41 protein-coding genes and 1 tRNA gene are annotated in these 57,671 nt (G+C 37.4%); 31 read left to right on the plus strand and 11 right to left on the minus strand.

The features are described 5' to 3' along the window. Positions 1–666: 666 nt before the first annotated feature. The 11 genes from J7E57_RS18130 (at position 667) to J7E57_RS18180 (ending at position 15,706) form a co-directional block, all read left to right on the plus strand. Entirely contained in the window at positions 667–2,757 is a 2,091-nt protein-coding gene (locus tag J7E57_RS18130) for a HEPN domain-containing protein (protein WP_215128671.1), read from the plus strand. 92 nt (positions 2,758–2,849) lie between these two features. Next, positions 2,850–3,620 carry a uroporphyrinogen-III C-methyltransferase gene (cobA, locus tag J7E57_RS18135; protein ID WP_215128669.1) on the plus strand — a complete coding sequence of 257 codons (771 nt, stop codon included), beginning with the start codon at positions 2,850–2,852 and terminating at the stop codon, positions 3,618–3,620. Further along, positions 3,604–5,115 carry a TSUP family transporter gene (locus J7E57_RS18140; RefSeq protein WP_215128667.1) on the plus strand — a complete coding sequence of 504 codons (1,512 nt, stop codon included), beginning with the start codon at positions 3,604–3,606 and terminating at the stop codon, positions 5,113–5,115. Before cobA (J7E57_RS18135) ends, J7E57_RS18140 begins: the two co-directional genes overlap by 17 nt. Before the next feature lie 2 nt (positions 5,116–5,117). Beyond that, a complete protein-coding gene (locus J7E57_RS18145; RefSeq protein ID WP_215128665.1) occupies positions 5,118–5,819 on the plus strand; it encodes a phosphoadenylyl-sulfate reductase in 702 nt (233 codons plus the stop codon). A 136-nt stretch (positions 5,820–5,955) separates the two neighbouring features. Next, a complete protein-coding gene (gene cysD / locus J7E57_RS18150) occupies positions 5,956–6,861 on the plus strand; it encodes a sulfate adenylyltransferase subunit CysD (protein ID WP_108200603.1) in 906 nt (301 codons plus the stop codon). A gap of 98 nt (positions 6,862–6,959) precedes the next feature. Then, positions 6,960–8,210 carry a sulfate adenylyltransferase subunit 1 gene (locus J7E57_RS18155; RefSeq protein WP_029275049.1) on the plus strand — a complete coding sequence of 417 codons (1,251 nt, stop codon included), beginning with the start codon at positions 6,960–6,962 and terminating at the stop codon, positions 8,208–8,210. 395 nt (positions 8,211–8,605) lie between these two features. Then, positions 8,606–9,070: a hypothetical protein gene (locus J7E57_RS18160; RefSeq protein ID WP_215128663.1), complete on the plus strand. Its 465-nt coding sequence runs from the start codon at positions 8,606–8,608 to the stop codon at positions 9,068–9,070. A gap of 448 nt (positions 9,071–9,518) precedes the next feature. Further along, on the plus strand, positions 9,519–10,313 hold the full coding sequence (cobA, locus tag J7E57_RS18165; RefSeq protein ID WP_116251325.1) for a uroporphyrinogen-III C-methyltransferase: 795 nt from the start codon (positions 9,519–9,521) through the stop codon (positions 10,311–10,313). Positions 10,314–10,674: 361 nt separating this feature from the next. Then, positions 10,675–12,087 carry a glycogen synthase gene (locus J7E57_RS18170; protein WP_215128661.1) on the plus strand — a complete coding sequence of 471 codons (1,413 nt, stop codon included), beginning with the start codon at positions 10,675–10,677 and terminating at the stop codon, positions 12,085–12,087. A gap of 8 nt (positions 12,088–12,095) precedes the next feature. Further along, on the plus strand, positions 12,096–13,364 hold the full coding sequence (locus J7E57_RS18175; protein ID WP_215128659.1) for a glucose-1-phosphate adenylyltransferase: 1,269 nt from the start codon (positions 12,096–12,098) through the stop codon (positions 13,362–13,364). Positions 13,365–13,921: 557 nt separating this feature from the next. Next, positions 13,922–15,706, plus strand: coding sequence for a glycoside hydrolase family 15 protein (locus J7E57_RS18180; RefSeq protein ID WP_215128657.1), 1,785 nt, complete (start codon positions 13,922–13,924; stop codon positions 15,704–15,706). Between the two features lie 351 nt (positions 15,707–16,057). Here the strand turns inward: J7E57_RS18180 and J7E57_RS18185 are convergent, their stop codons facing one another. From J7E57_RS18185 to J7E57_RS18195, 3 genes are all read right to left on the minus strand, one after another. Continuing rightward, on the minus strand, positions 16,058–18,247 hold the full coding sequence (locus tag J7E57_RS18185) for a bifunctional alpha,alpha-trehalose-phosphate synthase (UDP-forming)/trehalose-phosphatase (RefSeq protein WP_215128655.1): 2,190 nt from the start codon (positions 18,245–18,247) through the stop codon (positions 16,058–16,060). 84 nt (positions 18,248–18,331) lie between these two features. Continuing rightward, positions 18,332–19,759, minus strand: coding sequence for a sensor histidine kinase (locus J7E57_RS18190; protein WP_251029970.1), 1,428 nt, complete (start codon positions 19,757–19,759; stop codon positions 18,332–18,334). A 55-nt stretch (positions 19,760–19,814) separates the two neighbouring features. After that, positions 19,815–21,185, minus strand: a complete 1,371-nt coding sequence (locus tag J7E57_RS18195) for a sigma-54-dependent transcriptional regulator (protein ID WP_215128653.1) — start codon at positions 21,183–21,185, stop codon at positions 19,815–19,817. Between the two features lie 183 nt (positions 21,186–21,368). Between J7E57_RS18195 and J7E57_RS18200 the strand changes: the two genes are divergently transcribed. The 9 genes from J7E57_RS18200 (at position 21,369) to J7E57_RS18240 (ending at position 39,206) form a co-directional block, all read left to right on the plus strand. Beyond that, complete coding sequence (locus tag J7E57_RS18200) at positions 21,369–22,613, plus strand: efflux RND transporter periplasmic adaptor subunit (protein WP_215128651.1); 1,245 nt, start codon at positions 21,369–21,371, stop codon at positions 22,611–22,613. A gap of 118 nt (positions 22,614–22,731) precedes the next feature. Next, positions 22,732–23,430, plus strand: coding sequence for an ABC transporter ATP-binding protein (locus J7E57_RS18205; RefSeq protein WP_029275061.1), 699 nt, complete (start codon positions 22,732–22,734; stop codon positions 23,428–23,430). A 226-nt stretch (positions 23,431–23,656) separates the two neighbouring features. Then, a complete protein-coding gene (locus J7E57_RS18210) occupies positions 23,657–26,026 on the plus strand; it encodes an ABC transporter permease (protein WP_215128648.1) in 2,370 nt (789 codons plus the stop codon). A 77-nt stretch (positions 26,027–26,103) separates the two neighbouring features. Then, the gene (locus tag J7E57_RS18215) at positions 26,104–28,464 is read left to right on the plus strand and encodes an ABC transporter permease (RefSeq protein WP_215128646.1); all 2,361 of its coding nucleotides are present in this window, start codon (positions 26,104–26,106) and stop codon (positions 28,462–28,464) included. A 77-nt stretch (positions 28,465–28,541) separates the two neighbouring features. Further along, on the plus strand, positions 28,542–30,914 hold the full coding sequence (locus tag J7E57_RS18220; RefSeq protein WP_215128644.1) for an ABC transporter permease: 2,373 nt from the start codon (positions 28,542–28,544) through the stop codon (positions 30,912–30,914). Between the two features lie 69 nt (positions 30,915–30,983). Then, positions 30,984–33,365: an ABC transporter permease gene (locus J7E57_RS18225; RefSeq protein WP_215128642.1), complete on the plus strand. Its 2,382-nt coding sequence runs from the start codon at positions 30,984–30,986 to the stop codon at positions 33,363–33,365. A gap of 77 nt (positions 33,366–33,442) precedes the next feature. Next, on the plus strand, positions 33,443–35,818 hold the full coding sequence (locus J7E57_RS18230; protein WP_215128640.1) for an ABC transporter permease: 2,376 nt from the start codon (positions 33,443–33,445) through the stop codon (positions 35,816–35,818). Positions 35,819–36,041: 223 nt separating this feature from the next. Next, a complete protein-coding gene (locus J7E57_RS18235) occupies positions 36,042–38,441 on the plus strand; it encodes an ABC transporter permease (RefSeq protein WP_215128638.1) in 2,400 nt (799 codons plus the stop codon). An 84-nt stretch (positions 38,442–38,525) separates the two neighbouring features. After that, entirely contained in the window at positions 38,526–39,206 is a 681-nt protein-coding gene (locus tag J7E57_RS18240) for an ABC transporter ATP-binding protein (RefSeq protein WP_215128636.1), read from the plus strand. 118 nt (positions 39,207–39,324) lie between these two features. Here J7E57_RS18240 and J7E57_RS18245 read toward each other — a convergent pair whose 3' ends face one another. From J7E57_RS18245 to J7E57_RS18265, 5 genes are all read right to left on the minus strand, one after another. Further along, positions 39,325–39,765 (minus strand): L-rhamnose mutarotase, encoded by a 441-nt coding sequence (locus J7E57_RS18245; protein WP_251029971.1) that lies wholly within the window; start codon positions 39,763–39,765, stop codon positions 39,325–39,327. A 187-nt stretch (positions 39,766–39,952) separates the two neighbouring features. Then, positions 39,953–41,251 carry an alpha-L-fucosidase gene (locus tag J7E57_RS18250; protein ID WP_215128634.1) on the minus strand — a complete coding sequence of 433 codons (1,299 nt, stop codon included), beginning with the start codon at positions 41,249–41,251 and terminating at the stop codon, positions 39,953–39,955. Between the two features lie 13 nt (positions 41,252–41,264). Continuing rightward, complete coding sequence (locus J7E57_RS18255; RefSeq protein ID WP_215128632.1) at positions 41,265–42,917, minus strand: sodium:solute symporter; 1,653 nt, start codon at positions 42,915–42,917, stop codon at positions 41,265–41,267. A gap of 18 nt (positions 42,918–42,935) precedes the next feature. Continuing rightward, on the minus strand, positions 42,936–44,156 hold the full coding sequence (locus tag J7E57_RS18260; protein WP_215128631.1) for an enolase C-terminal domain-like protein: 1,221 nt from the start codon (positions 44,154–44,156) through the stop codon (positions 42,936–42,938). Positions 44,157–44,170: 14 nt separating this feature from the next. Continuing rightward, on the minus strand, positions 44,171–44,935 hold the full coding sequence (locus tag J7E57_RS18265; RefSeq protein ID WP_215128629.1) for an SDR family NAD(P)-dependent oxidoreductase: 765 nt from the start codon (positions 44,933–44,935) through the stop codon (positions 44,171–44,173). A 207-nt stretch (positions 44,936–45,142) separates the two neighbouring features. Here J7E57_RS18265 and J7E57_RS18270 point away from each other — a divergent pair, with 207 nt between their 5' ends. The 9 genes from J7E57_RS18270 to J7E57_RS18310 all read left to right on the plus strand — a co-directional run bounded on the left by J7E57_RS18270 (position 45,143) and on the right by J7E57_RS18310 (position 52,606). Continuing rightward, positions 45,143–46,021: an AraC family transcriptional regulator gene (locus J7E57_RS18270; RefSeq protein WP_215128627.1), complete on the plus strand. Its 879-nt coding sequence runs from the start codon at positions 45,143–45,145 to the stop codon at positions 46,019–46,021. An 87-nt stretch (positions 46,022–46,108) separates the two neighbouring features. After that, on the plus strand, positions 46,109–46,912 hold the full coding sequence (locus J7E57_RS18275) for a helical backbone metal receptor (protein WP_215128625.1): 804 nt from the start codon (positions 46,109–46,111) through the stop codon (positions 46,910–46,912). 77 nt (positions 46,913–46,989) lie between these two features. Continuing rightward, entirely contained in the window at positions 46,990–47,292 is a 303-nt protein-coding gene (locus J7E57_RS18280) for a hypothetical protein (protein ID WP_215128623.1), read from the plus strand. 287 nt (positions 47,293–47,579) lie between these two features. Further along, a tRNA-Leu gene (locus tag J7E57_RS18285) sits at positions 47,580–47,661 on the plus strand. A 166-nt stretch (positions 47,662–47,827) separates the two neighbouring features. Continuing rightward, entirely contained in the window at positions 47,828–49,180 is a 1,353-nt protein-coding gene (tig, locus tag J7E57_RS18290; protein WP_215128621.1) for a trigger factor, read from the plus strand. Positions 49,181–49,279: 99 nt separating this feature from the next. Beyond that, positions 49,280–49,411, plus strand: coding sequence for a four helix bundle protein (locus J7E57_RS27485; RefSeq protein ID WP_215128619.1), 132 nt, complete (start codon positions 49,280–49,282; stop codon positions 49,409–49,411). 306 nt (positions 49,412–49,717) lie between these two features. Continuing rightward, positions 49,718–50,425: an ATP-dependent Clp endopeptidase proteolytic subunit ClpP gene (gene clpP, locus J7E57_RS18300; protein WP_215128617.1), complete on the plus strand. Its 708-nt coding sequence runs from the start codon at positions 49,718–49,720 to the stop codon at positions 50,423–50,425. Next, positions 50,379–51,647, plus strand: coding sequence for an ATP-dependent Clp protease ATP-binding subunit ClpX (gene clpX, locus J7E57_RS18305; protein ID WP_410522689.1), 1,269 nt, complete (start codon positions 50,379–50,381; stop codon positions 51,645–51,647). Before clpP ends, clpX begins: the two co-directional genes overlap by 47 nt. Before the next feature lie 95 nt (positions 51,648–51,742). Further along, the gene (locus tag J7E57_RS18310; RefSeq protein WP_215128613.1) at positions 51,743–52,606 is read left to right on the plus strand and encodes an AMP nucleosidase; all 864 of its coding nucleotides are present in this window, start codon (positions 51,743–51,745) and stop codon (positions 52,604–52,606) included. Positions 52,607–52,810: 204 nt separating this feature from the next. Here J7E57_RS18310 and J7E57_RS18315 read toward each other — a convergent pair whose 3' ends face one another. Both J7E57_RS18315 and J7E57_RS18320 read right to left on the minus strand, forming a co-directional pair. After that, positions 52,811–53,470 (minus strand): ATP-binding cassette domain-containing protein, encoded by a 660-nt coding sequence (locus tag J7E57_RS18315; RefSeq protein WP_215128611.1) that lies wholly within the window; start codon positions 53,468–53,470, stop codon positions 52,811–52,813. A 485-nt stretch (positions 53,471–53,955) separates the two neighbouring features. After that, complete coding sequence (locus J7E57_RS18320; protein ID WP_010601359.1) at positions 53,956–54,816, minus strand: RNA polymerase sigma factor RpoD/SigA; 861 nt, start codon at positions 54,814–54,816, stop codon at positions 53,956–53,958. Between the two features lie 549 nt (positions 54,817–55,365). On the opposite strand from J7E57_RS18320, the gene J7E57_RS18325 reads away from it, so the two are divergent. Together J7E57_RS18325 and J7E57_RS18330 are read left to right on the plus strand one after the other, a co-directional pair. Beyond that, positions 55,366–55,857 carry a DUF2975 domain-containing protein gene (locus J7E57_RS18325; RefSeq protein ID WP_215128608.1) on the plus strand — a complete coding sequence of 164 codons (492 nt, stop codon included), beginning with the start codon at positions 55,366–55,368 and terminating at the stop codon, positions 55,855–55,857. 4 nt (positions 55,858–55,861) lie between these two features. Next, positions 55,862–56,068 carry a helix-turn-helix domain-containing protein gene (locus tag J7E57_RS18330; protein ID WP_215128606.1) on the plus strand — a complete coding sequence of 69 codons (207 nt, stop codon included), beginning with the start codon at positions 55,862–55,864 and terminating at the stop codon, positions 56,066–56,068. A 374-nt stretch (positions 56,069–56,442) separates the two neighbouring features. Here the strand turns inward: J7E57_RS18330 and sucC are convergent, their stop codons facing one another. Continuing rightward, entirely contained in the window at positions 56,443–57,642 is a 1,200-nt protein-coding gene (gene sucC / locus J7E57_RS18335) for an ADP-forming succinate--CoA ligase subunit beta (protein WP_215128603.1), read from the minus strand. Between the last annotated feature and the right edge of the window lie 29 nt (positions 57,643–57,671).

The raw sequence follows: 57,671 nt of genomic DNA on the forward strand, positions 1-57,671 counted from the left end.
GCTTTTAAAGACAGTACCTTTCCGTTTTATTCCGATAAAGGATCGGAATGTTCACTTCAATCGGGTTTATTTAACAGAGAGAGTAGCACAATCGGGGGACAGACCTCGCAGGTTTTCGAAACCTACGAGGTCTCGCTTCCGCGTTAGGGATTGTAAGGGTTCAGTACCGATTCTTCATCGGTACCGGAGCGAAGCGCAGCCCTGCAAAGCCTGACCCTTGCGCAGCTTAGGTAACGCCCAAATCAGTTAGCAGTCTTCAGTTAGCAGTTAGCCGTTTTCATTCTTCAGTTGGCAATTTTCAGTTTTCGGTTGCCAGTTATCAATTAGCGGTTTTTAGTCCCGTTTGATTAAGTGATTTAACATTGTAGATTTAGCTTGGCTGAGCACTTCGTGGTTTTCGACTGCGTTACACTCCGCTCGAAATGACGACCTTACATGGTTTTAACAGGATATCGTAAATTTTTTCATAATAAATTACGACTATTCCTATATACTTTATATATTTGGCGTATGAATTTCAATTTTATACCTAGCAAATTAATCGCTATGCAAATAATGTGTTGTTGTAAAACGCAAAAATAGGAGCCTACAGATAATTTTAAGTATAAAATATGGAATGCTTCTCGGTAATAGGGAAGCATTTTTTGAATAAAGCTAACAACACATATGCAAAGTTTCAGAACAGAACTCGAAAATCCGATTGTCGAGCAGGACATTATCGATTTAGAGAATAAGATTAAAGCTTTTAGAGATGGAACCATCCACGACGAAAAGTTTAGAAGCCTCCGTTTAGCACGCGGTGTTTACGGTCAAAGACAACCTGGCGTACAAATGGTGCGTATTAAATTGCCTTTTGGTAAGGTAACTTTTAAGCAGTTGTTACGTATTGCAGATATTGCTGATGAGTATGGAAGTGGAAATTTACACTTAACCACCCGTCAGGATATTCAGATTCACTATGTGAGTTTAGACCGTACTCCAGAGCTTTGGGCTAAATTAGAGCAGGATGATATTACGCTTCGCGAGGCTTGCGGAAATACGGTTCGTAACGTAACGGCATCTCCAAATTCTGGAATCGATGCTGAAGAACCTTTTGATGTTTCGCCTTATGCGCAAGCGGTATTTGCGTACTTTTTGCGTAACCCGATCTGTCAGGAAATGGGTAGAAAGATTAAAATTTCATTTTCTTCGAGCGATAGAGATACTGCCTTTAGCTACATTCACGATTTAGGTTTTATTCCTAAAATTAACGAAAATGGCGAACGCGGATTTAAAGTTTTGTTTGCAGGTGGTTTAGGTGCACAGCCATTTTTGGCCAATGCAGTACACGAGTTTTTGCCTGAAGATCAATTGATTCCGTTTACAGAATCTGTTCTTCGTGTGTTCGACCGTTATGGCGAACGTACCAACCGTAACAAAGCACGTTTAAAATACCTGGTTCAAAAATTAGGTTTAGAAGAGGTTTTACGTTTGGTTGCCGAAGAGCGTATTGCCAATAAAGTAAAAACCTTTAAAATAGATATTAATACTGTACCTCAGCCAACTTTGCCTTTAGAGCAAGAATATCCTGCGGTAGAAATATTAAACGAAGCCCATTACAAACACTGGTTAGCCACTAACGTAATTGAGCAGAAACAAGCCGGATTTTATGGCGTTTATGTAAAAGTTCAGGTAGGAGATATCAAAACAGATAAAGCAAGAGCTTTTGTTGATGCCATCAGGTTATATGTTGCTGATGAAATCAGGATTACCCAAAACCAGGGATTGTTGTTAAAGTTTGTACGTAAAGAAGCATTACCTTCACTATATGCGGCTTTAAATAAAATTGGCTTTACTACGGCAGGTTTTGATAGTTTAGCTGATATTACCACTTGTCCTGGTACCGATACCTGTAATTTGGGTATTTCGAACTCAATGACCTTGGCCGAAGTTTTGGAAGAGGTAATTTATACCGATTTCCCTGAGTTTATCTACGAGAAAAACATCAAGATCAAAATCAGCGGATGTATGAACTCTTGCGGTCAACATGGTTTGGCTGAGATTGGTTTCCACGGAAGTTCGGTAAAAGCTGAGGGAAAAGTTGTTCCGGCAGTTCAAGTGATGTTGGGTGGTGGAACTGTAGGAAATGGTGTTGGTAGAGTAGCGGAGCGTGTAATTAAAGTGCCTTCTAAAAGGGCTACAAGTGTTTTACACTTCATTTTAAATGATTTTAAAGCCAATAACCTGGAGGATGAGAACTTTCACCAATATTATGATAGAAAAGGTAAAGATCATTTTTATCAGTTGTTAAAGCCATTGGCCGATTTGACCAATCTTAAAACAGAAGAATTTGTAGATTGGGGACATGTAGAAGAATTTGTAACTGCAATTGGTGTAGGCGAGTGTGCCGGCGTAGTGATCGATTTAGTTGCTACTTTATTGTTAGAAGCTGATGAAAAATTTGATTGGGCAAAGCAAAACTTAGCTAAAGGTGCTTATGCCGATGCCATTTATCATACTTACAGCACTTTTGTAAGCGCTGCAAAATCTTTATTGTTAGATAAAGGTGTAAACAGCAGCACACAGGTAGGTGTGATCCGTGAATTTGATAACCATTACGTAGAAACTGGAGAGTTTAATTTATCGACCAATTTCTCTGACCTGGTTTTACAGATCAACAAAAACGAACCTACCGCTGAGTTTGCACAGAAATATTTTGAAGAAGCAAAACAATTTTTAAATCAGATTAAGGAAAAAAGGGCAGCACTGGTAAAATGAGAGAATTAGTGAGTGATAGAATGATTGAATTTTATAGCAATCGCTGGTAATCATTCACTCATTCAAAATTCATTCATTCAAAATCTAAATTTATGTTAAATCAAAATAAAGAATCAAAAATAACCCTTTTAGGTGCAGGTCCTGGAGATCCTGATTTGTTGACACTAAAAGGTGTAAAAGCGTTGCAAACTGCTGATGTGGTTTTGTACGATGCCTTAACCAATGAGGCTTTATTGGAGCATGCTCCGGCAGAAGCCATTAAAGTTTATGTAGGAAAACGTTCAGGTGAGCATTCTTATCCTCAGGATACCATCAATAAATTAATGATCGATTATGCCTTAAACTACGGTCACGTAGTGCGTTTAAAAGGTGGCGATCCATTTGTTTTTGGCAGAGGTTACGAGGAGTTGGATTATGCAGCATCATATAGCATTCCGGTAAGTGTAATCCCGGGTATTTCGAGTTCGATCGGTGTACCAGGTTTGCAACAGATTCCGGTTACACACCGCGGCATGAGCGAAAGCTTTTGGGTAATTACCGGAACAACCACTTCTGGAGAAGTTTCGGCAGATATTTACCAGGCTGCACATTCGAATGCGACTGTTGTGGTACTTATGGGACTTAAAAAATTACCTAAAATTGTGGAGATTTTTAAAGCCGCTGGTAAACACAATTTACCAACCGCAGTGGTTCAGAACGGATCGGCAGAAGATGAAAGATTGGTTGTTGGTGTGGTTGAAACCATAGAAGGTTTAGTGCAACAAGAAAATATTAAGGCACCTGCTTTATTAATTTTTGGAGAAGTTGTATCATTACATCCATCATTTAAGAAATTAATTAAACAATATGCAAGTATTGCCTAACCAACCTGATAATGCAGCATCTTTTTCTGAAGAAGAAAAAGGTAACCAGCTCTTTCCAGTTTTTGTAAAGCTGAACAAGCTGCGTACATTATTAATTGGTGCAGGAAATATTGGGCTCGAGAAATTAACTGCGATCGTAAATAATAGCCATAGTGCTACCATTACGATTGTTGCAGAGCTAGTATCACCAGAAGTTTATGCGCTTATCGCAAATTATCCACTGATAAAAGTTAAGCAGAAAAGTTTCGATGTGGATGATCTGAATGACATTGACATCGTTTTCGCGGCAACCAATAACAATATTTTAAATGAAGAGATCAGAAAGGTGACGCATGAGCGTGGCCTCTTGATCAACGTGGCAGATAAGCCTGAACTTTGCGATTTCTATCTGGGATCAATTGTTCAAAAAGGCGATTTAAAGATTGCCATTTCTACAAACGGCAAATCGCCAACTATTGCCAAACGTTTAAAACAGATTTTAAACGAAGGTTTGCCTGCTGAGCTTGATGAAACGCTACAGAACATGAGTGCTTTGCGTCAAACTTTAAATGGCGATTTTTCGGCAAAGGTTAAAAAACTGAATAAGGTTACCCAAAGTTTAATTAACCCTAAAAAAAGTTTTGCCGAACAAAATATTAAATGGTTAATCTGGGCGGCCTCAGTTTTACTAATTGGTGCTATCGGGTTTTCTTTGTGGAATACCGAGCCAGAATTCCAGAACTTTTTAATCCATATAGATCCATTGTTCTATTGGTTTTTAGGCGCCGGATTTGTATTTGCATTAATTGATGGTGCTATCGGGATGTCGTATGGTGTTACCACAGCTTCTTTTTCGTTGGCCATGGGTTTACCACCAGCATCGGCAAGTATGGCCATTCACATTTCTGAAGTAATGAGCAATGGAATTGCAGGCTGGATGCATTACCGTATGGGTAACGTAAACTGGAAATTATTCAAAATTTTAATCCTTCCGGCCATAATCGGAGCAGTTTTAGGTGCCTACATCCTTTCTTCATTAGAACATTATAGTGCTTATGTTAAGCCTATTGTAGCGGTTTACACCTTGTTTTTAGGTGGAATTATTCTAATGAAAGCTTTCAATGTGAAGAGAAAAAAAGCCGATCAAAAAATTAAAAAAATTGGCTTGTTGGGCTTTGTTGGTGGTTTTATCGATGCAGCCTTTGGCGGCGGCTGGGGTTCAATCGTATTATCAAGCTTGATTGCGGGTGGCAGGCATCCATTGTTCTCTTTGGGTACCGTAAAAATCAGCCGCTTTTTTATCGCCACCTTAAGTTCGCTTACCTTTTTTACCATGTTAGGTGGCAAACACTGGGAAGCTGTTGTGGGTTTGATTATCGGTAGTGCAATCGCATCACCAATAGCCGCAAAAGTATCGAACAAAATTTCTGCAAAAACCATTATGGTTGCCGTAGGAATTATTGTAATGATTGTGAGTTTGCGCAGTGTAATTATGTTTATTTTAAAATTAATTTAGTAATGGAGAACCTAGAGGAGATAAAAGCAGCACTGGCAGGTTTAAGTACAATTGATAAACTGAAATTCTTAGCAGATAAATATGCCGACCGTATTATATTTTCGACAAGTTTTGGTTGGGAAGATCAGGCGATTACGCATTTAATTTTTTCAAATAATATTCCAATCAAGGTTTTTACTTTAGAAACCGGACGTTTGTTCCCAGAAACCTATTACGTTTGGAACCGAACCCTGGAAATTTATAACAAACCCATTCATGCCTATTATCCGCAGAACGAATTGCTGCAGGATATGGTAAATACAAAAGGCCCGAGCAGCTTCTACGAGTCGGTAGAGAATAGGAAAGAGTGCTGTTACATTCGTAAAATCGAACCTTTAAAAAGAGCATTAAAAGGTAATGAGATATGGGTAACAGGAATCAGGGCCGATCAAAGTGCTAACCGTGAAGATATGCATGATTTAGAATGGGACGAAGGTAACCAATTGATTAAATTCCATCCCATATTCGATTGGACTTTAGCGGATGTGAAAACCTACATTAAAGAAAACAACATTGTTTACAATACCTTGCACGATAAGGGTTTCCCGAGTATAGGATGCGCCCCATGTACCAGAGCAGTACAGCCGGGCGAAGATTTTAGGGCCGGAAGATGGTGGTGGGAAGACCAGAGTAAAAAAGAATGCGGTTTACACGCGGCATCTTGATGCGCACAAGTCGTCATCCGATAGCTATCGGATGACGACAGTGAAAATATAACAATAACAACAACAAATATATAAGTTGAATAATTGAGCGATTTATCATTCAATCATTCAACATTCAATCATTCAACATTTGATAATGAGTACATATAATTTTGATTATTTAGATGAACTAGAGGCCGAGGCGATTCACATTTTACGTGAAGTAGCGGGTCAGTTTGAAAAACCAGCCTTATTATTTTCGGGTGGAAAAGATTCAATTACTTTAGTTCGTTTGGCAGAAAAAGCTTTCCGTCCGGGGAAATTTCCTTTTCCTTTAGTACATATTGATACAGGCCATAATTTTGAAGAAACCATCACTTACCGCGATCAGATGGTGGAGCGGATTGGCGAAAAATTAATCATTGGTTCTGTTCAAGAATCTATTGATCAAGGTAAAGCTGTAGAGCAAACTGGTAAAAATGCCAGTAGAAATGCTTTGCAAACCGTAACCCTGCTCGATACCATTGCAAAACACCAGTTTGATGCTTGCATCGGTGGTGCGCGTAGAGATGAAGAAAAAGCAAGGGCTAAAGAACGTATTTTCTCTGTTCGTGATGAATTTGGCCAATGGGATCCAAAACGCCAACGTCCTGAACTTTGGAATATTTACAATGGTAAAATCCACAAAGGAGAAAATATCCGTGTATTCCCAATCAGTAACTGGACGGAATTAGATGTTTGGAATTATATCCGAAGAGAGAAAATAGATCTGCCAAGTATTTATTTCTCGCACGAACGTGATTGTATTACCAGAAACGGACAGCTGATGGCTGCTTCGCCATTTTTAAATATGGATGATGAAGATGTGGTAGAACGCAAACAGGTTCGTTTCCGTACCGTGGGCGATATGTCTTGTACTGCTGCAGTAGAATCGGATGCCACTTTGATTGATGATATTATTTCTGAAATCAGCGCTTCTAAAATTTCAGAGCGTGGTGCCCGTATGGATGATAAAGTTTCTGAAGCCGCAATGGAAGACAGAAAAAAGGGGGGATATTTTTAAAGGAGTATCAAGATTAAAAGTATCGAGTAGCAAGATTAATAACCGTCTTGATACTTGATACTAATTACTTAATACTTATGTCTTAATACTACAATAAAATGAACATATTAAAATTTTTCACAGCAGGCAGTGTAGATGATGGTAAAAGTACCTTAATCGGCCGTTTGTTATACGATACAGATTCTATTTTGGCCGATCAATTAGAAGCTTTACAGAGCTCTAACCGCAAAAATGATGACGGAACAATAGATTTAGCCATTTTAACCGATGGTTTAAGAGCAGAGCGCGAGCAAGGTATTACCATTGATGTAGCTTATAAATACTTTCAGACCGAAAAACGCAAATTTATTATTGCCGATACACCCGGCCACATTCAATATACAAGAAATATGGTTACAGGCGCTTCTACAGCCAACCTCGCCATTATCTTAATCGATGCCCGTAACGGCGTGGTAGAACAGACCATCCGTCACTCGTATATCGTTTCCTTATTGGGTATTAAACATGTAGTAGTTTGTATCAACAAAATGGATATGGTCGACTATAGCGAAACCGTTTATAGTGCCATCATAGAGAAATACAAAGTTTTGGCGCAGCAATTAAAACTTGCTGATGTAACCTATATTCCGGTTAGTGCCTTAAAAGGCGATAATATTGTGCAAAATTCAGGTAACATGGATTGGTACGAAGGAGAGAGCTTGTTACATTTCTTAGAGAAGGTTGATACCGACAATTTAGATAAATCGCAATTGGCCCGTATGCCGGTACAGTGGGTGATACGTCCACAAACTGAAGAATTACACGACTATCGTGGTTATGCTGGTAGGGTACTAAGTGGTACTTTTAATTTAAATGATAAAGTTACTGTATTACCTAGTGGTGCGAGTTCTACTGTCGAGAAGATCGAATTTTTTGATCAAACACCCGATGCAGCTCACGCTGGCCAATCAGTTATTATTCACTTGAAAGATGATGTAGATATTAGCCGTGGCGATACCATTGTAAATGCTTCGGCATTGCCGCAAGAATCGAAGCTGATTGAAGCAGACCTTTGCTGGATGGATGGCCGTGCGTTGGATACTTCTATTATGTACAATATTCAGCACAACAGTAAAATTACCCGCTGTAAAATCAGTGAAATTTTGCATAAGGTTGATATTAATACACTGGAAAAACATGCTGCTGACGAATTTAAATTAAATGATATTGGCCGTGTGATTATTAAAACTGCTGATGCTTTGGCATTCGATTTATACGATGATAACCGGGCAAATGGTTCAGCCATTTTGGTCGATACACGTACGAATTTAACCGTTGGTGCTTTAATGTTCAGGGCAGCAGTAGAATAAAATGTAAAATGGAGGATGGAAATTGATCAATGACCAATAGCGAAAGCTTCAAGGAATATAAATAAAATCTTAATCTTCTTAATTCCTTAATGGTGGAAAAATGGATGATGAAAATTGTGAAACGATGAGATCTTTATTTCAGCTTATTGATCCTGAAATCCTACAATCCTGAAAATCTTACAGTAGAGAACCACAACCAAATATAATAATGAAGACTTTAGGTTTTTAATCTAAAGTGAAAGCAATTTCAGCGGGGCGCCAGATAGGACAGCCCCGTTTTTCTTTTTAGGGTACTTATAGGTTTATTCGGCTATTAATGTTAATTTCATTATGGAAATAATCAAAACTTTTCATCTGGTTAATATATTATAATCAGAAATCCTAATCACAACAACATGAAAAGAAATCTTTTATACCTCGCTTTTGCCTCCATTCCATTTGTTTTTGCCTGTAACCAATCCGAAAAAAAGGCAGAAACTGCAAAAAAGGATTCTCTGATTAACCAAACTTGTTATGCAGCTTTCTTTGAAAAAGACAGTGCAGCCATGATTGTTAAAACAATGGCCTCGGGGAAGGTAACAGGGTCGTTATTGGTCAAATATGCCGATAAACCACAAAACAATGGTAAGATTGATGGTAAATTTAGCGGCGATACCTTATATGTAGATTACCGCTTTAATACTGGTAAAGATACCACCACAGCATTTACCAATCCATTGGCTTTTTTGAAGAAAGATGGTAAGATGATTATGGGAGTGGCGCAAATTGAAACCACTTTGGGCAGATCTTATTTTGTTAAAGGCAAGCCAATTAATTATACGGCCGGGAAGTTTATTTTTGCAGCAGTGAACTGTAAATAAACACCCAATTTGTCATCCTTTACTGGTCTTAGCGCACTCACTCTAGTCTTAGCGTCTCGCTAAGACTTTCTAATTTCTTTATTAAACTTAGGTCTTAGCGACACGCTAAGACCAGAAGCTGTTTGTCATCCTGAGTGCAACGAAGGATCTTTAAAGGAAAAACCTTGTCTAGTCTTAGCGTCTCGCTAAGACTTCAAATTGTCCATTGGGCTTTAAACATAGCCGTTGTGATGCAAAATCGTGAAGACTTTTTGTTCATTAGATCGAAGAGTTATCAACTTTCTAGCCACCATGTTATTTAAGTTGACAACTCTATCTAGTCTGAGCGAGACGCTAAGATCAGTATTAAGCATAAATAAAAAATATTTTAAAATAAATTACTACAATTCCCATAGACTTTATATATTTGTATCATTAACAAACGTATAACGAGCTTAAATTATCTGTTATGATTTTGAATAAAGTAGAAAAAGCGAACATTGAACCACGAATTACTTTGATAGGTGCAGGTCCTGGCGATCCGGATTTATTTAGTTTAAAAGGTGTTAAAGCATTAAAAACAGCTGATGTTGTTTTGTATGATGCAAATGTGAACGAGGCTTTATTATGTCATGCGCCAGATGGTATTCCAAAAGTTTACGTGGGTAAACGTAGCGACGATGAGTCGTTTTCGCAAGATGCCGTAAACAAGCTAATTGTAGATTATGCTTTAAACTACGGGCACGTGGTGCGTTTAAAAAGCGGTGATCCGTTTTTCTTTGCAAAAGGGTACGAAGAAATAGATGCTGCAGAATCGTACAGTATCCCTACTGAAATTATTCCGGGTATTTCGAGTGCAACTGGTGCACCAAGTTTGCAAAAAATCCCAATGATTTATAAAGATTTGAGCGAAAGTTTTTGGGCAGTAACCGGAACAAACTCAAAGGGTGAAATTTCTGAAGACTTATACATCGCGGCAAAAACGAAAGCAACTATTGTTGTTTTAAACGGAATTGAAAAAGTAAAAGAAATTGCTGCCATATTTCAGGCAGAAAATAAAAACCTTTTACCAGTAGCGGTGATCCAAAATGGCTCGACACCAGAAGAAAAAATTGCTATTGGTATAGTAGATACCATCGCCGAGATTGTTGAAGATAAAAGAATAACCGCGCCAGCCTTATTGGTTTTTGGAGATGTGGTTTCATTACACCCACAATTTCAACCCATCCGCGATTTCTACGAAATCATTGCTGAAGAATATTAAGATATTTTTTAAACCAAAAATATATTTGTTTTGTTGTTAAAACCGCTTAAGGATTTAGGCGGTTTTTTGTGTTTAGCAGAAACAGTCTTTGTTTTTAAGCCTGATTGCAGCGGTAGCTCCCGACTTCACGTCGGGACTATAGCGGAAAGCAGGTCTGTAGCCCGCCACAAAGAATTGGCCGTTTTCACTTTCTAATAAAAAAAGCTAAGTAATTTATATGGATTAGATCTCTCCATTCCGCGTATCTCCAGTCGAGATGACGATTTTCGCTTTAAAATAATCAACTAAAAATATAATTTTCATTATTTGCAAAACTCAAAACAATTAGTAACTTACTTAGGTTATCTACACCAAATATTTGATGGAAATTATACATATAAGCGCCGAGTGTTACCCTGTTGCAAAAGTTGGCGGTTTAGCCGATGTAGTAGGGGCCTTACCCAAATACCAAAATAAATTGGGCCACATTGCCAAAGTGGTGGTGCCAGCGTACGATACAAAATTTATCCGCGAGGGCGAATTTGAAGTTACCTATGATGCATGGGCAAATTATGGCAATAACCATTTTCAATACCGCATACTAAAAGAAAAAACCAATAAACTTGGCTTCGATTTGTACATTGTTCACATACAGGGGCTAACAGATCGCCCAAATGTATATGGATATAGTGATGATACCGAACGGTTTGTCGCTTTTCAGATTGCAACACTCGATTGGATTGTACAATGGGAGCACCGCCCGGATGTAATCCATTGCCATGATCACCACACCGGATTGATTCCGTTTATGGTTTCAAATTCGGTAAAATACAGGCTAATTAGTGGTGTTCCTACTGTTTTAACCATTCATAATGCCCAATATCAAGGTCAGTTTGGATGGGATAAATTATACTATATACCAGCATTTGATTTATGGAAAGGTGGTTTACTGGGCTGGGCAGATGCCATTAACCCTTTAGCATCGGCCATAAAATGTGCATGGAAAGTAACCACGGTATCGCCAAGTTACCTGGAAGAGATGATGAGCAACGCCCGGGGGCTGGAAAGTTTGCTCAGACAAGAGCGTTGGAAATCGGTTGGAATTTTGAATGGAATTGATAATGAGGTTTGGGATCCTGAAACAGACCAGATGCTTGGCAAAAATTACAATTTAAAAACAGTAGAAGCTGGGAAACTGGCAAACAAAACAGCACTCTGTGGTGTTTTTCAATTAGATCCGTCTAAACCATTATTTACTTTTATTGGTAGATTGGTTGATGAAAAAGGTGCCGATTTATTGCCCGATATTTTTTATACCGCTTTACAACAACATGGCGACAACATCAATATCCTGGTTTTAGGATCAGGCGATAATTGGGTGGAAGGCCGGTTAAATCAACTGAAAGACATTTTTACTGGTAAATACAATGCTTACATTGGTTATAATGAGCAGGTTTCGCACGAAATGTATGCTGGTGCAGATTTTCTCATCATGCCATCGAGAGTGGAACCTTGTGGTTTAAATCAGCTTTATGCGTTAAGGTATGCAACTGTTCCTATTGTGCGCCGGATTGGTGGATTGAAGGATACAGTGATTGATATAGGCGACGGAGGTTTTGGGATTTGCCATGATCAAACGAGTATTTGGGATGTTACTCATGCCATTAACCGTGCTGTTGAGTTATATAACGATAAGAAAGCTTTTAAAGCAGTGAGAAAAACAATGATGAAGATAGACCATTCGTGGGATAACGCAGCATTAAATTATATAGAATTATACCAAATATTAAAATAAGCTTAAACATGACTGACAAAGTTTTAGGCGTTATCCTTGGCGGTGGCCAGGGCTCTAGATTATCGCCACTAACACAAACACGTTCTAAACCGGCAGTTCCAATTGCTGGTAAATACCGATTGGTAGATATTCCGATTTCGAATTGCCTAAATTCTGGAATTCATCGAATGTTTGTGTTAACCCAGTTTAATTCTGCATCCCTAAACAAACACATTAAAAACACGTATCACTTTAGCCATTTTAGTACGGCCTTTGTTGATATTTTGGCTGCTGAACAAACTGTACAAAACTCAGGTTGGTTCCAGGGGACAGCAGATGCCGTTCGTCAGTGTATGCATCACATTGTTTCGCACGAATTCGATTACATTTTGATTTTATCCGGCGACCAACTGTACCAGATGGACTTTAAGGATATGATCGAAAAACATATCGAAGCTAATGCAGAAATTACCATTGCCACTATTCCGGTAACGGCAAAAGATGCAACAGATTTTGGTATTTTAAAGGCTGATAATGAAAACATGATTACTTCTTTTATCGAAAAGCCTAAAACCGGTTTAGAAGACTGGATCTCGGATACTGGTGCAGAAATGCAGGGCGAAGGACGTAATTTCTTAGCTTCAATGGGTATTTACGTTTTCAACCGCGAGTACCTGATCAATATCTTAAATGAGAACGAAGAAGAAAAGGATTTTGGCAAAGAGATTTTGCCTAGAGCAATTTCTCAGAGCAGGGTTTTAAGCTTTCAGTACGAAGGCTATTGGACCGATATTGGAAATATTTCATCTTTTTTTGAAGCTAATCTGGGCTTAACGGACGAAATTCCTAAATTTAATATGTTCGATAGCAACCATGCCATTTTCACCAGGGCGCGGATGTTGCCTCCTTCAAAAATTTCGGGTACCACTTTGGATAAAACGATTATTGCTGAAGGCTGTATTATTCAGGCAAGCAAAGTAGAACATGCTGTTTTGGGGATCAGATCAAGGATTGGAAAGGATACGGTTATTACCAATGCCTATATTATGGGCAGCGATCGGTATCAAACGCTTGAAGAAATTCAGGAAGAAACCAATAAAGGGAATTCATTAATTGGTATTGGCGATCGTTGTTTTATCAATAATGCGATCATCGATAAAAACTGCCGTATTGGCAATGATGTAAAAATTAATGGTGGCGACCATTTAGAAGATGGAGACTTTGAGCTTTACGCTGTTAAAGACGGTATAGTAGTAATTAAGAAAGGTGCAGTAGTACCTAGCGGAACAGTTATTTAAGATAATCAATAATCATTAACTAGGCCAGTCACGATTTTTCGTGGCTGGTTTTTTTATTTACATCACACCAATTTAAATGCTGTTATATCTACACGGCAGGGTGAAAAAATGAAGAAGAATCCGGTTTTTTTGGAAATGTAAGGTCATGTGTTAATCGCATACTACAGTCCTGCTATCGCTTCAAGTCCTCGCCATTCGTTCCTCATGGCTGTGGGCTTTTCGCTTTATCAGGTTTATAAACAAAGGCACTGCAACCCGAAGTTGCGAGGATTATGCGTATTTTAAAGGCTTGTGTTTTGCGTTAGGGATAGTAAGGGTTCAGTGCCGATTTTCATCGGTACCGGAGCGAAGCGCAGCCCTGAAAAGCCCGACCCTTTCCCGTATTTCACGGGATTGGGGAACGCCCAAATAAGTTGATGGTTTATTACGTTCAATCCGCAGTTTCCCATACTATCTCTTTGCAAATCTCATCGTTTTAAAACCTGTAAGGTCTTTTTAATATTTTCTCCCTAACATTTTCCCCATAGGCTTGTTTTAAAATAAACAAAAAATAGCTTATGGCCGAACAGCACCTTTATCAAACAGGAATTATAGGAAATTGCGCTTTCATTGCACACGTAAATAAAAACACTGATATATCTTGGCTTTGCTGGCCCCGTTTCGATAGTCCTTTTGTATTCGGAAGTTTATTAGACAAGAAAAAGGGTGGCGAATTTTCTATTTTGCCACAGGGTGAATTTACCTCCACTCAATATTATATCGAAAATACCAACGTTTTAAGAACCGAAATCACTGCCGAAGATGGAAAATACCGCATTACTGATTTTGCGCCTCGTTTTCATCTATACGATCGCTATTTTAAACCGTTAATGTTCATCAGAAAGATCGAACCTTTAGCAGGGAACCCGCGCATCACCATCAAATGCGAGCCGGTGTGCGATTATGGGAAAGGTAAAATGAAGTCGAGTAGGGGCAGTAATCATATTGATTATTTGGGTTGTGACGAAAATATCCGCTTAAGTACCAATGTATCACTTACTTATATTTTTGACGAAAAAGCATTTGTACTGAATGAGGCTAAATACCTCATTATGACTTATGGACAAAATTTAGAGGCTCCGGTAGTAAGCACCGCCGAAAATTTTCTCCGCGAAACCATCGCTTATTGGCGATTGTGGATTAAACATTCGTCAATCGCGGGTTTTTACCAACCTTTTGTAATCCGATCGGCCTTGGTGCTGAAAATCCATCAATATGAAGATACCGGTGCAATTATAGCGGCCAGTACTACTAGTTTACCAGAATCGCCGGGCAGTACCCGAAACTGGGATTATAGATATTGCTGGTTAAGGGATTCGCACTATGTATTAACTTCACTTAACCATATCGGCCATTTTGAAGAAATGGAGAAGTATTTTAATTACCTCTCTGATATTTCGCATGCTGAAGATACACGCTATCAACCCTTGTACGGTATTGCAGGAGAAAGGGAAATTACCGAGCATACATTAAATCATCTGGAAGGTTACAAAGGAGAGCAACCCATTAGAATAGGAAACCAAGCCTATGAACACATTCAGAATGATATTTACGGTCAGGTTTTGATTTCGATGTTACCACTTTATACCGACCACCGTTTTGTTTTTTCCGAACGTAGCGATTCGGTAAAGTGGATTGAAAGTGTGCTTTCTAAAATTGAACGGACAATTGATGAAAAGGATGCCGGAATTTGGGAATTCAGGAATATCGCCAATGTACATTGTTATAGTAACCTATTTCAATGGGCAGGAGCACAGGCTGCTTTAAAAATGGCTAAAACTATTGGTAACGAGGATTTCGAAAAACGTGCGGAGATTTTAATCGATAAGGCTGCAGCACATATAGAAGCCTGCTACGATCCGGAAAGAAAAGTGTATACCAATGCAGTAGGAAGCCCGCATTTAGATGCCAGTACTTTACAGTTGATTATGATGAATTATTTGGATCCGGCTTCAGATCGGGCGAAAGATCATTTAATAGCTTTAGAAAAGGAGTTGAAAACGGAAGATGGGCTATTTTACCGTTACTTACATGCTGACGATTTCGGTAAGCCAAAAACAACATTTTTAATCTGTGCTTTTTGGTATGTGGAAGCTTTGGCCTGTGTTGGCCGTACGGATGAAGCGATTAAAGAATTCGAAAATATTATTAAATATTGTAATCACCTTCTTTTGTTCAGTGAGGATGTTGATGCTAAAACGGGCAGCCAATGGGGTAATTTCCCTCAGGCGTATAGTCATGTGGGTTTAATGAATGCAGCTTATCGCATTGCAATTAAACTGGATAGGCCGATATTTTTGTAAGGGAGCAAGTTGATTGCAGATCCATATTTCGAGGAGGTTGTATCATAAATTGTGATTCCATATAGATTTGTCACGTTGTCTAAAGAACTCCTACGCAGAGCCTGTCGAAACGCTTTGAGAGGCATTCAAGCAGGTCCTTCGACAGGCTCAGGATGACAATCTATTTTATGGTACACCTTTAACTTAATTTAAAAAGGTCTGTGGGGACACAGACCTTTGTTAGAAATGTTTTTTATTTAAAGTGACGTCATTCCCGTGCATACGGGAACCACGAAGTGCTCAGCGAAGCTAATCTTAAAGCAATAAGCATTACGATCCCCAATCGAGTTGGGGATGACGTTACGCCAAAATTTAATTCCGCCCTACAAACGCCTCTTTTACTAAGCTCCAAAGCAGTTTTCGCACTTCATTAAAATCATTTAGGTAATATTTTGCTTCCGAAATGTTGTTGCCAACTTTAATGGTAAAAGCGTCATCTGGTAGTGCCCTGAAAATATCTTCATCAGTATGGTCATCACCAAGGGCCAAAATAAAATCAGGTTTTTTATCGTACAACCAGTTAAGGGCAGCCTTACCTTTGTTAACCTCCATATTTTTAAACTCAATTACCTTATTGCCCGGCATAAGTTGCAGGCCTTTATCTGCAGCTAAAATTTTCATATGGCTGATAATTTCATTGGCCCTTAAATCGCCAAGTCCTTCTTCTGCTTTCCGATAATGCCAAACCAGTGAGTAACTTTTTTCTTCAATAAACGATCCTGGGGTACGGTCTGTATAAGTTTCCAATAACGTTTTTATTTCTTGTTTCCACTGGTCGGTAAGTAAGGGCAGGCTGTTCCATTTATCTTCGAACGATTTTTGCCAGGCACCATGTTCTGCAATCAGATCTACCTTTAGGTGTCCAAACCACTTTTCGAGGGTTTCATTTCGCCTGCCACTAATAATTACAACTTTATTTGCCTTATCAAGCGTTAAGTTCTCAATCAAATCGTACAATTCGGCATCTGGCGAAGCATCGTCAATATTTCCGGTAAAATCTACAAGGGTACCATCATAATCTAAAAATAGTACACGATCTTGTGTTTGCGCATATTTAGTTACGATCACTTCATTAATAGCATTTACTGCATGTTTTGTTAATAACGATTTTTGAGAATCTTTCACTTCGTTTAATCTTAAAATAAAATTGTTAACCCAATGTTTAACATTAAATTTTTCTACAATTGTACGCATGGCTTTCATACGCATTTGTTGTTCTGATGGCGACATTTTAAGCGCTGCTACAATAGCCTCCATAATATCACCAATGTTATTAGGATTTACGATTATGGCATCAGTTAATTCTTTGGAAGCTCCCGCCATTTCACTTAAAATCAATACACCATCATTATTATTCCTGCTGGCCACATATTCTTTACTTACCAAATTCATTCCATCGCGCATAGGCGTAACCAAACAGATATCTGCTGTGGAGTAAAGGGCCGATAGCACTTCAATAGGGAAGGAGCGGTAAAAATAATTTACCGGAATCCAGTTCATTGAACGATACCTTGCATTTAAATTTCCAACAAACTGATCAATCTGATCTCTGAGTTCGCTATATTTTGGTACCGTATCCCTGGAGGGCACAACGATCATAAAAAGCTCAATTTTGCCGATGTATTCAGGATGGTGCTGGAGCAATAATTCTAAAGCCTTTAATCTTTCTAATATGCCTTTGCTGTAATCGAGCCGATCGATGGACAAGATTACTTTCATATCTTCTTTTCCTGTTCTAAAATAGTCGATCTCTTGTTGCACTTGCTCAGTTGCCGGTAAGCCTGAAAATTTATCGAAATCAATCCCCATTGGAAAAGCTTCCACAACAATTTGCCTTTCGTTACTGGTGAGTATGTTTGATAATGAATTTACAGGGAGCAAACGTGTTGCCGTACTAATAAAATGGCGAACATCATCAAACGTATGGAAACCGATTAAATCGGCACCAATTAAGCCGTTCAATAGTTCTTCGCGCCAAGGGATTAAACGGAATATTTCGTATGATGGAAAAGGAATATGCTGGAAAAAACCAATCGTAGCATTTGGGAGTTTTTCTCTTAAAATGCCTGGTAAAAGGAGCAATTGATAATCTTGAATCCAGATTTTATCTCTTCTGTTAAGTACCTGCATGGCACTTTTTGCAAATTTCTCATTAACCGACCGGTAGCAGTCCCAATAACTTTGTTCGTAATGTGCATAAGTAACAAGGTAATGAAATACCGGCCATAATACTTCGTTCGAGAAGCCTTCGTAATATAAATTGATTTCGCTTTGCGTAAGGTAAACCGGGTAAAGGTTTAATGCGGCAAGTTTTTGAGTAACTTCTTCCTGACGTTCTTCTGGCACTTCTATGCCGGGCCAGCCGATCCAAATGGAATTGCCTGATTTATAGACGTCTCCTAATCCGGTGGCAAGGCCGCCCTCACTTGGAATAAGGGTGTATTCGTTGTTTTCTTCGATGATTTTAACGGGTAGTCTGTTCGATATTATAACTGTCTTCATGCTTGTATTTGATGTATCCACATCATTAAAAGCATATCAAACTGGTTTTGTTTGATTTTTTAGGTCAAAAAAACATTCAAATGATTAAACGTAATTAAATACCAGAGAAAAAGTGCTGCCATTATCTGGCATTGAAACAACTTCTATGCTGCCTCTGTGCATTTTCATAATGTTGCGGCTAATGGTTAATCCTATTCCTGATCCATTTTTCCGGGTGGTGTAAAATGGAACAAAAATCTTTTCGAGATCACTGACTTCTATGCCTTTTCCGTTATCGGTAACATCAATATATAGTTTGGTGTTTTCTAACCGGTAATTTACATTGATGTATGGGTGTTCTCTGTTCTCTACAGCATAAATACTATTGGTAATGAGGTTGATCAGCACTTGTTCAACTAATTTTAGGTCGAGCTGAATGGTGATTTTTGAAGAGGTTTGTTCTACATCCAATACCACATTTTTAACTTTGGCAAATGGCTGCATCAATACCTTAATGTGTTTCAGTATTTCACCAATGGTATGCGATTCGAGGTTTGGTGTAGGCAGCTCGGCAATTAGGCGATAATCCTTTACAAAATCTAATAGACCAGAAGATCTTCTTTGTATGGTTTGTAAAGCCGTTTTCAGGTCGTCCATTTCATCTTCTGTGAGGTTCTTTTTATCGGTTACCATCCGGTTGATCGTATCCGATAATGAACTTATGGGGGTAATTGAGTTTAAGATCTCGTGTGAGATTACACCAATTAACCTATTCCATGCTTCCGTTTCTTTTTGCTCAATTTCGTCTTTAATGTTTTGAAAACTGATAATGGTATAATTGTTTCCGTAAAGATTTAATGGAATAACTTCGGTAGATAATTGAATCAGTTTATCCTGGATCTTCAATTCCAGAAACCTTTTTCCACCCGATAAGATCTGCTCTATTTCTGCTGCAAAGGTAGGGAGGTGTTGCTTTACCCTGTGCCAATACTTATACGCCGGAATGCCCAAAAGATTTGAAGCCGCCTGATTAAAAAATGCAACCTCTTCATTCTCTTCCTGATTGGTATTATTTACCACGATTACACCAACGGGAACCTGCTCCAGAATGGTTTTAATCAGCTGAAACATCGCTTCCTGTTCCAATCTGATCTGTTTATGTACCAGTAAAATATCACTGAAAGACTCGTATAATTCAGGGAAACTGCCTTTAGTTACTTTGTTTTTAAAGTTTAAGGTATGATCTCTCGTTTTAACGGCTAAAATGAAACGGTTGATATCTGATCGGATCTGATTGATATAGTAATAAAGGGAAATAACCATGCCCAATAAAATTAAAGCTACGCCAATGATGGTAAACCAAAGCTGGGTATTTTTAATCAGGTAAAATAGGAGATAGCCCAGCAGATTGATAATCAGCAGGCGAAATATTAAACGGAAAGTAAAACGTTGATAAAACATGTTTTTAAAGGTATAAGGAGAAAGGTTTAGGGTGTAAGGTTTAGCGCATGAACATACGAAGTTAAACTTCAAATCTATTAGTTTTTAGGTCCTCTGACCTTATGCCTTAAACCCTATACCTTAAGCCTCAAATCCCGAATTTCTCGATTCTTCTATACAGTGCAGCCCGTGTTAAACCGAGTTCTGCTGCGGCTTTTGATATATTTCCTTTGTGTTTATCAATTGCTTTCTGCACCATCATTTTTTCCATATCCTCAAGCGCCATTTCATCTGGTATGGCGTTGTTCTGTGCGTAGCGCTGCGGACTTAACTGCAAATCTTCTTCTGCAATATCAGCCCCATCGCTCATAATAACGGCTCTTTCTAAAACGTGCTGTAACTCGCGCACATTTCCCGGCCATTTATACTGTAAAAGTGCTTCTTGGGCCTTATTACTCAGTTTTCGCATGTCTTTATGGTATTTCGAGCTAAAAACCTGCATAAAATGATTGGCTAAAAGTAGGATATCTGTTCCACGTTTACGTAAGGCCGGTAATAAAAGCTCAACAGTATTAATGCGGAACAGTAAATCTTGCCTAAATGTATTTTTAAATACCATTTCATTCAAGGGCATATTGGTGGCCGTTATTAAACGGACATTCACCTTGCGTTCTTTACTTTCACCTAAACGGGTAACTGTACGGTTTTGCAAAACGCTTAAGAGTTTTGCCTGAAGCGGTAATGTTAAATTTCCAATCTCGTCTAAAAAGATCGTTCCTCCATCGGCCAGTTCAAAACGACCGGGTTTATCTTCTTTGGCATCGGTAAAAGCACCTTTAGCATAACCGAATAATTCGCTTTCAAATAAATTTTCGTTTAACGAGCCTAGATCAACATGCATAAACACCTGGTTTTTCCTTTGCGAATTACCATGGATTTCATAAGCAAAAACTTGTTTCCCCGTTCCGTTTTCGCCCAGAATAAGCACATTGGCATCAGTAGGTGCTACTTTTAATAGCGTATTCTGCAATTGCTTTATTTCATCTGCCTGTCCAACAATATTCTCGAAACCACGGGTAAGGTCTTTTTGGAGCGACGAATGTATTTTTTCTAGTTTCTTTACCTTTTTGGTCGATTCGCGGAGTTTAGATGCCGAAGAAATGGTGGCAAACAACTTTTCATTTTCCCAGGGTTTAAGAATAAAATCGGTAGCTCCTTTTTTAATCGCCTTTACTGCCAGTTCAACATTGCCAAAAGCAGTCATTAATATGACTACATAATCTTTATCAATCGATAAAATATGTTCTAGCCAATAAAGACCTTCGCGGCCATCACTTGCACCTTTTTGGTAGTTCATATCCAGCAAAATAATATCAATTTCATTTTTGCTCAATAAAACATTGATCTCTTTAGGCGATTTACAGGTAATTACCTGCTTTACCTGCTGCTTTAAAAACAAACGGGCACTAAGCAGGATATCGTCATCATCATCGATAATTAAAACTGTGGCGTCAAGCATAATTTTGAAATTTTAATGTGCTAAAGTAATAAAACTGTCCGCTCCCGCACATCAACTGTCCGATAATGAACATATAAAAAATAAGATAACTATTAATTTGTTGATTACTAGTGTTTTAAATATGTTTTATGCTTTTGGCACAAGCTTGGTTATTAGTGATTCCAAACAGTACAACCGAACACAATGGATAAGAAAATAGAGAAAAAAAGATTTAGCACTAAAAGCCTGTTAATTATAGGCGGAGCAATTGCTTTTGTAGCAGTTGTAATTTATGGCTATACTTTATCCCTCAAAAAAGTTTACAGCGCAGATGCCGATAAATTAACCATCAGTAAAGTAGAATATGGCGACTTTGAAGATGTAGTGTTATTAAATGCCAGTGTAGTTCCGTTAACTTCGGTAATTGTAAGTTCATCGGAAGGTGGAACAGTTGCCGAAATTTTTACTGAAAATGGTGCTTCTGTAGTAAAAGGAACCCCACTATTAAGAATCTCCAACTCAAATGCCATGTTGAGCTATACCTCAAGTCAAACAGCAGCTACCGAGCAGATTAACCAGTTGCGGAAATCGCGGTTGGATTTAGAGCAAAATCAAAGGGTTTTAAATCAGGATGTTTTAGATGTAGAAAATAGCTTAAGAACTGCAACCCGTCAGTATAGACTAGACAGCTCACTATTTTCTAAAAAAGTAATCACACTTCAGGAATTTAATAAATCGAATCAGGATTACGAATATTACCAGGGTAAACTGAAAATTGTGCGTCAGGCGATTAAACAAGAAAACCAAAGCAGAAAGATGCAGTTGGCTCAAATCGATCAATCGATGGGGCAAATGAACGAAAGTTTAGAGATGATCCGCAAGAACATCGAAAATATGACCATTAAAGCACCTGTATCTGGTAAATTATCTTCTTACGATCCAGTTATCGGAAAATCTTATAACTCTAACGAAATGATTGGAAAGATTGACGTTTTGCAGGGTTATAAACTTCAGGCAGGAGTTGATGAATATTATATTAATCGGGTAAAAGAAGGACAAACCGCTAACTGTGAGTTTAATGGTAAAACTTATAATTTAACCGTGAGTAAAGTAATCCCTGAAGTTACTGCAGGTCAGTTTCAGGTAGAAATGGTTTTTAAGGGGGCAGCACCTGAAGGTTTACGCCGCGGATTATCGTTACAAACAAAATTAACCTTGTCTGACAATAGCAAATCGCTGCTTCTTGCCCAGGGACAGTTTTTCCAGAGTACAGGCGGCTCTTGGGTATTTGTAGTAAACAATGGTAAAGCCACCAAGAAAAACGTTAAAATCGGGCGAAAAAATTATCTGTACTATGAAATATTGGATGGTTTACAGAAAGGCGATGAAGTAATCACTTCATCTTACGATCAGTTTAACCAGTACGATCAGGTGGAGATTAATAAATAGCTTAGCGTTTAGAGGTAGGCGTTTAGCGCCAATTAACCGATTAACAAATTAGACAATAATATAACCAGGTCTTGATACCTGATACTAAATACTTGATACTAGAATAATACTTGATACTATGATTAAAATAGAAAATCTGGAAAAAGTTTACAAAACTGAAGAGGTAGAAACCACCGCGCTGAATGGTATTAACCTCCATGTTGGAGCAGGAGAATTTGTTTCCATCATGGGCCCGTCGGGCTGTGGGAAATCTACCCTATTAAATGTAATGGGTTTGTTGGATAAGCCCGAAAGTGGAAGTTACAAGTTTATCGATACAGAGCTTTTAACGCTTAACGATAGAGAACGTTCAAATTTCCGTAAAAGAAATATGGGATTCGTTTTCCAGAATTTCAATTTGATTGATGAATTAACTGTTTTCGAAAACATCGAACTGCCACTAATTTATAATAAAATTCCTGCCGGAGAACGCAAGAAACTGGTAAATGAAATTATCGAAAGAATGAATATTGTAAACCGTAGCGGTCATTTTCCCCAACAGTTATCAGGTGGACAGCAGCAACGTGTGGCCGTAGCAAGGGCTTTGGTTACCAAGCCGAAGTTGGTTTTGGCCGATGAGCCTACCGGAAATTTGGATAGTTCTCATGGTAATGAAGTGATGGAGCTACTTTGCGAACTGAATGAAACCGGAACTACCATTGTAATGGTTACGCACTCCAGTCATGATGCCAGTTTTTCGAACAGAATCATCAACCTGAAAGATGGTCATGTGATTTCTGAAAAGATCAATAAAAGCAGAAACGAAGAGCTGATATAAAGGCTTAGGGTGAAATGGTTTAAGGCATAAGGTTAAAACGCCCGAATCCTTGCCCCTAACCTCTGAATCCTACATTTTGTAAAAATTTAGTTTAGTTAATAATAGCCGCCCAATAATCTTCCTGGATAGGGAGATTTGGGATTGGCACAAGAAAGGTAAGAGGTAAAGCGTATGGTTTATGCGTCCTGACCTTAAGCCTTACACCTCAACCTTCAACCTCAAAAATATGTTCAAATTAAACTTAAAAATAGCCTTACGAAACCTCTGGAAAAACAAGGGATTCTCTTTGATCAACATTGGGGGGTTAGCCATTGGATTGGCCAGTTGTATGGTTTTGTTACTTTATGTTGCTTACGAGTGGAGTTATGACAAGCAATTCTCCAATCACGATAAAACGTATGTAGTTTACCAAAACATGGAGGCAAGTGGAAAAACTTTTAGCTGGGCGTGGACACCAAATGTGATGGCTAAAGAAGTGCAAGAAAAAATCCCTGGCGTTAAGTATGCCACTCACACTACTTATCCGAGAAAACAATTAATTACCGTTGGTGATAATAAAATAAATAGCAGTGCAATATTTGCCGACCAAAATTTTATTAAAATATTGGACTATAAATTTCTTGAAGGTAATTCGGCCACAGTTTTAAAAGATGTAAATACCATTATTCTGACCAAGTCTTTTGCAACAAAGTTATTTGGAAATGAAGATCCTATTAATAAAACAGTAAAGCTCGAAAACGAAGAAGTATTAAAAGTTGAAGCCGTAATAGAAGATGCACCAGCAAATAGTAGTTTAACTTTTGAGTGCATCATGCCTTGGGCATTGTTCGAAAAACGAGAAAACTGGGTGAAAGAAGGCAATTGGGGGAATAATATGTGTTTAACACTTGTTCAATTAAAGGATAATAACTTTTTTACTGCTGCAAATGATTTGATGCATGGTATTTACAAGCGAAATCAAAAAGATAATTTGGCAGTAGCTTTATTACATCCTTTAACCAAATGGCATTTATATGATGATTTTGTAAACGGTAAATCGGTCGGAGGTAAAATAGATCAGCTTAAAATATTTTTATTGCTGGCCTTTTGCATATTGTTAATTGCCTGTGTAAATTTTATGAATTTATCTACAGCACGCTCAGAGCGTAGGGCAAAAGAAGTTGGTGTTCGTAAAGCAATTGGATCAACACGTAAATCATTAATTAATCAGTTTTTTTTAGAATCGCTGCTCATCACATTTATCGCCACAGTTTTAGCTTTTATCTTAATTGAGGTTAGTTTGCCATATTTTAATAGTCTGTTAGATATTAAATTAACAATTGATTACTATAATGGCCAATTTTGGTTAACATTATTGGGATTGATGATTTTAACCGGATTTATTGCGGGTAGTTATCCAGCGCTTTATCTATCTTCTTTTGAGCCTATCAAAGTTTTAAAAGGTTTCACGCTTAAAGCAGATTCATCCGTTTCGGTGAGGAAAGTATTAGTGGTTGGCCAATTCGTTTTTGCTGCAAGTTTAATTATTTGTACAGCAGTAATTTATCAGCAACTTAATTACGTTAAAAACAAGCCTATTGGTTACGATCAATCCAATTTAATTCAAATAGCGGTAGCTGGCAAAATGAATAATGCTGTTAAATTAGAATTGCTTAAAACGCAACTACTAGAATCAGGCGCTGCAAGCAATGTTACTTTTTTTAGTACAGATTTTACTGAAGGTGGAGATAATACTACGGGTGTAAGTTGGGAAGGTAAAAACCCGAACGAGGCTATTTCTTTTAACCATAGAACAATAGGATATGATTTTGTTGAAACTATTGGAACCAAGATGGTTAGTGGTAGAGAGTTTTCTGCGAAATTCCCAAATGATACAGCTAGCGTGTTGTTAAATGAAGCAGCCGTGAAAATGATGGGATTAAAGAATCCGATCGGTAAGGTTATTACTTTCTGGGATAAAAAACTAACTACAGTTGGGATAGTAAAAGATTTTGTAGTAGAAAGTGCTTATCAAAGAGTGGCCCCAATGATTTTTAGAGTAAATCAAAGGGACGACGCGAGGGTTATCATTGTACGGTTAAATCCGAATCAAAACATCAGTTCATCACTGGCTAAAATTGATGATATCGTAAAGCAAATGGAACCCAACTATCCTGTTAACCGCAAATTTGTAAACGAATCTTTTGAAGTGAAATTTAAAAATGAAAAACTTTTAGGTTCACTTTCAAATTGGTTTGGCGGTTTCGCAATTTTCATTTCCTGTTTAGGGTTATTAGGCCTGGCGCTTTTTATGGCAGAGCAACGCAAAAAGGAAATCAGTATCCGTAAGGTTTTAGGTGCCAGCACTGGCAATATCCTCGTGTTGTTAAATAAAGATTTTATAAAATTGGTGGCCATTGCCAATCTTATAGCGTTCCCGTTAGCCTATATCATTGTAAATAAATGGCTTTCAGCTTTCGAGTATCGCGTCTCTATATCTGCATTGCCGTTTATAGCCGCAATTAGTCTTTCGGTAATCATTGCAATACTCACTGTGAGTATTCAATCGGTTAAAGTAGCGAAGGCAAACCCTATTGATGCATTAAAATATGAATAACGGTGTATGGTTTAGGGTAGAAGGCGTAAGGTTAATACGTCAAACCCCTAAACCTTATGCCCTAAACCTTACACCTTATGTTCAAATTAAACTTAAAAATTGCACTGCGTAACCTTTGGCGAAATAAAGGATTTACCCTGATTAATTTGGGAGGCTTGGCCATTGGCTTGGCCAGCTGTATGGTTTTATTGCTCTATGTTGCTTACGAGTATGGTTACGATAAACAATTTACCGATTATGATAAAACTTATGTGCTTTATAACAACCAGAAAACAGCTTCAGAGACATTTAGTTTTATGGCTTTCCCTGGCCAATTGAAAGATGAAATCGAAGCGAAGGTTCCTGGTATATCAAGAGTAAGCCGTTTGTCGTATCCAGAAGCTATGCTTGTTTCTTATAATCAGAACAATTTTAAAATGAATGCTACTTTTGGCGATCCCGATTTCATTAAAATGTTCGATTATAAAGTTTTAAAGGGGAATCCAAATACATTTCTGAACAGCGTAGATGGTATAGTTTTAACTGAAACATTAGCTAAAAATCTATTCGGTAACGAAGACCCGCTTAATAAAGTGGTTAAACTGGATAATAAAGAAAATCTGAAAGTAGAAGGGGTTATAGCAGATCGTCCCAAAAATTCGACTTTGGAACTGGATTATATTATGTCGTGGAAGTTATATGAAAAATTAAACCCATGGACAAAAAACAGCGGGTGGGGCAATAACTATTGTATGATGTTCGCACAACTTCAGGATAATTCATTTTTTAATCAGGCCAATAACCAGTTAAAGGGTATGATTAAAGCGCATGAGAAGGATGCAAACGGAGAGCCTTTTATGCATCCACTTTCTAAATGGCATTTATACGATAAATTTGAAAATGGCAAAAATGTAGGTGGAAAAATCGATCAATTGCGGGTATTTTTCCTGCTGGCTTTTTGCATCCTTTTAATTGCTTGCGTTAATTTCATGAACCTTTCTACTGCCAAATCAGAAAAAAGGGCCCGTGAGGTTGGTGTACGTAAAGCCATTGGCTCTTCCAGGAACAACCTAGTGGGCCAGTTCATGTTCGAATCTGTTCTATTAACTACTTTGAGTATGTTGGTTGCTTTTGTTCTGATCGAAGTAAGCTTACCCTACTTTAATAACCTATTGGGTATTACTTTGGGAATAGATTATAACGACTATAAATTCTGGTCGGTATTTTTAGGATTAACCTTGTTAACCGCCTTTATAGCTGGAAGTTATCCTGCCTTTTACCTTTCCTCTTTCGATCCAGTTAAAGTGCTTAAAGGCTTTAAACTTTCGGGTGGTTCATCTTTATCCATCCGTAAATTTCTGGTTGTTTTTCAATTTGTTTTTGCTGCCTGTTTAATTGTTTGTACAGCAGTTATTTATCAGCAATTAAATTACATCAAAAATAAACCTATTGGTTACAATAAAGCCAATCTTGTACAGATTTCTACTGAAGGCGAATTTTCTAAAAAAGAAAAGCGCGAAATATTAAAAGATGAACTGCTTAAATCAGGTGCTATAACAGGTTTTACCGAATACAGCACATCTTTAACCGGTGGCGGAAACAATACTTATGGAATTAAGTGGCCGGGCAAAAACGAAAAAGATAAAATCCTGGTCAACTTCAGGTTTACTAACCTCGATCTCACCAAAACTACCGGAATGGAAATTCTTGCTGGTCGCGATTTTTCGAAAGATTTTGTAGATACTGCTAATGTTCTGGTTAACGAGGCAATGGTAAAAGTGATGGGTATGGAAAATCCGGTAGGTAAAATGATTGAATGGGGGCAACCCATAAAGATCATCGGCGTGGTAAAAGATTATGTGATGGAATCTCCATACCAAAAAGCAAAACCATTGCTTATTGCACGAAACACTAATTATGTTACTACCATTGTTATGCGATTGAACGATAAAAATAACATCAGCTCATCTGTTAACAAGATCAATGAAACATCGAAGAGATTAAATCCTGCATACCCTGCAACAGTCAGATTTGTAGAAGATAATTTTGAGAAAAAATTCTGGAACGAAAAACTTTTGGGTACACTTTCAAACTGGTTCGGAGGTTTTGCCATTTTTATCTCCTGCCTCGGTTTACTTGGTTTGGCTTTATTTATGGCAGAGCAACGCAAAAAAGAAATCAGTATCCGCAAGGTTTTGGGCGCTAGTACAGCCAACATCCTTACTTTATTGAACAAAGATTTTATCAAACTGGTTGCAATAGCCAATGTAATTGCATTTCCGTTGGCCTACGTTATTATCAATAAATGGCTTTCGGGATACGAATACCGCATTTCTGTTTCTGCATTGCCGTTTATAGCCGCCATTAGTCTTTCGGTAATCATTGCCATACTCACTGTAAGTATTCAATCGGTTAAAGTAGCGAAGGCAAACCCTATTGATGCATTAAAATATGAATAACGGTGTATGGTTTAGGGTAGAAGGCGTAAGGTTAATACGTCAAACCCCTAAACCTTATGCCCTAAACCTTACACCTCATGTTCAAATTAAACTTAAAAATTGCACTGCGTAACCTTTGGCGAAACAAGGTAAGCTCGTTTATTAACGTAATTGGGCTGGCTATTGGTTTGGCAGCCTGCTTAATGTTGCTCTTGTATGTTACCTATGAATGGAACTTTGATAAGCACTACAGAAACTCAGAAAATCTGTATACGGTTATGACTAATATTCCTGATGGAAATGGCAGTGTGTCGAAGACATTTGAAGGAACAACAACAGCGCTCGGACCATTATTAAGGGAACGCATTCCCGAAATAAAAAACCTTGCAAGGATGAACTACATCAAAAAAAGTTTAATTGCAAATGGAGAAAATGGATTTAAGAAAGACGGGAAATTCGCTGAACCGGATATTTTAAAGCTGTTTAATTATGAATTTATTGTGGGTAATGCTAAAACCGCAATGAAAAACCCGAAATCTGTAATTCTTACTGAAACAATGGCGGAAATTCTTTTCGGTACAACAAATGTATTAAACAAATCTGTCCGTTATCAGGATAATGAAAATTTGACGGTAACCGGTGTAATAAAAGATATACCTCAAAATAGCTCACTTAAGTTCGACTTTTTAATGCCTTGGGCCTTTTATGAAATGGTTGATGAAAGCGCGAAGAATTTGGGATGGGGTAATTACAGTTTTGTAACGATGTTTTCTCTTAATCCTAATGCAGACATTGATGTTGTGAACAGGAAAATTGACGAGGCTGTTAAAGCAAATAATAAGCAAACCGACCAACCTTTCGTAGCATTCCAATATGCTAAACTGCACTTATTTGGTAAATTTGAAAATGGAAAAAGTGTAGGCGGCGACATTGAACAAATTTGGCTTTTTACTGGTCTTGCTTTTGGTATTTTACTCATTGCTTGTATCAATTTTATGAACATGGCTACGGCCAAATCAGAAAAACGGGCGAAAGAAGTCGGTATTAAGAAGACAATTGGCGCAAATCGAATTTCATTAATTTTTCAGTTTTTAACAGAATCAATGGTGCTTACCTTAATTGCGGTTGTGATCGCAATTGCGCTGCTCGAAATCTGTTTGCCTGCATTTAACGGTCTTTTAAATATCAATCTTGGCATATCCTATTTTAATTTAACCAGTTGGATTGGCATATTGGGAATAGTTATCGCTACAGGTTTAATCGCAGGAAGTTATCCCGCATTTTATTTATCTGCTTTTAACCCAATCCAAACTTTAAAAAGGAAAATAAAATCGAAAGGTTTGGCGTCTGTAAGCTTAAGGCAAGTCCTTGTTGTAAGCCAGTTTTGTTTTGCTATCGTTCTGATTATTTCAACGCTGGTTATTTATCGTCAAATTCAATACATTAAAAATAGACCACTTGGCATAGATACCAAAGCATTGATTGAGATTCCTCAGGATGGACAGCTAAAAAATCAGTTTGAGGTTTATAAGCAAAAATTACTACAATCTGATGCTGTAACAAGTTTAAATAAATCTTCAACAAAATTATCACACCACGGTTCAAATTTTACCGATGTTCGTTGGCCTGGAATGGTTCAGGAGAATAATGATAACCTGTTTAATAAGGTTGAAGCCAGCTATGATTTCATAAAAACTAATGGGATAAAATTGTTGGAAGGAAGGGATTTTTCTAAAAAATTCGCATCCGATTCTGCAGCCGTTCTTATTAGTTCTGCAACCGCAAAAGTAATGAACCTAAAAAAACCAGTGGGGCAAATTCTTACCATTTTTGGTGATAAAAGGGTGATTATTGGGGTTTTTGATGATTATGTATGGGATTCGCCTTATAAATCGAATAACCCAATGATACTTTATTTTAACGATAAGTATACAAGTTATATCACGATGAGGCTAAATACTTCGAATACCATTCAGCAAAATATTGAAACAATTACCCGAATTACCAAAGATATTAATCCTGCTTATCCGGTTGAAATCTCATTTTTAGATGACGTATACAGTGATTTGTTCCAAAAGGAGAAAACATTAGGCATCCTTTCAAATCTTTTCGGCGGACTGGCCATTTTTGTTTCCTGTTTGGGACTGTTCGGTTTGGTAGCCTATAGCGCAGAGCAACGGACAAAAGAATTTGGTGTGCGCAAAGTATTAGGAGCTTCAGTATTAAATTTAATGCAATTGTTGTCGCTCTCTTTTGTGAAAATGATAGTGGTTTCTATCGTGATTGCCATCCCTTTGAGTTATTTCCTGATGAATAAATGGCTGATGAAGTTCGAATTCCACACCGAAATATCATGGTGGATTATGCCGATAGCAGGATTTGGGACTTTGATAATGGCATTGATTACGGTAAGTTTTCAGGCTTATAAAACCGCGAATGCCAATCCTGTTGATGCACTTAAATACGAATAATTCAGTTGGCAATTTTCAGTTAGCAATATAACAATTAACCAGTTTAACAATTTATACAATTAACCCATCATGTTCAGATTAAACCTAAAAATAGCACTACGCAACCTTTGGAAAAACAAAGGCTTTACATTGATCAATGTGGGCGGCTTAGCTATCGGAATGGCCTGTTGTTTAATGTTACTCTTGTACGTTAACTACGAATGGAGTTTTGATAAGCAATATAAAAATGCCGATAAAGTATATTTTGCCGCATTAAATTTAAAGTTTAATGGCAAGCTAGCTACTACAATGGCCGTTCCTAATAAACTGGCCAAAGCTGGGGTTTCAGAATTACCAGGCATTAAAAGTGCAGCCCGTATTTCGATGAACAATGGCCAGAAATTATATAGCCATAACCGGAATAATTTTAAATTAATTGGATTTAATGTAGATCCCGATTTTTTAAAAATCCTTGAACAGAAATTTATCTACGGCGATCCAGGTACTGCTTTATCCGAGCCCAATAATGTATTGATAAGCGAATCGACAGCAAAGAAATTATTTGGCGATCAGAATCCAATAGGGCAAAGTATTAAATACGACAACAGGATAAACTTAAAAGTTAGCGCCGTAATACAAGATCTGCCAAAAAATCAAAGCATGCAGTTTGATGTTTTACAGCCATGGGCTTTTTTTGAGCAGGAAAATCCTTCCGAAAAAGAAAATGGATGGGGAGCAATTACCTGTTTAACCTTATTTCAGCTTAAAGATAATGCTTCTTTAGATGCAACAAATGCAGCACTAAAACACTTCATCGTAAACAAAGAACCCGATTTAAAAGAAATGACCTACGAACCTTTTCTTTTTCCTTTAAGCAAATTTCATTTATACGACGATTTTGACAACGGGAAATCGGTGGGAGGTAAAATTGATCAATTGCGATTATTTGTTTTTCTGGCCATCAGTGTGTTATTTATTGCCTGCATCAATTACATGAATCTTTCAACTGCTAAGTCGGAGAAACGTGCGCGTGAGGTAGGTGTTAGAAAGGCTTTAGGTTCAACCAGAAATACAATAATGGGACAGTTTATGGTAGAGTCAATGCTGTTGTCTTTTTTAGCCATGTTAATTGCCTTTACACTGCTCGAAGTTTCTTTGCCTTACTTTAACAACCTGCTCGATATCTCGATCAAAATTAATTACAACGCTTGTCAGTTTTGGAGCGTATTACTTGCTATGGTATTGTTAACTGGTTTACTTGCCGGTAGCTATCCTGCATTTTATCTCTCATCTTTTATCCCTGTAAAGGTGTTAAAAGGCTTTAAAGGTTCAACCGGTTCATTATCTATCCGTAAAACTTTGGTGGTGGTGCAGTTTAGTCTTTCTATCTGCATGATTATTTCTGCAATTGTAATTTACAGTCAGATTCAGCACCTTAAAAATAAACCATTGGGCTTTGATCAAACTGCACTGGCACAGATTGATTTGGAAGGAGAGTGGACAAAACCACAAAAACTGCAAACTTTTAAAAATGAGCTGGAAAGGGCGGGTGCTATAATTGCCGCAACAGAATATGCTAGCTCGTTTACAGATGGTGGTTCAATTACTGGCAACATTCAATGGCCAGGCAAGCCCAAAAATGATGTCTCGATTATTAATTATAGAAGTACAGGTTTCGAATTTGCCAAAACAACCGGTGTAAAGATTCTTGCAGGGAGAGATTTTGATCCTAAATTTTCGGCTGATACCTCAACATCACTTCTACTCAATCAAACTGCTGTTAAAATAATGAACCTAAAAAATCCTGTGGGTACCATTATCCATTGGGGTGATAACCCGCCACTTAAAGTGGTGGGTGTGGTGCAAGATTATTCTAACGAATCGCTTGCTTCTAAAATACAGCCAACAGTTTATTATTATAATGTTAAAACGAGTCGGGTTTTGCTGCTTAAACTTAATCCTAAGCAATCGCTTTCTAATTCAATCGAAGCGATAAAATCGGTAAGTCAACGTTTAAATCCTGCTTATCCAATTGAAGTGAAACTCGTTAGTCAGGGCATGGCCGAAAAACTCCGGAGCGAAAAGTTGCTCAGTGTACTTTCCAATATTTTTGGAGGATTTGCCATTTTTATTTCCTGTTTAGGTTTATTGGGTTTAGCGTTATATACCGCTGAGCAACGCAGTAAAGAAATCAGTATCCGTAAAGTATTGGGCGCTAATCTTTCTGATATCCTGGTCCTTTTGAACAAAGATTTTATGAAACTGGTAATTATATCCAATGTGATCGCTATCCCGGTAGCTTATATTCTTGTTGCCAAATGGCTGGAGAAATATGATTATAAGATTACCATTAACCCATGGCCTTTTTTGCTTGCCCTTTTAACCTCGGTAATTATTGCCATTTTAACAGTGAGCCTGCAAACCTTTAAAGTAGCCAAAGCAAACGCTGTAGATGCACTTAAATACGAATAAGGTGAAAGGCTAAAAGGTTTAGGGCGTAAGGTTAAGGCGCCCAGACCTTAAACCCTACACCCTAAACCCTATGCCTTATGTTCAGATTAAACTTAAAAATAGCACTTCGTAACCTCTGGAGGAACAAGGTAATCACGTCAATTAACATTGGCGGCCTGGCTATTGCTTTGGCGGCATTTATTTTGGTAACCATGTATTTTACCTACGAAACAGGTTTTGACAAGGAAAATCCAAACTACAACGAAATTTACGTAGTAGGAAGACAGTTGCCTGATTTTAAGACCAATAATACTCCGCCACCATTGGGTAAAGCTATTAAAGCAGAAATGCCAGAAGTAGTTGCAGTTGGTACCATGAAAATGAGTTTTTTTGAATTTCCGGTTAGCAGCGATCACGGTGTTGTTTTTTTAAGTAAATGCCTCTATCTTGATTATGCTGCAGCAAAAATGTTTAACATTAAACCCACTGTCGGTTTAACTAAGCCGGAAAGTACAACCGAAAATCTGTTTTACCTAAGCAACGAAAATTATAAAACGCTTTTCCCTCATAATAAAAACGGTCAGCCTGAAATGATTTGGCTTGGGAGTAAATCGGCTAATATGACAGGTAAGTTGAGCGGAAGTATTTTTGCCGATCCCCACTCTAATATTACTTTCGATGCCATTTCATTGATGAAAGAAGTTGGGATAGGCGAAAACTATGGATACAACAACTATAACACTTATATCCAGGTAAAACCGGGCACAGATATTCAGGCACTTGAAGCTAAAATTAATGCTCTTTATAAAAAGGCATTGCTTAGAGATGGAGAAGATCCCAATAATGAGACTTTTAAAGCAACAAAATCCTTTCTCGATCCTTTAAAAAACCAACACCTTAAACCAAAGGCCGGTACCGATGCCAATTATAAAGTACTCATCGCTTTGTCTGTTTTAGGTGTCTTAATCTTGGTAATCGCCTGTATCAACTTTACCAATCTAAGTATAGCGCAGGCAACCAAACGGGCAAAAGAGGTAGGCATTAAAAAAGTGATGGGTGCTTATCGCTTTCAGCTTGCTTTTCAGTTTTTAACAGAAATATTAATCCAGTGTTTAGCAGCGACGATATTAGGATTGATTATGGCCGAAATCATCTTGCCAAAATTTAATAACCTGTTCGTGGTCAATTTATCCATTTGGGTAGCCAATAGTGCTTTATTCTGGCAATTGCCACTTATATTAATTTTTATTACGCTGATAGCTGGTATTTATCCTGCCATGGTACTATCCGGATTTAAACCTGCACTTGTTTTAAAAGGTAATTTTCAAACCAGCAAACAGAGCTATTGGTTGCGCAACAGCTTATTGGTGGTTCAGTTTAGCGTAGCGGTGGTTTTTATTATAGGCCTGCTCATCATCAGTTCTCAATTAAAATACATGCGTACCCAGGATATTGGTTTCAAACCCGAACAAGTGGTGTACATTAAAAACCTTGCATATTTCGTCTCGCCAAGCAAATTCGATCCTATAAGAGATAAAATGGTCAAGATCCCAGGGGTGAAATCGGTTACCGTTACCAATGCCTTGCCGGATGGTTCTGATGGTGGAAAAAATAAATATACTGTTGATGGAAAAGAACAAAGTTTAAGTTTTACAGATGTAGATTTTGATTATTTTGAAACATTAGATATTAAGATTAAAGAAGGCAGAACATTTTCCAGAGAATTTAAAACCGATACGGCAAATTCTGCTATACTTAATGAAGCTGCAGTAGCAAAGTATGGATTAACCAACCCTGTCGGTAAAACCATAAAAGGCTGCCAGAATAAAGAGTATAAGATTGTAGGCGTGATAAAAGATTTTAAAGCACTTGGATTTGAGAAAGCAGTAGAGCCAACCATTTACGCGATAAATGATCCCTGCGGAAATCCTAAAACAGAAATTATGCTAAAAATAGAAGAAAGCAAGATGTCTGAAGTGCTGAGTACCTTAAAATCGCAATGGCCGGAGATTAACAAGCTGGATGGAGATAATTTCCGTTACCAATTTCTGGATGAAATGTATGGTAAACTCTTTAAAAAACAAGAACAATTACAATCTGTATTTTTTGCTGCTGCAATCCTCACCATTTTTATTGCAATACTGGGTTTATTTGCCTTTGCAAAATACATTACCACTGGTAGAATGAAGGAAATTGCAATAAGGAAAATTCTTGGTGCAAGTCATTTACAGATTTTCAAACTCATTAATAGTTCATTCTTTGTTATGGTGCTTATAGCTAATATTATTTCCTGGCCATTGGCATACATATTAACCAAAAAGTGGCTCGAAACCTTTGCATATCGAATCGATCTGCCTCTTTTCCCTTTTTTAATCAGTGCAGCGCTAACCATTTTGTTAACCATTATAACCGTAAGTATCCAGGCAAACAGTGCCGTAAAAGCAAACCCTGTTGATGCACTTAAATATGAATAAGACCTGCGTGAGGGCGTTTGGCGATCAGTGCGAATTTATCGCCTAAGCCCAAACGCTTAGCGCTATTCTCCGTTCGGAACCGTACAGGTACTGTTCATAAACGAACATTTTTTCTTTTTGTTTATTTGTATATTGTTGATATTTAGTTGTTTATGTTTTGTTTTTGCTCTTGGTATAAAATTGGCATAAACACTTGCAGATTTCATTTTACTAATTATTTGATATGTTTAAATTAAATTTGAAAATCGCCTGGCGAAACCTTTGGAAAAATAAAGGTTATACTTTTATCAATATTTTGGGCCTTTCTATCGGAATGGCAAGCTGCATCCTCATTTTTATTTTTATCCGTTACCAGCTAAGTTTTGATGAAGGTTTTAAAAACGAAGATCGTATATACCGTGTAATAAGCGGTTGGACAACACCCGATAATTTTTTCGAATCTGCAGGCACACCTCGACCTCTTCCGGCGGCGATGCGAAATGACTTTAAGCAGCAATTTGATAAAGTTGCTGCTATTCAGGCCGGCGGCGGAATTATTAAGGTAAAAGACGAATCCGGAAAAGAGAGAATTAAAACCTCCGAAAGTGTACATTATGCAGAGCCAGATTTTTTTGAGATTTTAAGCTTTAAATGGCTTGAAGGAAATCCGCGCCAATCACTAAGTCAGCCCAATACTGTTGTGTTATCAGATGAGATGGCCGATAAACTTTTCGGAGATTGGCACAAAGCAGTTGGGAAGAGCATTAATTTTCAGAACAAAGTAGATCTTAAAGTTACCGGTATTATAGAAAAATCACCCGATAACAGCTCTTTCCCACTTAAAGTAATCATTTCTTATAAAACTTATCTAAACCAGGCAAGGCCAGAGTCGACTAACTGGGGCACAGTTTCTTCTACTTCTGAATGTTATGTATTACTAAAAGAGGGAGCTTCTATTGAGGATGCAAGTAAAAGTCTCCCTCAGTTTATCACTAAATACTATCAAAGAGATAATGTTTCGAAAGAAAGCCATCGGTTTCAACAGCTAAGAGATATCCATTATAATGCAGATCTGGGCAATTTTGCGAACAAAGTAATGCCGAAGAAAGAACTTTATGGATTGGCCATAATTGGTGCTTTTTTATTGTTGACTGCATGTATCAACTTTATCAACCTTGCTACTGCACAGGCCGTAAGCAGGGGGAAAGAAGTTGGTGTACGTAAAGTGATGGGTAGTTTGCGCAGGCAATTAATTGTACAGTTTCTAACAGAAACTTTAACGATAACAGTTGTTTCACTACTGGTAGGTTGTGTTTTAACAGAGGTAGCCTTGCCAGGCATGCAAAGCCTGTTTAAAGATCATATTTCATTTAGCATTATCGAACACCCGATCATATTTGTATTTATGGTTGTTTTGGTATTACTGGTAAGCTTTTTGGCCGGTTTTTATCCAGCAATGGTCATGTCTGGCTATAGCCCCGCATTAGCCATTAAAAATAAAATTACCGCGAATACTGCAGGCTTAAGTTTGAGGAAGATTCTTGTTGTGGTTCAATTTGCAATCACTATTATTTTGATTATAGGCACTTTGGTTGTACTAAGGCAAATGAGTTACATGCGAGAGAAACCACTTGGTTTTATCCCTACGGCGGTAGCCCTGGTTGATGTGCCTTATGATAGCATGGCAATTACCCGATACCATACTTTGCAGGATCAGATCAACAAAATTCCAGGCGTATTGTCAACCAGCTATTGCAGTGCAGCACCATCTTCTGATTTTAATAACGAAAGTAATTTCAGGTACAATGGAACAGTAAGATCAACTTTTCAGGCCAACACCAAAACAGGAGATGAAAACTATTTTAAAACATTTGGTTTAGAAATCATTGCTGGTAAAGGCTTATCTAAGAGTGATACACTCAAAGATATTGTCGTAAACGAAACCATGTTAAAAAAGCTCAATGTAGTTAACTATAACGATGCGATTGGGAAAACCATCAGGATCAATGATAAAACAGGTAACATCATTGGTGTAGTTAAAGATTTTAACAACATGAGTTTGCACGAGCCTATTTCTCCGATTGTGATTAACAGCAACAAAGAATCGTACAACACTATAGCTGTAAAGCTTGATAGTAAAAGTATTTTGCCTGCTATGCGGGCGATAGAAAAAACATGGAACACAGTACTGCCCGAATATGTTTATGGATCTACTTTTATGGATGATAAAATCAGTGAATATTATCAAACCGAAAAAATAATGGGAGCTCTTTTTAAGGTGTTTGCGGGGGTGATCATTTTTATTTCCTTTATCGGTTTATTTGGACTGATCTCTTTCGTGGCTACACAGAGAACCCGCGAAGTTGCCATTAGAAAGGTTTTGGGTGCTTCTACATTAGAATTGGTTAAAATGTTAAATGGTTCATTTCTATTGATGGTTTTTCTTGCCAATTTGGTAGCCTGGCCGCTTGCTTATTTATTCGTTGCCAAATGGCTGGCCACTTTTACCTACCGCATTGATTTGAATATCTGGCCTTTTGTATTTGCCATGATTATTTCTATGGTCATTACATTGATTACTGTAAGCATCCGCTCATATAAAGCAGCAGTTGCCAATACCATTGATGCACTTAAATATGAATAAGGGTGTAGGGTTTAAGGTTTAGGGTGTAAGCTAATGCACCCAGACCTTTAACCTTACGCCTTAAACCTTACACCTTGAAAAAATATGATACAACTTAACAACATCGAAAAATATTACGCAAACAAAGGCATTAAAAACTACGTGTTGCGTTTGGTTACCACAACAATTAAACAAGGAGAATTTGTTTCCATTATGGGGCCATCGGGTGCAGGGAAATCTACTTTGCTCAATATTATTGGCATGCTTGAAGAACCAACTTATGGTTCGTATGAGTTTCTGGGTGAGGATGTAACCTCGTTGAATGAACGCAAACGCATCGAACTTTACCGAAATCACATCGGTTTTGTTTTTCAGGCCTACCACTTAATTGATGAAATGACCGTTTACGAAAATATTGAGGCACCATTGCTATACAAAAAAGTAGGTAGCTCCGAGCGGGCAAGCAGAATTGCCGATCTGTTAGACCGTTTTAATATTGTGGCCAAAAAAGATTTATTCCCGAATCAACTTTCAGGCGGGCAGCAGCAATTGGTTGGTATTGCAAGGGCATTGGCCGCTCAGCCATCTATAATTCTGGCCGATGAGCCAACGGGTAACTTACAATCGGCACAGGCAGAAGAAATTATGACATTGTTTAAAAAACTAAATCAGGAAGATGGAATTACCATTATCCAGGTTACACACTCCGAAAAAAATGCGCAATACGGAAATAGGATTTTGCACATTGCCGATGGTGTAGTAAAAGAAGATGTGGCGGTAGGTTAAATATAATTTTATTAAGTTTAGCTTTAGCTTAGAGAGATAAACACAGCTGAAATATTAAAGGCGGTGTTTATCTAAATATTTTAGTTGATATAACGCTCCTTGTTTGTATGCCGTACTACTAATCTTCGTGAAAAATTTCCTCCATATTGCTCCAGGTTTCACCTTTAGCAGCAGCATCGGGCAGTGGAATCTGAGTCGGTGCGGTTTCTTTCCACCAACGTTGCGTAGTGGTATCAGCAGCCATCTTTTTCATATCAGCAGCAAAATCGTTTCCGGTATACTCGAAATAGCTAAAAAGATACTGTTTGCCCTCAATTTCTTTTAAATAAATGGAATAATTATGGATGTTGCATGCTGTTATTTTTTTTAATACCCCTGGCCATACTGCCGCATGTAACTTTTTGTAATAAGCCATCTTTTCGGGTTTCAAACCTGTAATACTGCCATAACGTAACACTTTGTTTGCTGCGTTTACTTCTATTTTTACAGGTGGATTACAGGCAGTAACCATGAGCACAAAAGCCAAGGCCAAGAAATACATTGTTTTTAAATTTTTCATGAGCATATAATTTGCTTTTTAATGGTTATAAAGAGGCTTTCTCATAACTTGTAATTTACTTCGAATTTGTCACGTTGTCCAAAGGACTCCTACGGAGTGCCTGTCGAAACGCCTTTTAATACCTTAAAAAAGGTTCTTCAACAAGCTCAGGATGACAATTCTTTATTTATGATACAGCCTCATCGATCTATTCAATAACTGGAATGTTTTCTGCGTTTCCGTTTAATTCTAGTACAACAATATAATCTGATTGGTTGGCCTGGTTGCTGGGAAGTTGTAAAGAAATGCCATCTTTTTGCTCCATATTAATGGTTTGGTTATTTAACAGATATGCTTTTCTAACTTTTAAACCTGGGATAGCCTTTAAACTCAACTTGGCCAGATTGGTGTTTAATACATGCACGTAAATTTTATTCCCTTTTCTGGTCGTTGCGTAATCATTGTTCGGTTGGTATGGGCCACCTTTTGTGCTATAAATGGCTTCGCCATTGGTTTTTAACCAATCGCCGATTTCTTTTAAGCGTTCTATTTGGCGGGCTTCGATTCTACCATCTGGCATAGGGCCTACATTTAATAAAAGATTGCCATTACCACCTGCTGTTTTCGAAATAATTTCGAGGCATTGTTTTAGCGGTTTCATTTTATCGTTTGGTTTCCAGGCCCATTGGTTACAGATAGTAAAACAGCTTTCCCAGGGCGTAAACATATTTAATTTGCCTACTACCTGTTCCGGCGTGTCGTAATCGCCTATCATTTTAGAAGCATCAATGTTTTTGTTTTCCATTGCTGCAAATTCTTTTCCCAAGCGGTTATTGATAATTATATCTGATTTTAACTGTTTTAGATATGCATATAAATCTTTACCCATTTCGTCTGTCCAGGGTTTTTCCCATTGTCCATCAAACCAGAGCATATAAGGATCATATTTGGTAATGAGTTCCTTTAACTGGTTTTTCATATAAAGTACATATTGGCTCATGTCTGATTTTGAATCGATCGTTTGGTTTTTTGGAGAGTGGATCGGGTAATCTGGATGATGCCAGTCTAATACCGAGTAATAAATACAGAATTTAATCCCCTGTTTTTTACAGGCTTCGTTTAATGCGCCAACAATATCTTTTTTATAAGGTGTATTGGTAATATTGAAATCAGTAAATGTAGTTGGCCATAAGCAGAAACCATCATGATGACGTGCTGTAATGGTCAGATATTTCATTCCGGCATCTTTTGCGGTTTTTACAATGGCGTCGGCATCAAATAGAACAGGGTTGAATTCTTTATAGAGATTGTCGTAATCTTCCGTTGGAACCTGATCGCCACGGCTCCAGCCAATCTCGGTGCCGCGTAAACTCACTGGTCCCCAATGAATAAACATACCAAACCGTTTATCCATAAAATCGTTCATTACTGAAGCATTTGTTTTGGTTTGCGCATTAACACTGAAAAAGGTAATTAGTGCAACGAAGAACAAGAGAAATCTTTTCATATTTATATCAATTTTATTTAAAGTAGACGTATAAAACACCCATTATCACCAATAAAAGCACCGACAGAAATTTGTAGTTGCCTATCCCGCTCCAGCCTTTGCTTTTAAGGGGTTCCCAAATAGAATTCCAGTACAGGGCTTCGCTTTGGGCGGTGTGTTTTACAGGATAGATGTAAGAAAATGTAACCTGTATAAATACACAGATGCAGAACAGGTAAAATGCCATCATCATGAAGGGGATTTTGCCGATTATAGCTTCTGTTCCATATAATTTGTTTACCACAAAAACACTCGTCCCAATAATAGAACCGAGCAGCAAAGTATATTGCGCCCCTTTAGCTGATGCTTTTTTCCAAAATACCCCTAATAAGAACACACAGGTAATAGGAGGGGCAATATGTGCGATTACATCATTTATGCCTTCGAAAAGGCTTTGATAGCTATTTAATAATGGCAAGAGGCTTATTGAAACGGCTAATGCAATGCCTGCCGACCAGCGACCTACACTAACTAATTTTTTATCGCTGGTTTCGGGCTTAAATCTTTTGTATAAATCATAACTGCTTAAGGTAGCGATAGAATTTAATGCACCCGCAATTTGACTCATTAAACCAGATAATAATGCCGCTACCAAAATTCCCACCAATCCTTTTGGCAAAAGCTGGGTAATCATTAAAGTATAAATGCCTTTTGTGTTTAATATCTTTTCGCCATTGGCGCCAACAGTTTGCAAAGTTGATAAATCCATAGTTCCCGATTTATACAAGATATATGCAAACAAACCAGGCAGCACGAAAATAAACACGGGTAAAATTTTGATGAAACCGCAAAACAAGGAACCTACGCGGGCATGGTTTTCATCTTTTGCGCCTAAAACACGCTGTACTATGGTTTGATCGGCACACCAGTACCAAATACCCAAAACCGGATACCCTAAAAATACGGCTATCCAGCTCATTCCACTCTTATCGCCAATCGGGCGTATCATACTGAGCTTATCCATGGCATTTTCTTTTTGCAGTATAGCCGTCATATGATCCCAGCCACCAACTTTATTCCACGCAAAAACTGTAATGATAATGGCGCCGGTAATCAACACCAAACTCTGTATGGTTTCGGTAACTACCACGGCCTTTAAGCCACCAATAATGGTGTATAGTCCGGTTAGCGAGGCAATTACCACTATACTTACATACATATCTATGCCGAATAGGGTTTCGAGTACAATACCTCCCGCTAAAAAAGAAAAGGCAATGTGGATAATGATGGCTGATAGGATAGAAATGAATGCCAACCAGTCTCTGCAGGCCCGGTTATACCTTCGCTCTAAAAAATCGGGTAAAGTAGAAATGCCCGAACGGATATAGAAAGGAATAAATAACAAGGCCAAAAGAATAAGGGTAAATGCCGCCATCCATTCAAAATTGCCATTTAAAAGACCGCTGTCAAATCCGCTCTGTGCCAAACTTACCAAATGGAGACACGAAATGTTTGTTGCAAACAGCGCCAGGCCAATCATAGGCCATTTAAGCGATTTGCCTGCCAAAAAGTATTCTCCGCTGGTGGTTTCTACGTTTTTCTTTTTTCTCGTTCCCGTCCATAAACCTATGGTTACAATAAATAGTATATAAGCAATGGTAATTACGATATCGGTTGTACTGATCATATTTGGTTAGATTTTGGGTTATTTTAAATCACAGCTGCTTCCCGCTTCTTGCGGAGTGATGTACACTCCGTTTTTAATTTTAATCGGATTTTTAAAGTGTTGTTTTAAATGGGGAATATGTTCCAGAAATAAAGCTTCGTGGCCAATGGCAATATGATTAAACAGTACCAGGTGCTGATGTAACTGCCCCATGTCTCCAACATGTGGTACAACCGGCACGCCAAATTTTTTGCATAATAAACTAATCGTGATGAATTCGCTAACACCGCCTACACGTACTGCATCTACCTGTGCAAAACCTGTACAGCCAGTTTGTAGGTAGTTTTTAAAGATAATGCGGTTGGGTACATGTTCTCCCAAGGCCAGTTTAACAGGAGCAATTTCTTTAGCCAATGTCTGGTGTGCCAACACATCATCCGGGTGGGTAGGTTCTTCCACCCAAAAAGGATTCATATTTTTAAGCTCATTACATATTGAAATGGCTTGTGGCAATGTCCACTGCTGGTTGGCATCTAGCATTACTTTTGAGGTTTCGCCAGCAACGTCACGTACAATGTTTGCCCTTCTGATATCACGCTTAGGATCGGCAGATCCTACTTTAAGTTTCATTGCGGTAAAACCATTGGCAATAGCCTTTTTACAGTTTTCGCGCACCTTTTCATCGTCGTAATTAAACCAGCCTACAGAAGTATCGTATCCTGGATAACCGATATCGAGAATAGCTTCCCTCGATTTTTTGAAATCGGTTTGGCTTTGCAGCATGGCAATTGCCTCTTCTTTGGTGAGTACATCTTCCAGGTAGGAGAGATCGAGCGTATTCACAATTTCTTCGGGGCTCAAACCGATCAGTAGTTTCCAAAGCGGTACGCCACGTTTTTTTGCCCATAAATCGTAACAGGCATTGGTTACAGAAGCTAATCCTAAATGTACAACACCTTTATGTGGCCCTAACCACCTAAATTGCTGTTCGTTTGACAACGTGCGAAAAGTCTGTCCGAAATTGCTCATCAGTTCTTCAATATCTTTTCCCTTTAAGGTATTAGCATAAAATTGAGCGGCATTGCAGACCAAATCGTTACCAGCGCCTAGGGTAAAGGCTAAGCCTGTTCCTGTTATGCCGTTTTCGTTGGTTAAGTTGGTAACTGCATAAGAGTATTGAGGATCTTTGTGTATAGCATCGCTGCCTGCACCCGTTGATAGTTCAAATCGTTTGTCGCTAATTTCTATTTTGTTTATCATGTTAATAATCTGGATTATATGATGGTTCTGTATCCTAGTTCGGCTCCACCGCTTACCGGTAAAATAGTTCCTGTTATAAATCTGGCAGCATCGCTGAGTAAGAATAAGCAAGCATCTGCAATTACATCACCAGATGGCATGCTACCCAATGGTTGAAGTTTAGCTAAGTAATGTTGTATTTCTTCTTTGTTGGGCTGTTCTTTGCTCCATGATTGCAGGGTTGGGGTATTAATCGCTGCGGGCGAAACCGCATTAACGCGTATTTTGTATGGCGCATAATCTAAAGCCATGGCTTTCGTTAATGCATTAATTGCACCCTTTGTGGCTACATAGGCGGCATGATTATCTTGCCCTATTGTGCCTACCATCGAGCTGGTATTTAAAATACAACCCTTTGTTTTTTTAAGATGCTTGATGCCATGGCGGGTGGTATATAAAATGCTTTTTAGGTTAACATCCATCAACAAATCCCACTCAGCATCTGTAGTCTGATCGAGCGTTTTTGAGGGATGCGCAATCCCTGCATTGTTATGTATAGCATCTATAACACCAAACTTTTCGATGATCGTTTTAAAAGCATATTTTACATCATTTTCGTTAACTAGATTGCAGGTTATAGCTATTTTTTGCGCGTTTTTGAGTTCATTGAGCTTGTTTTCGGCTATTGGGTTTTTATCAAGAATGCAAACAGTAGCACCAGCTTTTGAATAAGCCTTTGCACATTCCCAGCCAATACCATCGGCACCTCCTGTTAGTACAATAATTTTATGATGAAGCATGTTAGTTATTTGGTTAGCATTTGTAATAGCTAATTTATTAAGGAAAAAAGAGATTAACTGAGGTATAATTCGCTAATAATGATGTTATATTAGCTGTTTTATTGAAATTGTTTATATTAATTGGTAATTTAAGATGTAAATGATAAATTAGTTTTTCATAACCAAATAGCCATCATCACTGATGGTAAAGAAAATTGTCTGTATCAAATGAAACCGATTTTTGCCAAAATACTTGACGGAAAAGTAAATGATGTTTACGGCATAAAGATTGTAAACGCGCCTTACTTTTCTACCGAATTCCATTTTCACGAAGAATGCCAGCTCACCTATAATGTTGAGAGTGAAGGGCGTCGCATGATCGGTGATAGTATTGAAGATTTTAATAACGAAGACATGATTTTTGTAGGCGCTAATTTGCCTCATGTATGGCACAATAGCCAGCAATATTTTAGCGGTTCGACACCAAATATTCATGCACATTCGATTTCGCTTTTTCTCCATCCCGAAAAAATACTGGATATTTTTCATGAGCCAGAAAATATCCAGAAGCTTAAAAATTTTTTCCAACTGGCTAAACGTGGAATGAAATTCAACTTTTCGGCCAGAAAGGAAATAAAACCTTTGTTGTTAAAAATTGCTCAGGCAACAGAAGAAATAACGCGTTTAATAGGGGTGCTCGAAATTTTAAACCTGCTTTGTCAAAATAAAGATTATGTGTTACTGGCGAGCCCGGGTTATACCAATAACTATCAGTTAAAAGATAATGATAGGATGGACAAAATTTTGAAATATGTTTTTGATAATTTTAATAAAGAGATATTGTTGGTAGATGCTGCCGAGATGACCAATATGAACAAACAGGCTTTTTGCAGATATTTTAAGAACCGTACACAGAAAACTTTTGTCACTTTTGTTAATGAAGTAAGAATTGGGCATGCCTGTAAATTAATTGCCGAAAGTGATCACCAGATAAGTGAAATGGCTTATATATGTGGTTTTAACAGTCTTTCTAACTTTAACAAATTTTTTAAGCTCGCAAAAGGCGTTACTCCAAAAGAATATAAAAAAATATTGTTTGCAGATTGATGAGGTAAAAAATTACTGAATGAAGAATGTTCTTTTAAAAGACTTCCTTTAAACAGACTAATCTTTACTAAATCCTATATTTGCAACATGCAAAAGTCCTTTATCGATCAAATGGGCCGGGAAATTTTCATCAATTTTCCACCTAAACGGATTATTTCTGTCGTGCCCTCACAAACAGAATTGTTATTTGATTTGGGATTGGATAAGGAAATTATCGGATTGACCAAATTTTGTATCCATCCGATAGAAAAATTTGCAGAAAGAACCAAGGTTGGTGGAACAAAAAAGCTTAACATCGATTTAATCAAAGATTTAAAACCCGATTTGATTATTGGCAACAAAGAAGAGAATACGCAAAGTGATATAGAGGAGCTCGCAGCAGATTTTCCGGTTTGGATGAGCGATATTTTTACTTTGGATGATGCGATGAAAACCATTGGGCAGATAGGGGAGCTTGTGGATCGTGAGCCAGAAGCTAGTTACCTTAACCATTTAATTTCTGCTGGATTTAATGATCTGAAAACACTTGCACTTCAACAGCATATTAATAAAAAGATTGCCTATCTCATTTGGCGCAAGCCCTACATGGCTGCTGGGAAAAATACATTTATTGATGATATTCTGCTGATTAATGGCATGATGAATGTGATTACGCAAGAACGTTATCCATCGGTTACACTAGAGGAATTGAAAACTTTAAATTGCGAACTGATCCTACTGTCGTCCGAGCCCTATCCTTTTGGAGAAAAACACATTGAAGAAATACAAGCGGCCATTCCTGAAGCAAAAATTATACTGGTAGACGGAGAAATGTTTAGCTGGTATGGAAGCAGATTGGTTAAAGCCGTGCAATACTTTTTTGAGTTTCAGAAGCAAATTATTAGCTTTTAAAGGCAAATTTTCATAATTTGTAGCATACCGTTAAGTTATCCCGTTATCATACCATTACAATAAAAAATCATAATTCGATGAAAAAAGTATTAATACTATCCCTGTTCGTGGCTGTAATTTCCAGTTGCAGTTCAATGAAAAACGGAGGAAACTCAACTACAGTTACTGCAAGTGGAACAATTGAAAAATTAGGCATGACTACGTTTCAGTACGGTACACATTTATTAAAAGCCGACAATAAAACTTATGCCTTAAAAAGTGCAAGTATAAATCTAGATACCTATTTAGATAAGAAGGTTACTATAAAAGGGAAAAAGGTTTCTGGCTATCCATTAGAAGGCGGACCTGAATTTATCGATGTAACGCTAGTGAAGTTTTAGTAGCTAAGATCCTAATTATTCTCTTCACAGATGCGTCCTGCTGAACTTGTTTCAGCATCTATCTATGTTAATCATTTTTAATAAGATCCAGAAACAAGTTCAGGATGTCGACCCTTTTAAGTAATATATCAAAATGGAGGGTAATAATTCTAAATATTTTATTGAATTTTTCTCGTTCAGCCTTAATGACTTAGCTTTTCTGATTAAAAATATTTAACAATTTCGTGCATATATTTTTGATTATTCAATCTAGTTCCTATCTTTGCAATCCAAAATAAATCCTAATTGCGGATGTGGCGTAATTGGTAGCCGCACCAGACTTAGGATCTGGCGCTTCACGGCGTGGGGGTTCGAGTCCCTTCATCCGCACTACAAATGAAGCCGTTCCGATATTAATCGGAACGGTTTTGTTTTTTAAAACATTGATTAAATAAAAATTGATGTGCTGTGCCGGTTGTGGCGATATATGGTTTCTTCCCAAATCTCATATCTCATATCTCCCGTCTAAAGCACATCTTACTATATCTCAGAAAAAATGAATATTACACAGGAAAAAACCGGCAACTTAAATGCTGTTGTAAAAATCAAAATCGCACCTGCTGATTACACTGGAAAAGTAGAGAAAGCCATTAAAGATCAAGCTAAAAAAGCACAATTACCTGGTTTCCGTAAAGGAATGGTTCCTGCTGCCCACATTAAAAAAATGTATGGTAAAAGTATCTTGGTAGAAGAGGTTAACAACTTGTTAAACGATACTTTATCTAACTATATCGCGGAGCAAAAATTAGAAATTTTAGGTCAACCACTTCCTAAAATGGATGATGAACGCGAATTTAAATGGGATAATACAGATGATTTTGAATTTGATTATGAGTTAGGTTTAGCACCTGCTTTTGATGTAAATCTTTCATCTAAAGATAAATTTACCGAATACGTAATTAAAGCTGATAAAGAAACTTTAGAAAGCCGTATCAAAAATATCCGTCGTAGCTATGGTAAAATGACTAATCCTGAGGTTTCGGCTGATGATGATGTACTTTACACCGAATTAACTCAGGTAGCTGCAGATGGTACTGCTGTTGAAGGTGGTATCACCAGTACTGCAACTATTCGTTTAGATCAGATTAAAGATAAAAAAATCCTTAAATCGTTAATCGGTTTAAAGAAAGATGATGAAGTAACCATAGATATCCAAAAAGCATTAGAAGATGCTGCGGTAATTGCTAAAGCTTTAAATATTTCGGAAGAAGAAGCTGCTGAGTTGAAAGCAAACTTTAAACTTCACGTTAAAAACGTTAACCGCTTAGAAGAGTCAGACTTAAATCAAGAGTTTTTTGATAAATTATTTGGTGAAGGTACTGTAACTGACGAAGCTGGTTTCAGAGCAAAAATTACTGAAGAAGTAGAAGGTATGTTTAAACAAGATGCTGAACGTAAATTATCTAACGATATTTATGAAGCACTTTTAACTAAACACAATTTCGAATTGCCTGATGAATTTTTACGTCGCTGGTTAAAGGCTACAAACGAAAAATTAACCGACGAAGAGTTGGCAGAAGGTTATGATGATTTTGCTAAAAACCTTAAATGGACTTTAATCGAAAACAAAATCATTAAAGATAACAGCATCGAAATTAAATATGAGGATGTAGTTCAGGCAGCTAAAGCTAAATTAGATGCTCAATTTAGAATGTATAGCCCAAGCCCACTACCTGAAGATCAATTGGCTCAATATGCCGTTCAGTTCTTACAGGAAAAAGAAAATGCTAACCGCGTTTTTGAAGAGGTAAAAGCTTTAAAAACTTTCGAGCAGATCAAATCTGTAGTTACTTTAGAGCAAAAAGATATCGACTACGATAAATTTATCGCGTTAGATAAAAAAGCATAATATTTTTAATGTCATGATATAAAATCTTATTTTGGTTTATAACAAAGTTTGATTTCAAGACTTGCTAATTTGGCAGAACGCCGTAGTTGTAAGTAATAATTGATTGATATTTCTGAGAAATCAGAAGAAATAAAAGAATTTAGATTCGCAGAGCAGCTTCGAGGGGCTGCTCTTATCGTATCTAATAATATTGCAGAAGGTTCTAGTTCCAATGCTACAGCCGATTTATGATGGTTTTTTACTTTGCACATTGGTTTTTTTTTGAGAATATTATATTCTTTAGATCTTAAATTTAAGATTACCAGTTTCTGACAAGGATTTGGCAGAAGATCTGGATATTTAGCTAGGGTAATTTCAGTTTTTTCTAAAAAGTTGAAATAGGGAGCGTGCTATATTGTCATAGATTTTGATATGGTATACTCTTTGTCTAACCAGTACATAATTGAAATATTATTTATATTTTGGTTTTTTATTATTCACGAAACGATGGGGAACAGGAGCTCAAAACTCTATGCCCTCTGCTAAAAAACTCACATAATGAACATAGATTCACAAGAATTCAGAAAATTTGCCGTTAAACATCAGGGTATTGGCGGTTTACATGTAGATAAATTCATTGCACAGGCTAACCTTTCGCCACAATCGATGACACCATATATTATAGAAGAACGCCAAATGAACGTAGCTCAGATGGACGTTTTTTCAAGATTAATGATGGACCGTATCATCTTTTTAGGAGATGCGATTTATGATCAGAATGCAAATATCATTCAGGCGCAGTTGTTGTTTTTACAATCGACAGATGCTGATAGAGATATTCAGATCTATATTAACTCTCCAGGAGGTTCAGTATATGCTGGTTTAGGTATTTATGATACTATGCAGTATATTCAGCCTGATGTAGCTACAATCTGTACAGGAATGGCTGCGTCAATGGGTGCTGTTTTATTGGTTGCTGGTGCAGAAGGTAAACGCTCTGCTTTACCACACTCAAGAGTAATGATCCACCAACCATCAGGAGGTGCACAAGGTGTAGCATCTGATATGGAGATCAACTTGAGAGAGATGTTGAAATTGAAAAAAGAATTATACGATATCATTTCTGAGCACTCTGGTCAAACATATGATTGGGTAGAGAAAGCTTCAGATCGTGATTACTGGATGAGTGCTGAAGAAGCCAAAGGGTTTGGTATGATTGATGAAGTGTTATCGAGAAACGCAAGAAAAAATGGCGAAACAAAATAAAGAATCCCGTTGCTCATTCTGCCATTCTGGCAAGCATGAAACTTTAATGTTAATTGAAGGTATGGATGCATTTATCTGTGATAAGTGTGTAACCCAGGCCAATCAATTGCTTGCACAAGAATTAGGAACCAAAGGGACAAAAAATATTCAAGAGGCGATTAATTTATTAAAGCCTCTTGAAATTAAACAACACATTGATCAGTATGTTATTGGTCAGGATGATGCTAAAAAAGTGCTGTCGGTTGCTGTTTACAATCACTATAAACGTTTAAATCAAAAAATTGATAAAGACGAGATCGAGATCGAAAAATCTAATATCATGTTGGTTGGTGAAACCGGAACTGGTAAAACACTTTTAGCGAAAACGATTGCCAAAATTTTGCATGTGCCTTTCTGTATCTGTGATGCAACTGTTTTAACCGAAGCGGGTTATGTAGGTGAAGATGTTGAGAGTATTTTAACGCGTTTGCTTCAGGCTGCGGATTATGATGTAACTGCTGCAGAACGTGGTATTGTTTATATTGATGAAGTAGATAAAGTTGCGCGTAAAAGCGATAATCCATCTATTACCCGTGATGTATCAGGAGAAGGCGTTCAGCAGGCTTTGTTGAAAATTTTGGAGGGTACGGTTGTAAATGTGCCACCTCAGGGCGGACGTAAACATCCAGATCAAAAAATGATCCCGGTAAACACAAATAATATTTTGTTTATCTGCGGTGGAGCATTCGATGGTATTGAACGCAAAATTGCCAACCGTTTGCGCACGCAGGCTGTAGGTTACAGAGTAAAGAAAGATGAGACAGTTTTAGATCTTAAAAATCTTTATAAGTATATTACACCTCAGGATTTAAAATCCTTCGGATTAATTCCAGAATTAATTGGTCGTATACCAGTTCTTTCTCACTTAAATCCATTGGATAAGGAATCTTTAAGAAACATTTTAACGGCACCTAAAAACTCATTAATTAAGCAATATGTTAAGCTTTTTGCTTACGAAGATGTTAAATTAACTTTTGATGATGAAGTTTTGAATTTTATTGTGGATAAAGCAATGGAATATAAATTGGGCGCCCGTGGGTTAAGATCGATCTGCGAAGCGATTATGTTGGATGCGATGTTTGATACGCCAACGCAGACGGATGTCAAGGAATTGCACATCAATCTCGATTATGCGATAGAAAAATTTGAAAAGGCCGACTTTAAAAAGTTGCAGGCCGCATAAAAATTCAAATCCTCTCGCCGAAAGCGAGGGGATTTTTTTTAATACAGTATTTGTTAACGCTGAGCGCCAAGCGCCATGCTCAAAACTAAAAGAATATGAACGAAGAAAAAGACGTAAAAAAAGACGAGGAAATAGTAGAGAAGTCAAAAAAAGTAAAAGAAGTAGAAACTCCTGTTAAATCGGGATTAAAATCGAAAGATGAAATTGTTAAAAATTGGCTGCCCCGTTATACTGGCAGGCCGTTAGATCAGTTTGGCGATTATATTCTGCTGACCAATTTCAGTAAGTATGTAACCATGTTTTCGGAGTGGAATGATAATGCACCGGTTATGGGTTTAGATAAGCCTATGCAAAGTGTTACCGCAAATGGTATTACGATTATCAACTTTGGTATGGGAAGCCCCTTGGCAGCAACCATGATGGATTTATTAACGGCCATTAAACCTAAGGCTGTTTTGTTTTTAGGTAAATGTGGTGGTTTAAAGAAGAAGAACCAATTAGGCGATTTAATTTTGCCTATTGCCGCAATCAGGGGTGAAGGTACATCGAATGATTACCTGCCGGCAGAAGTACCTGCATTGCCAGCATTCGCCTTGCAGAAAGCGATTTCTACAACCATACGCGATCATGGCAGGGATTATTGGACTGGAACCTGTTATACCACCAACCGGAGGGTTTGGGAGCACGATAAAGAGTTTAAAAAGTACTTGAAAACTTTAAGGGCGATGGCAGTAGATATGGAAACAGCTACGATTTTTACTACGGCCTTTGCCAATAAAATCCCAGCAGGCGCGTTACTATTAGTTTCCGATCAACCGATGATACCAGAAGGTGTTAAAACTGCCGAAAGCGATAGTACTGTAACCGAGAAATACGTAGAAACACATTTAAGAATTGGTATCGACTCATTAAAGCAATTAATCAATAACGGATTAACCGTAAAACACTTGTTGTTTTAACATAAATCAAGTAGAGGTATCGTCATCCTGAACTTGTTTCAGGATCTTTTCGGCTTAAATTATTAACAAGTTAGATGCTGAAATAAATTCAGCATGACGGCTCAGGTTAAGGTAATCGTCATCCTGAACCTGTTTCAAAATCTTTTAATCTAAGGTTGAAGGATAAGATAGATGCTGATCCCAAAAATTCGGGACAGCATGCCTTTAAACTGCGAATCCTGGTAGGTAGCCATGCAATACCAGGTCATCTTCGCTGTTGATGTTATAGTTGCATCGATTGTGCAAAAGTACAATACGATCGGAAATAGCTAAAATAGACTTGTAGTAATGATCGGTAATGATAAAACCTTTGTATGCTTTCATCCGATTGATATGGTCTTTCAATTCTTCGATCCACAATGGCGATAATTGCGAAAATGGCTCATCTAGAAGTATATATTGTGCATCGCTATAAATCATTAATAAACATTCTATAAACCTGCGTTCCCCACCAGATAGGGTGCGAAATCTAGCCTTTAAATGATTGGCAATAACTTCAATTTGCTGTAATTCAGCTTGTCGGTTTTTGCAAAAGATATTAATGGCCTGAAAAATACTAATCTGGTTTGGAATAAAATTATCCTGAGGTAAATAAGATAGATTGTTTGATAAATAGCCTTTTTCATATACTTTATTATTTATATTAAGGTATTTGAAGTTCGCTTTTACACTTCCAAAAATGATCTTTAACATAGTTGATTTACCGGATCCATTCCTGCCCAATAGACCGACTACTTCACCAATTTTACAGTTAAGGTAAACGCTGCTTAATACTTCCCGATCTGCAAAAGATTGGTTAACACTGTCGATAAAAAGTCTTTGCATATAGATGAAATGATTAAGATTCCGATAAAAACAATTAAATCATATAAAATCAGGTTTGTCATGATTTTTCTAAAGCCTATGCCCTGATTTTTGAAAAAGTATGCAGTAGATTGATAAAACATGAAATATATGGCAACAGAAAATACCCAGCCAATAAGTTTGATGAATAAGGCAAAGGAGTAAATCCCTGGCTCTTTAAAGCCATTTAAAATGAAAAATACTGATATGAGCAAGCTGACCAGTACATTCCATGAAAAAATGGGTTTGTGTATAGTTAAAGATTTTTTGAGTACACCAATCGACATGACTTAAAGATATAAAATCATAACGATAAACTTAGTTGTAACTAAACAAAAAAAAATGCCAGCGTGTAATCGTCATTTCGACAGTAGTGTTCCAAAGGAACTCCTTCGGAGGAGAAATATATAAACAAAAAAAAGATCGGCCAATAGCCGATCTTTTTTTGTTTCAATGAACTTAATCTCTTATCCTAAATAAGATTTTAAGATTTTACTTCTTGACGTATGACGTAAACGCTGTAAAGCTTTATCCTTAATCTGACGAACACGTTCACGGGTTAAATTAAATTTCTCTCCAATTTCTTCTAGAGAAAGGGGATGGTTAGAGCCTAAGCCGAAGAATAAAACGATAATTTCTCTTTCTCTTTCGGTTAAAGTAGATAAAGAACGTTTAATTTCTTCTGATAAAGATTCATTAATCAATGAGCTATCTGTATTTGGTTCGTGGTTTTCCAATACATCTAATAATGTATTTTCTTCACCTTGAACAAATGGAGCATCCATTGATACGTGGCGGCCTGAATTACTAAGTGTGTCCGAAATTTTATCCACTGTAGTTTCTAAAATATCGGCAAGTTCTTCAGGAGAAGGCTCACGTTCGTATTCTTGCTCTAATTTAGAGAAAGCTTTACTGATTTTGCTTAATGAACCTACCTGGTTTAAAGGTAAACGTACAATACGGCTTTGCTCGGCAATTGCCTGCAAAATAGATTGACGAATCCACCAAACGGCATAAGAAATGAATTTGAAACCTTTAGTCTCATCAAAACGTTTTGCCGCTTTAATTAAACCTAAGTTACCTTCATTGATTAAATCGCCTAAGGTTAAGCCCTGATTTTGATATTGTTTTGCAACAGATACAACGAAACGCAAGTTGGTCTTAGTCAATCGCTCTAATGCAGCCTGATCGCCCTCACGAATCTTCCTTGCTAAAATTACTTCCTCTTCTGCTGTTATTAAATCTACTTTGCCAATTTCGTGTAGGTATTTATCTAATGACTGACTTTCACGGTTGGTAATGGATTGCGTTATCTTGAGTTGTCTCATTTATACGAATTGTGTGCTCTTTAATTATTGAGTGTGCAAAGTTACGAAATTGTATAGCAATCCGAAAGGATAAAATGCTGAAAATGTTACTGTTTGCACAAGTTTTTTACAGTTTTACTTATAGCAAAAATCATTCCAAACAAAATTCTGTCATTGTATGTCTGAATAATTATATTATGATTGTTTTTCGAATATTATTTATTGTAAATCAATAAATATATTTTGAATTATAATAATTTATTATTTATGTTTGTACTATAAATGATTGAATAAATATGACGTTTCTTAATTTTTCAACTATTTAAAGTAAATAATAAAAGCCATTATTATTGGGTGTTTTTGATCATGTAGTTTTTGTCAGGTTGCATGATAAAGATCAAAACAAGAAATCGACTTAATTATTAACAGTAAATAAAATCTCAGGCATTACATTTTAAACTGGTATGTAATTATGGAAATTAAAATAACAATCAATCAGATTTTGAAAGTACTACAGGTGCTAAACAGAGGAATAGAAATTCAACAAGAAAATGATTTAAGGATATAATTATGAAAACGCAGAATCAAATTAGGTTAATTAAAATGGGTTATGTTGTAACACTTTTGGTCGTAATGCTGTTTTCGCTTAAAGATGCGTCCAAGGGTTTTGAAGATGGGTATACAGATAGTGAAAAAGGTGGGCTGTTGGATTTGGTACAGGGTTTATTTATATTGATAATTATGTTCTTTAGTTCAAGGGTGTTGGTTTATCTCTATCGTTTTATTAATTCGATAGAGATAGGCAATGTTTTTAGTACTGAAAATACAGGTAGGCTTACACGTATGGGATGGTATTGTACTACGATTCCATTTCTGCTGTTTATTTATAACGCTATGGTTTATGCAAATCAATCAAATAATCGACAAGATTTAGTATTCAAGATAATTGAGAATGTTGATTTTCAGATCTGGCTGTTGATTTTTGGCTTAACACTTTTAACAATAGCATTTGTGTTTAGAAAAGGGATTGAGCTGCAACAAGAAAACGATTTAACGATATAAGTCCATGCCTATAATTGTAAATTTAGATGTAATGTTGGCCAGACGTAAAATGTCGTTAACCGAATTAAGTGAACGGGTAGGGATTACGATGTCTAATTTATCGATACTTAAAACGGGCAAAGCGAAGGCCGTTCGTTTGGAAACATTAGAGGCAATTTGTAGGGCTTTAGATTGCCAGCCAGGTGATATTTTAGAGTTCCGCGTAGATTAACTTACAAAGTCTAAAAGGGCTCGGGCGCATGAAAGACTTTGTAAGTTTAACATTGTATAAAACGAAAGTATTTTTCGTTGCAGGGTCTTCGACTCCGCTCAGACTGACAACCGCAAAAAGATTGTTTGATAGCAGGACTTCCGGAACCGAAATGTGCAGAGCCTTGCTTTCCAAGAAAAATATTGACCACCTAAGACACCTTAGTACATTTAAGTCGATTGCTATTGAATTGCTGGTAATGATAGGTTAAAGAACACCCCGTCCTGCGGACACCCCTCTAAAAGAGGGAATAAAAAAAAACCTTCCAGTTTTCACTGAAAGGTTTTAAAATATGTATTGCTTTAAGCTTTGGTCTTTCGACTTTTAGCTTAAGCCTATGCTTGTTCAGCCAATACTTTAGTCACTAAATCTGCAGCTTCTTTTAAAGCAATTGCTGAGTAAACCTGAAGGCCAGACTCATCAATTAATTTTTTAGCTTCTACCGCATTTGTGCCTTGTAAACGGCAGATAATCGGAACTGGAATGTCGCCAATTTCTTGGTAAGCATCGATAACACCTTGTGCGACACGATCACAACGAACAATACCACCGAAAATATTAATCAAAATTGCTTTAACATTTTTATCTTTCAAAATGATGTTGAAAGCCGCTTTAACCGTTTGAGCATTTGCAGTTCCACCAACGTCTAAGAAGTTAGCAGGCTCTCCGCCGGCTAATTTAATAATATCCATGGTAGCCATTGCTAAACCAGCACCGTTAACCATACAACCTACGTTACCATCAAGGTTAACAAAGTTTAGGTTAGAAGCACTTGCTTCAACTTCCATCGGATCCTCTTCCATAGTATCGCGCATTGCTGCGTAATCAGGGTGACGGAATAATGCATTTTCATCTAAATCAACTTTAGCATCAACAGCAATAATTTTATCATCGCTTGTTTTTAATACCGGGTTAATTTCAAACATCGCAGAATCAGTTGCATCATATGCCTTATATAAAGCGCTTACGAATTTAACCATTTCTTTATGTGCAACACCGCTAAGGCCTAATTTGAAAGCTATTTTACGGGCCTGAAAACCTTGTAAACCAACTTTAGGATCGATTTCTTCTTTGAAAATTAAGTGTGGGGTGTGCTCAGCAACTTCTTCGATATCCATACCACCTTCTGTACTGTACATGATGATGTTACGGCCTTTTGCACGGTCTAACAATACCGAGATGTAGAATTCTTTGGTTTCAGAAGCGCCCGGATAATAAACATCCTGAGCAACTAAAATTTTACTCACTAATTTACCTTCAGGACCGGTTTGAGGAGTTACCAATTGCATACCAATAATGTCGGTTGCACGTTGTTTAACTTCTTCAAGGTTTTTGGCTAATTTAACACCTCCACCTTTACCGCGACCACCAGCGTGGATTTGCGCTTTAATTACAACCCAGTCAGAATTGTAATCTATTTTCAGTTGCTTAGCAGCCTCAACAGCTTGCTCAGGAGTATCGGCAACTATTCCTTCTTGAACGTTAACACCGAAACTTTTTAATATTTGTTTACCCTGGTATTCGTGAATATTCATTTGCTACAAAATTTGCCCAAAGCTACAAT

The sequence above is a fragment of the Pedobacter sp. ISL-64 genome (assembly GCF_018613605.1).
In the GTDB taxonomy this organism is placed as follows: domain Bacteria; phylum Bacteroidota; class Bacteroidia; order Sphingobacteriales; family Sphingobacteriaceae; genus Pedobacter.

Coding starts and splice junctions, on each gene's coding strand:
- J7E57_RS18130 (WP_215128671.1), top strand. CDS start 667: ATGCAAAGTTTCAGAACAGAACTCGAAAATCCGATTGTCGAGCAGGAC.
- cobA (WP_215128669.1), top strand. CDS start 2,850: ATGTTAAATCAAAATAAAGAATCAAAAATAACCCTTTTAGGTGCAGGT.
- J7E57_RS18140 (WP_215128667.1), top strand. CDS start 3,604: ATGCAAGTATTGCCTAACCAACCTGATAATGCAGCATCTTTTTCTGAA.
- J7E57_RS18145 (WP_215128665.1), top strand. CDS start 5,118: ATGGAGAACCTAGAGGAGATAAAAGCAGCACTGGCAGGTTTAAGTACA.
- cysD (WP_108200603.1), top strand. CDS start 5,956: ATGAGTACATATAATTTTGATTATTTAGATGAACTAGAGGCCGAGGCG.
- J7E57_RS18155 (WP_029275049.1), top strand. CDS start 6,960: ATGAACATATTAAAATTTTTCACAGCAGGCAGTGTAGATGATGGTAAA.
- J7E57_RS18160 (WP_215128663.1), top strand. CDS start 8,606: ATGAAAAGAAATCTTTTATACCTCGCTTTTGCCTCCATTCCATTTGTT.
- cobA (WP_116251325.1), top strand. CDS start 9,519: ATGATTTTGAATAAAGTAGAAAAAGCGAACATTGAACCACGAATTACT.
- J7E57_RS18170 (WP_215128661.1), top strand. CDS start 10,675: ATGGAAATTATACATATAAGCGCCGAGTGTTACCCTGTTGCAAAAGTT.
- J7E57_RS18175 (WP_215128659.1), top strand. CDS start 12,096: ATGACTGACAAAGTTTTAGGCGTTATCCTTGGCGGTGGCCAGGGCTCT.
- J7E57_RS18180 (WP_215128657.1), top strand. CDS start 13,922: ATGGCCGAACAGCACCTTTATCAAACAGGAATTATAGGAAATTGCGCT.
- J7E57_RS18185 (WP_215128655.1), bottom strand. CDS start 18,247: ATGAAGACAGTTATAATATCGAACAGACTACCCGTTAAAATCATCGAA.
- J7E57_RS18195 (WP_215128653.1), bottom strand. CDS start 21,185: ATGCTTGACGCCACAGTTTTAATTATCGATGATGATGACGATATCCTG.
- J7E57_RS18200 (WP_215128651.1), top strand. CDS start 21,369: ATGGATAAGAAAATAGAGAAAAAAAGATTTAGCACTAAAAGCCTGTTA.
- J7E57_RS18205 (WP_029275061.1), top strand. CDS start 22,732: ATGATTAAAATAGAAAATCTGGAAAAAGTTTACAAAACTGAAGAGGTA.
- J7E57_RS18210 (WP_215128648.1), top strand. CDS start 23,657: ATGTTCAAATTAAACTTAAAAATAGCCTTACGAAACCTCTGGAAAAAC.
- J7E57_RS18215 (WP_215128646.1), top strand. CDS start 26,104: ATGTTCAAATTAAACTTAAAAATTGCACTGCGTAACCTTTGGCGAAAT.
- J7E57_RS18220 (WP_215128644.1), top strand. CDS start 28,542: ATGTTCAAATTAAACTTAAAAATTGCACTGCGTAACCTTTGGCGAAAC.
- J7E57_RS18225 (WP_215128642.1), top strand. CDS start 30,984: ATGTTCAGATTAAACCTAAAAATAGCACTACGCAACCTTTGGAAAAAC.
- J7E57_RS18230 (WP_215128640.1), top strand. CDS start 33,443: ATGTTCAGATTAAACTTAAAAATAGCACTTCGTAACCTCTGGAGGAAC.
- J7E57_RS18235 (WP_215128638.1), top strand. CDS start 36,042: ATGTTTAAATTAAATTTGAAAATCGCCTGGCGAAACCTTTGGAAAAAT.
- J7E57_RS18240 (WP_215128636.1), top strand. CDS start 38,526: ATGATACAACTTAACAACATCGAAAAATATTACGCAAACAAAGGCATT.
- J7E57_RS18245 (WP_251029971.1), bottom strand. CDS start 39,765: ATGAAAAATTTAAAAACAATGTATTTCTTGGCCTTGGCTTTTGTGCTC.
- J7E57_RS18250 (WP_215128634.1), bottom strand. CDS start 41,251: ATGAAAAGATTTCTCTTGTTCTTCGTTGCACTAATTACCTTTTTCAGT.
- J7E57_RS18255 (WP_215128632.1), bottom strand. CDS start 42,917: ATGATCAGTACAACCGATATCGTAATTACCATTGCTTATATACTATTT.
- J7E57_RS18260 (WP_215128631.1), bottom strand. CDS start 44,156: ATGATAAACAAAATAGAAATTAGCGACAAACGATTTGAACTATCAACG.
- J7E57_RS18265 (WP_215128629.1), bottom strand. CDS start 44,935: ATGCTTCATCATAAAATTATTGTACTAACAGGAGGTGCCGATGGTATT.
- J7E57_RS18270 (WP_215128627.1), top strand. CDS start 45,143: ATGAAACCGATTTTTGCCAAAATACTTGACGGAAAAGTAAATGATGTT.
- J7E57_RS18275 (WP_215128625.1), top strand. CDS start 46,109: ATGCAAAAGTCCTTTATCGATCAAATGGGCCGGGAAATTTTCATCAAT.
- J7E57_RS18280 (WP_215128623.1), top strand. CDS start 46,990: ATGAAAAAAGTATTAATACTATCCCTGTTCGTGGCTGTAATTTCCAGT.
- tig (WP_215128621.1), top strand. CDS start 47,828: ATGAATATTACACAGGAAAAAACCGGCAACTTAAATGCTGTTGTAAAA.
- clpP (WP_215128617.1), top strand. CDS start 49,718: ATGAACATAGATTCACAAGAATTCAGAAAATTTGCCGTTAAACATCAG.
- clpX (WP_410522689.1), top strand. CDS start 50,379: ATGAAGTGTTATCGAGAAACGCAAGAAAAAATGGCGAAACAAAATAAA.
- J7E57_RS18310 (WP_215128613.1), top strand. CDS start 51,743: ATGAACGAAGAAAAAGACGTAAAAAAAGACGAGGAAATAGTAGAGAAG.
- J7E57_RS18315 (WP_215128611.1), bottom strand. CDS start 53,470: ATGCAAAGACTTTTTATCGACAGTGTTAACCAATCTTTTGCAGATCGG.
- J7E57_RS18320 (WP_010601359.1), bottom strand. CDS start 54,816: ATGAGACAACTCAAGATAACGCAATCCATTACCAACCGTGAAAGTCAG.
- J7E57_RS18325 (WP_215128608.1), top strand. CDS start 55,366: ATGAAAACGCAGAATCAAATTAGGTTAATTAAAATGGGTTATGTTGTA.
- J7E57_RS18330 (WP_215128606.1), top strand. CDS start 55,862: ATGCCTATAATTGTAAATTTAGATGTAATGTTGGCCAGACGTAAAATG.
- sucC (WP_215128603.1), bottom strand. CDS start 57,642: ATGAATATTCACGAATACCAGGGTAAACAAATATTAAAAAGTTTCGGT.